Here is a 57671-nt window from a genome sequence, read left to right as displayed (position 1 = left end):
AAAACGCTGCGACGCTTGGTGTGCCTGCCGGTTCGCCCTGTCTTGTCGTCGAGCGCCAGACCTGGAACGCCGATCAGCCGGTGACGCATGTGCGCTTCACCTATCCCGGTGATAGTCATGCGCTTGTGGCGAAGTTTACGCCTTCTCAGAGTTAGTTTGAGTGATGTAATGTAACGTTATTACGCTTTTGGTGGCTTCGCACTTAGTGGCCGCTAAAATGATAATGTGCAGAATCCCTTGGACCACTTTCCGCAGAATGTGATTCATAGAGCAGTTTTGGTTCCGTACAAGGCCGCAAATTCTCTATCTAATTGTTTTTGCAAGCTATATTGTGAAATTGCTTCGCAGTTTTGTTAGAAATTCTCATGAAAAAAGCCGCCGCAGAGGAAAGCGGCGGCCAAGTTGCGGCTCGATCTGGGTGGTGATCAGGCCGCGCGTTTAAGCGCATCTCCGATCATGGAAACGATGGTGTCGATCTGTTCCTTTTCCACGATGAGCGGTGGCGAAAGCGCGATCACATCGCCGGTCACACGGATCAGAAGACCCTTCTTGAAGCAATCGACAAAGACATCGTAAGCGCGTGCGCCGATGGCGCCTTCGCGTGACGACAGTTCGATAGCGCCAACGAGGCCGAGGTTGCGGATGTCGATGACATTTGGTGCGTCTTTGAGCGAATGAAGTGCGTTCTGCCAATGCTCGGCCAGTTCTGCACCGCGGGTCAGAAGACCTTCTTCGGCGTAGATTTCAAGCGTGGCAAGACCGGCAGCACAGGCAACCGGATGGCCGGAATAGGTGTAGCCATGGAAGAGCTCGATGGCGTTTTCCGGGCCGGTCATCAGCGCATCATGTACTGTGCGGCTGGCGAAAACTGCACCCATCGGGATGGCGCCGTTGGTGAGGCCCTTGGCGGTGGTGACGAGATCAGGCTTTACGCCGAAATAATCGACAGCAAATGGTGTGCCGAGGCGTCCGAAGCCGGTGATGACTTCGTCATAGATCACCAGAATGCCGTGCTTGTCAGCGGTCGCGCGAATGCGTTCGAGATAGCCCTTTGGCGGAAGCACAACACCGGCAGAGCCGGACATTGGCTCAACGATGACGGCGGCAATCTTTTCTGCGCCGTGCAGCTGAACCAGACGTTCCAGATCGTCGGCAAGTTTAATGCCGTGTTCTGGCAAGCCCTTGGAGAATGCATTGCGGCCAATATCGAGCGTATGGCGCATGTGATCGGCAGGAATCTGCGGGAAGACGCGGCGGTTGTTGACGAGGCCACCGACAGAAATGCCGCCGAAGCCAACGCCGTGATAGCCTTTTTCACGGCCGATGATGAGGGTACGGGTGCCCTGACCAATGGCGCGCTGATAGGCGATGGCGATCTTCAGTGCGGTATCGACCGATTCCGAGCCGGAATTGGTGAAGAACACGCGATCAAGCTTGGCGTCCGGGCCGCCGGGCGCAATGGCTGCGAGCTTTTCGGCAAAGTCGAAAGCGACGTTGTGGCCCATCTGGAAGGTCGGCGCAAAGTCCATGGTCGAGATCTGGCGTTCAACGGCCTGAGTGATCTGCTTGCGGCCATGACCGGCATTGCAGCACCAAAGGCCAGCCGTGCCATCCAGAACCTGATGGCCGTCGACATCGGTGTAATACATGCCCGAAGCGCTTGCGAGCAGGCGTGGGGCGGCCTTGAACTGGCGGTTCGCCGTGAACGGCATCCAGAAGTTATCAAGACTTGGCGCGTTGGTGTTGTTAAGCATTAAGACCTCCTATTTTGAGAACAGGAGGCCATGCATTATCGAAGGCAACAAGTCCTTTTCTCTATAAATTTAACTTATTGAAACTACGTGCTATGAAATAAAAGTTTGTGATATATCGAACATCATAAACAATAAGGGGAACCGTCGATGAGCATCGATATCGGAGGCAGGCTACGCTATGTGCGAATGCGGCAGAATCTGTCTCAGCGAGAACTTGCAAAACGTGCTGGCGTGACCAATTCCACCATATCGCTGATCGAGGCCAATCAGTCCAATCCGTCGGTTGGTGCATTAAAGCGCATTCTGGATGGAATTCCTATCGGAATGGCCGAGTTTTTTGCGCTTGAGCCGGATGCGCCGCACAAGGTCTTCTATCAGGCGGATGAACTGGTGGAGATCGGCAAGGGGCCAATTTCCTATCGGCAGGTGGGGGATCATCTGTTTTCGCGCTCGTTGCAAATCCTCAAAGAGCGCTACGAGCCGGGGTCGGATACCGGCAAGGTTCTGCTCATGCATGAAGGTGAAGAGGGGGGCATCATCATTTCCGGTCGCATCGAAGTGACGGTCGGCAGCGAGCGCCGAATCTTGGGGCCGGGCGATGCCTATTACTTCTCAAGCAAGCTGCCGCATCGGTTCAAATGCGTGGGACCGGTGGCCTGCGAGGTGGTAAGCGCCTGCACACCACCAAGTTTCTAATCCGTTGCCCAAAGTGCCTATAGCGGCACGACCCATGAGCGCTTTATCTGCTGCATCGGGATTTCGGATTTTATATTCCGAACGCCTTTTATCTTGCCGATATATTCCATCTGGAATTTCCTGAAACCTTCCAGATCAGGCGTAATGACGCGCAGCAGAAAATCGCAATCACCCGCCATCAAATGGCATTCGACAATCTGCGGCAGCTTTTCAATCGCCTTCACAAAGCTTGTGACAGTCTCTTCATCTTGGCCTGTCAGCCATATGCGCACATAAACGGTGAAGCCCATTCCGAGCTTCGCAGCATCGACCAGAGCGACATAGCGTTCGATGAAGCCAGCATCTTCCAGCTGCTTCACCCGGCGAAGGCACGGGGAAGGGGAAAGGCCAACACGCTCGGCAAGTTCGGTGTTGTTAATCTTACCTTCCTGTTGGAGTACCCGGAGGATGGCACGATCAATTGCATCAATTGATGTTGGCATTATAATGCGCCTAATGACATATTGTTGATATTTACAGCCAATATTTTGTGTATTAAGAGCGTAAAAGCAACAATAATCTGCACGAATTGACGTATTTTCCCGGTTCGGAATGAGCGCATTGTTGCTCTTCAAAAAGGAAATAGTCGATGCGTAGTATGGATTTTGTCGAGGGGCAAAGCGGCGTCTCCCGGCGATCTGAAGGCCTGCGCGGCCTGCGGGAAGCCATTCCCGTCTGTCTGAGTTTTGTTCCGTTCGCACTGCTCTTGGGCGCACAGGCCACACAAAAGGGTCTGAGCCCGGTTGAAGTGCCGATGATGACCGGCCTGAATTTTGGCGGTGGTTCGGAATTTGCTGCCATTGGACTTTGGACGTCTCCGCCGCATATCCTGCTGATTGTCGCGATCACATTTCTGGTCAATAGTCGGCATTTCCTGATGGGTGCAGCGCTTGCGCCGCTTATCAAGCATCTGCCGAAGCGCAAGGCTTTTCTGACGCTGTTCTTCATGTGTGACGAGAGCTGGGCCATGGGACTTGCTGATGCGCGCAAGTCGGGCAACCGTTTCAGCATTCGCTATTATTTTGGCGCCGCACTTGGCCTTTACGCAACCTGGATTTTCTTCACGACTGTCGGCGCGCTGGTTGGTCCGGTTCTTGGTGACGTGAAGCGCTTCGGCTTCGATATGGCGTTTCCAGCAGTCTTTATCGTTATTCTTGCCAGCATGTGGAAGGGGCCGGTTGCCGCTCTGCCATGGCTCGTGAGCCTTATTGTTGCGGGCATAACCTATCTGAGCATTCCTGGCGCCTGGTATGTGCCAGCGGGTGTCGCTGCTGGCCTGATCGTGGCCTGGAAGCAGGCAAAGCCAGAATGATGATCGATCCTATCCACGCTCTGACCATATTGCTGATGGCGTCGGTCACTTACATGACCCGCATCGGCGGTTACATTTTCCTTCGAAATCGCACTTTGAGCCCGCGAGCGCAGATGCTGCTGGAAAGCGCGCCCGGCTGCGTGCTGATCAGCGTTATTGCGCCAGAGTTTTTCACCGGTAATCCAGCCGATATGATTGCACTTGCGCTGACCATTGCCGCCGCAACACGGTTTCCGATGCTCGTTACGGTCGTTGTGGCAATTGCATCGGCCGGATTGCTGCGCCATATGATTGGCTGAGTGAACAGCTCAATTATATCGCGCAATGCTAAGGTCGTCGGCGCGTATATCCGGTGTGTTGCCGGATATGAGGTCAGCAAGCAGCTTGCCTGAGCCCGGTCCCATGGTCCAGCCAAGTGTGCCATGGCCCGCATTGATGAACACGTTGTCGTAGCGTGTTGCACCGATGATCGGCGTTGAATCCGGGGTCATCGGACGCAGTCCAGACCAGAAGGTTGCAGCCTTGAGATCGCCACCAGGGAACAGGTCGCTCACCGACAGATCGAGCGTTGCGCGACGTGCAGCCGGCAGGTCTTTGGTAAAGCCGGAGACTTCGGCCATGCCACCCACACGGATGCGGTCGCCAAGGCGGGTGATGGCAATCTTGTAGCTTTCATCAAGCACGGTCGAGACCGGAGCCAGTTCTTCATTGATGATCGGAGCCGTGATCGAATAGCCTTTGACCGGATAGATCGGAGCGTTCAGGCCAAGCGACTTGACCAGAGCGGGCGTGTAGCTGCCAATTGCCACGACATAGCGATCAGCCGTCAGAACACCTTCTGAAGTCTCAACGCCGGAAACCTTGCCGCCAGAGATCAGCAGCGATTTGATGTCGACGCCGAAGCGGAATTTGACGCCAAGGCCTTCGGCGATTTTGGCCAGTTCATTGGTGAATTTGAAGCAATCGCCGGTTTCGTCATGGGGCAGGCGCAGACCACCGACGAACTTGTCTCTGGCGCGGGCCAGAGCAGGCTCAACCCGCACGCAATCTTCGCGGTCGAGCACTTCAAACGGCACGCCATCCTGACGCAGAACTTCAATATCCTTGCCGATGCCGTCGAGCTGATACTGCTCGCGGAACAGCTGCAAAGTGCCCTGTGTGCGCTGGTCATATTGAATGCCTGTTTCCTCGCGCAGTGCGACAAGGCAATCGCGGCTATATTCGGCCACACGAACCATGCGGGTTTTATTGATCTTGTAGCGACTCTCGGTGCAGTTCGCGAGCATCTGCAACAGCCAGCTATATTGCTTTGGATCTGTGGTCAGGCGGAGAACCAGCGGTGCATGTTTCTGGAAAAGCCACTTGGCGGCTTTCATAGGAACGCCGGGTGCTGCCCATGGCGATGCATAGCCCGGCGAAACCTGCCCGGCATTGGCGAAGCTGGTTTCCAGTGCAGGACCTTCCTCGCGGTCAACGACAGTGACTTCATGGCCAAGCTTGGCCAGATAGTAGGCGCTGGTGACGCCGATGACGCCGCTGCCGAGAATGGTGATCTGCATTGTTCGCCTCTTATTATTATGCGTGTGTGCCAGTTTCGCTATCGACGTAAACGCGGGTATAGCGGTGGCCTAACGAAGTCAGGATTTCATAAGGAATGGTGTCACAATCCCGCGCTACATCTTCGAGCCGCTGATGTGGTCCGACGAGTTCGACCAGACTGCCGAGCTTGAGCGTGTCTTCTGGAAGTGCTGTTACATCGAGCGTGATCGAATCCATCGAAACACGACCAACAATCGGCAGGCGCGTGTCGCCATAGAAAGCCGAGCCTTTATTGCTCAAAGCGCGGAACCAACCATCGGCATAACCGACCGCAATGGTTGCAATCCGCGTAGGCTTGCTTGCTACGAATGTGCCGCCGTAACCGACTGCCGCACCCTTATCGATGTCACGCACCTGGATAACACGCGCTGATAGCTCAAGGACCGGCTTCATAGGATTCTCGCCCCTTTCAGGACCGACGCCATAGAGGGCTACGCCGGGACGGGCGAGATTGTAGTGATAGGTGTTGTCAAGGAAACAGCCGCCGGAATTTGAAAAGGCCACAGGCAGTTTTGGCAAACGTGCGAGAGCTGTATTCATGGCCGCAAGCTGGCGGGCATTTGCCGGGTTTTCCGGTTCATCGCCGCTTGCAAGATGGCTGATGACGAATTTTACATCGATATGGTCAAGCAGATGCTGGTCATCGACCAGTTGATCAAGTTCTTTGGCTGACAGACCAAGGCGCGACATGCCGGTATCGATTTGCAGCAGAGCGGGCAGTTTTTCGTTCAGGCTTGCGGCAAGTGCCGACCAGTTTTCAATCTGCTCCAGTGAGTTGAGAACAGGCAGGATGTTCTCACGTGCGCAGGCAGCTTCCGTGCCGGGCTGAAGGCCATTCAACACATAAAGCGTCGCATCAGGATTGAGAAAAGGGCGCAGCGTAATTGCTTCGCCAAGATGGGCGACGAAGAAATCGCGGCAGCCTGCGTCATAGAAAGCTGGCGCTACGCGGTCGGCGCCCAAGCCATAAGCGTCAGCTTTGACAACAGCAGCTGCGCGGGTTGGCGCGATGCGCTTTGCAATCGTCGAGTAATTGTGACGCAGGGCTGCCAAGTCGATGGTGAGAACACCGCCTGCGGCGAGGTCTCGTTCCGTTTGAGAAAAATGCATCGACATATCGGTCATTTCCAGTGCGCTCGGTTTGTTAGTGGGATGCCTGGAATTTAATCCGCTTCCTCCCAAAAGCACATTGTTTAGGTGTCGGGCTTTTGCGGCTGACTGGTCGCTATTCCTTGCCCCCAAAGCAATAGAGACCATGATAGTCGAAGACTATTCGAATGTTTTTGCATTTTGTCGTAGATTATGCGAAAATTAGCATGATTTACGCACTTATTAGCTCATTGTTCGAAGAATATTCATGGCGACACTGGACAGCATAGACCGCAATATCATCCGTTCTTTAAGACGCGATGGCCGTATGACAAACAGCCAGCTTGCCAGCGAAGTTGGCCTTTCGCAGTCGGCCTGTCTCAGGCGCGTGCAGATACTTGAGGAAAGCGGTGTTATTCGCGGTTATACCGCGATTGTCGGTTCTTCTGGGGGCGATGAGCGGCTGGTTGCAATCGTTCGCATCACGTTGGATCGCCAAACGGAAGAATATCTCAATCGTTTTGAAGAAGCTGTGCGCCGCCATCCGGAAGTGCAGGAATGCTACCTGATGACGGGGGATGCTGATTACATCCTGCGGGTCGAAGCAGAAAACGCGGCCTCCTATGAAATCATTCACAAGGAAATTCTATCACGTCTGCCCGGCGTTGCGCGCATTCATTCAAGCTTTGCAATCCGCACGGTGCTTCTCTCAAAAGCACCGGCTGCACGAGCATAAAAAAGCCCGGCAAAATGCCGGGCTTTTCGATAGTGACTAAAGCATGTCGCGCTCAAATGGATTCATTTAACGTTCGCGAACATGCGACAGTTAAAAGAATCTAGAGCGAGCGCCATGCGCTCTCTTGGGAGCACAAAGGCCGCTCTAATTATCTGTTTTAACGCGCATCTTTGTCCGAAAACCGTTTCACACTTTTCGGGATGCGCTCTAAATTATGTAGTAGGCCAATTTTAACGAAATTCGTAGCGAAGACCCGCACGGACCGTATGGATATTGAAGCCGTTGTCCTTGGCCTGTGTTCCAGTTGCGCCCGGACCTTCAACGTTGCCAAACGGGTTTGTGCTGCGGTCAGCAGCATCGTAACCATAGGCCTTGCCGCCGTTCACCCTCAGATAACGGTAACCAAGATCAAGCTTGAGCTGATCGGTCAGATCGTAGCTGACACCGGCCATCAGAGCCATGGCAAAGCGCCAGCTGTCGAGGCCGTCCTTGTCGCTGGTATAGGTGCATATGGAGCAGATTTCCTTGGTTTTCCAGGTGTCGTACTTCACATAAGCTGCACCCAGTCCTGCGCCGAGATAAGGTGTTACCATTCCCATTTTAGGCAGGTCGACATAGGCATTGGCCATTGCTGTCCAGACATTGGCTGTCGAAGAGTCTTCATAATGGCAATTGTCTTCAATCGGGTTGAAGCCGAGCGCCGATTTTACGTAGCTTGGGCAATCGGTGCGACCTCTGATGCCTGCACGGAAGAAATCAAGCGTTGCATCGGTACGGAACATTTCATTGAAACGATAGCCGACACCCACACCATAGGAAGCGCCACCTTTGAGTTTGAAATCGTCATAGCGCAAAGTATCATCGATGCCACGATAAGGTGGATCAAACTGATTCCAGAATGCCCAATCGCCATCAGTCTTATTCTTGAAATTATAGCCAATATCGCCGCGAATATACCAGGCAGAGGCAAGAGGGACGGGTGCCACCACGACCGGTTCTTCATAAACAATGTCAGCAGCGTGCGCTCCATTTGCACTGATCAGCATACTGCATGCCATGAGCGCTATCGCGGAAACATATCTCATCTACCCAACTCCAACCGAAATAATCGCGGTTCCCGAACCGTTGGCTAAAGATGGTAAATGAATATGCTTAAACTATCGTTACTTCTTATTAGTGAACACTAAACTAGAGGTAGTATTCGTAGTTGGTAAAGCCATGATACAGGCGTTGAAAAACCCGGTCTAAGCCGGGTTCTACAATTTTTACTTGAAATCGACCGAATGGATGATCGATTGATCGATATCGTTAATGTTGCGCTTGCCGCAAAGCGCCATGGTGATATCGAGTTCTTTGCGAATGATTTCCAGCGCGAGCGTTACGCCTTCTTTGCCCATTGCACCAAGCCCATACAGGAATGGACGGCCGATGAAGACCCCCTGTGCACCAAGGGCACGGGCTTTCAATACATCCTGACCCGAACGGACGCCGCCATCCATATGTACTTCGATCTTGTCACCGACAGCGTCAACAATTGGCTTGAGCATCGAAATTGAGGAGACCGCACCATCAAGCTGACGGCCGCCATGGTTCGACACGATAATCGCATCGGCACCGGTCTTCGCTGCCATCTTTGCATCCTCAACGTCGAGTATGCCTTTGAGAATCAGCTTGCCGCCCCATTGTTCTTTGATCCACGCAACGTCGTTCCAGTTGAGCTGCGGATCGAATTGTTCCGCAGTCCATGAGGACAGCGAAGAGAGATCGGCTACATTCTTGGCGTGGCCTGCAATGTTACGGAACGTACGGCGTTGCGTGCCGAGCATCCCCATGCACCAGCCGGGACGGGTTGCCATCTGCCAGATGTGCTTCGGCGTAAACTTTGGCGGAGCCGAAAGTCCGTTGCGCAGATCCTTGTGGCGTTGGCCCAGAATTTGAAGGTCAAGCGTGAGAACCAACGCAGAGCAGCCAGCAGCTTTGGCGCGGCTGATCAGGTTCTTTACAAACTCTCGATCTTTCATCACGTAAAGCTGGAACCAGAATGGCTTCTTGGTCACGGATGCAACATCTTCAATGGAGCAAATGCTCATCGTCGACAGTGTAAATGGTACGCCGAAGGCCTCTGCGGCTTGCGCTGCGAGCATTTCGCCGTCGGCATGCTGCATGCCGGTGAGACCTGTCGGGGCGAGGGCGACCGGCATGGCCACCTTTTCACCAACCATTGTTGTTTCAAGCGAACGATTGGTCATATCGACCAACACGCGCTGACGCAGTTTGATCTTTGCGAAATCAGCTTCGTTTGCCCGATAAGTAGACTCAGTCCAAGCGCCGGAATCAGCATAATCGAAGAACATCTTCGGGACACGACGTTGTGCAAGCCGTTTCAGATCGGCAATCTCAACGATGTTCGGCATTCTCCCACCCCTTGTGGTCAGTTTTCTTTACCAATCGCATGAAGGATTGTTGACCTGAAATCAAGTGCAAACCGTTTCACACTTTTGGGGAGCACTCTATTTAATGGGCTGTGTAATTCAACTATATTAAAAGTCGGCTTCTATGGTCGGTGCGATATTGGAGTGACCAGTAGTGTCTTTACGACGGCGATTGGCCATTTTGGGCGCATAGTGGATGCCGAAATTGTGAGAAATATTGCATCGTTATGTGATACGCGTTGAGCGCAAAAGCTATGCAATTGAGGATGACGACATGAGCAAAGCTTCGGGACCCAAGTTCATCGGCAAGCGGTCGAGTGCTGCAGGTGGGTGGGGCGCATTGAAAAGCTGTGGCAAGCAATTGCTTGCCAGCGGTGCACCGCTTACCGGTGCGCGTGCTCTTCTCAAGGCCAACCAGCCAGACGGTTTCGATTGTCCTGGTTGCGCATGGGGCGATCCCGAGCACGGCTCGTCGTTCGAGTTCTGCGAGAACGGTGTGAAGGCGGTGGCCTGGGAGGCGACCGAGCGACGCACAACACCGAAGTTCTTCACAGAGCATACGGTTTCGGAACTGCAATCGTGGACCGATTATGCGCTCGAGAACACGGGGCGTCTGACGCATCCGATGCGCTACAATGCAGCAACCGACAAATACGAAGCCGTTGAGTGGGATGAAGCTTTTGGCGCTATTGGCGACACATTGAAGAGCTTCGATACGCCAGACCGTGTGGAATTTTATACCTCGGGCCGTGCATCCAACGAAGCGGCATTTCTCTATCAGCTTTTCGTGCGGGCTTATGGCACGAACAATTTCCCTGACTGCTCCAACATGTGCCATGAGGCCAGCGGTGTGGCGCTCAAACAATCGGTAGGTGTTGGCAAGGGAACTGTTTTGCTTGAGGATTTCGAGCAAGCCGATGCTATTTTTGTAGTCGGACAAAATCCCGGCACCAACCATCCCCGCATGCTTGGCGATCTGCGGCGCGCAGCAGAGCGCGGTGCCAAGATCGTGGTCTTCAATCCGGTCCGCGAACGCGGACTTGAGCGCTTCGCCGATCCGCAAAACAAGCTTGAAATGATGCATGGCGGCAGTGAAGCTATCGCCAGCGATTATTATCAACCGCGTCTTGGTGGCGATCTTGCCGCGTTCCGTGGCATGGCCAAGGCGGTCTTTGCGGCTGATGATGCAGCGCTCGCAGCTGGTGAACCGTCGGTTCTGGATCGTGAATTTCTGGCAGAGCATACGGCGGAATTCGAAGCTTATCGTGCAGCTGTCGATGCAACTTCATGGGACGAAATTGAGGACCAGTCGGGGCTTCTGCGTCAGTCTCTGGAACATGCCGCTCACATTTACATGCAGGCTGGCCGCGTTATCTGCACCTGGGCGATGGGTATCACGCAACATCGTCATTCGGTGATTATGATCCGCGAAATCACCAATTTCATGCTGCTGCGCGGCAATATTGGAAAGCCAGGCGCGGGGCTGTGCCCGGTTCGTGGCCATTCCAATGTGCAGGGTGATCGCACGGTCGGAATCAATGAACGCCCGTCTGCCGACTTTCTGGATGCGCTGGAAAAGGAATTTGGTTTCAAAGCGCCGCGCGAACCGGGGCACAATGTGCTTGGTGCGATCGGAGCCATGCTCGATGGATCGGCGAAAGCCTTTATTGCTCTGGGTGGCAATTTCGCCCGCGCAACGCCTGACAGTCCGATGATTATCAAGGCACTTTCCAGCCAGCGATTGACCGTGCATATCGCAACGAAACTCAACCATTCGCACCTTTTGCCGGGGCAGGATTCGTTCATTTTGCCGTGTCTCGGGCGCACCGAGATTGATCTTAATTCCAAAGGTGTGGCGCAGATTGTTACCGTCGAAGATTCCATGAGCATGGTGCATGGATCAGGCGGCATCAACCACCCGGCTTCGGCGTTGCTCCGCTCGGAAGTTGCAATCATTGCCGGCATGGCAAATGCAACATTGGGTGCAAAGCCTGTCGATTGGTTAGAACTGGCTGATGACTACGACCTTATCCGCGATCATATTTCGCGGGTCTTGCCCGATTTCTATGACTTTAATGTGCGTGTCCGTGTGCCGCGTGGTTTCCATTTACGCAACACGGCGCGCGAACTGGAATGGGTAACGCCTAACGGTAAAGCAACGTTCTGGAGCGGGGCGATGCCAGAGGCCGTCGAGCATCAACAGGCGCGTGGAAAGCCCGGACGCTATGTCTTGCAGACTTTCCGCAGTCACGATCAGTACAACACGACGATTTATGGCATGGACGACCGCTATCGTGGCGTTTATGGCGAGCGGCAGGTGGTTTTCATGAACCCTGCTGATATGTCGGACATTGGTGTTGAAGCGGGTGATCGAGCCGATGTTGTCGGTGATTTTGCAGATGGGGTTGAACGCGTTGCACGTGATTTCCGCTTTGTGCCCTATGATATTCCGCGTGGTTGTATCGCGGGCTATTACCCGGAAATGAATGTGCTGGTGCCGCTTAGTAGTGCCGGTGACGAAAGTTACACGCCAACGTCAAAATCGGTGATCGTTTCTTTCCGCCCAGTTCAGGCGGTGAATGCCTGATGGAAGAAGCCGAGTATATGGCACTGGTGGATGCGCTTGAAGCTGCATCAGGTAGGATTTCGCGGCTTGGCGCCGGTATTATTGCTGCGCTTGCGTTTGATATAGCATCGGACAGTCGCAGTTTTTCACGAATACTTGGAGTAGCTCACGCTCTTGTGTTGCGTGAGGTTGTAGCTCTTGGCGCTGATGGGGGCTATATCCGCATCCGGCAGCGTGATGAACGGACGCAGCGCACACGTTATGAGTTGAATGCAACAGGCAATCGGCTTGTTGAAGAAATACGACTATAAATTATTCTGATTTATTATTTAGATTTCCAGCGTTTTCCCAAAGCTATTTTGAGAGACGCATTTTTATATGCGAACATGATGATTAATGATGTTTTTAAAGCATGCTTTTCTCAGCATTATTTTGGTTGCATTGTGCCCTCCAGGAAAAGAGCGAGAATCGTATAGATGGCCACAAAATTTTATCCTCTTGTGAAAGCGGCACATAGTGCGCTTCGAGCGATTATGGGCGTTCTCGTTGTTACAACAGGGGTCCTCGCTTCAGCGTTTTATGCTCATGCTGAAACCAGCGGCGTCGTTGCTGTTGCCGTGACAGAAAGCAAGTTAATCGACTATCAGCCAAAGCTTACGCTATCAGGCGCGATAGCTGCCCGTTCGCTGGTCAATGTATCGTTCCGCGTTAATGGGCAGGTTGTGGAGCGTATGGTCGAAATCGGCCAGCATGTCGAAAAAGGTGCAATCCTTGCGCGGATCGACAATGCCGAGCAGCAATCCAATATGCGCGTCGCGCAGGCTTCCAAGGACGCCGCACAAGCCCAGCTAGTGCAGGCAGAAGCCAGTTTCAGACGCCAGCAAGCCTTGCTTGCACAAGGGTTTACCACGCGTTCGCAATTCGATCAGTCCGAGCAAGTTTACCGCACGGCGCAAAGCACGCTGATGAATGCTGAAACCCAGCTTGGCAATGCGCGTGATGAGCTTTCCTATACAGAACTTCATGCGCCGGTTTCGGGTGTGTTGACGGCCCGCAATATTGAAACCGGGCAGGTGGTTCAGGCTGCGCAAACGGCGTTTTCGATTGCCGAAGATGGTCCGCGTGATGCGATCTTCGATGTTCAGGAAACGCTGGTCAATTATGCCAAGATTGGCATGGACGTTACCCTCGCTTTGCTGTCGGATGATAGCGTTCAGGCGGAAGGAAAAATTCGCGAAATCTCGCCAGTGGTTGATGCACAGACTGGCACCGTGCGCGTGAAAGTTGGCATTGCCAATACGCCTGAACAGATGGCGCTTGGTGCCACTATAACGGGCACCGTCCATATGGAAAATCAGCAAGTGGTGATCCTGCCATGGAGCGCCATGACGTCCGATTCGGGCCGTACAGCTGTCTGGCGCGTAGCGAAGGACACACAAGTTGCGACCCTCGTGCCGGTTAAGGTGCTGGCCTATGAAAAAGAACGAGTGATCGTTGCTTCCGGTTTGGGTGTTGGCGAACTCATTGTTACCAAAGGCGCACAAATGCTTCGTTCGGGCGCTCAGACCGAGATTATGCAGGGTCTTGAAGGAGCCGGTGCACAATGAAGCCGACCATGAAGCTCTTGAGCTGCCTCGCTATTGTTGGTTCGCTCATAACACTTGCGGCCTGTGGCAAGGATGATGACAAATCATCGGGAGCCGAAGCAATTCGCCCGGTGCTTTACACGATTGCAACACCCAAGCCTGCGATCCAGACCAGTTTTGCCGGCACCATCGAACCACGATATTCGACCGACCTTGCGTTTAGGGTTCTTGGTCGCATCATTGCGCGCCCGGTTATAGTGGGCGATCTCGTCAAGAAAGACGAAATGGTTGCGATGCTCGACCCTTCCACGCTCGATCTTTCGGTGCAGTCGGCAAAAGCTGATCTTTCCAGTGCTGAAGCACAATATGCCAATGCTGCGGCCAGTGAAGAACGTCTGCGTATTCTGCTCAAAGGCAACAATATTTCACAGGCCGATTATGATGCTGCAAAGCAGGCGCGTGACAGCGCTCAGGCCGGGCTTGAAAAAGCGCAGGCTGGATTGCGCAAGGCGGAAGATCAGCGCGGATATGCTGTTTTAAGTCCGGATTTTGATGGCGTCATTTCAGCCACCAATGCCGAAGTTGGTCAGGTGGTGGCCGCAGGGCAGGCAGTGATGACGGTTGCAAGGCCCGACATTCGTGAAGCGGTTCTCGATATCCCCGACAGCATGACAGAATATTTCGTGGCGGGAACGCCGTTTAATGTGCAGCTGCAAGCTGATCCGACGGTGACTGGAAATGGCACTGTGCGCGAGGTCGCCCCCCAGGCCGATGCTCAGACCCGTACACGTCGGGTTCGGATCGCGCTTGAGAATCCGCCGGAAGGTTTCCGCCTTGGCGCGACCATCAGGGCGGGGCTTGCAAGAGCGGAAAAAGACCACGTGATTTTGCCGATACAGGCTTTGCTTGAGAAAGACGGCAAAACCGAAATCTGGGTCATTGATCCTAAAACACAGACCGTAAGCCTCCAAGACATTCAGGTTGTCGAACGTCGCAGCGAGAGTTTTGTTGCCGATAATGTTGAAGTTGGCAGCTATGTGGCGATTGCCGGAGTGAACGAACTCAAGCAAGGGCAAAAAGTCCGTCTGGATGCGAAGGGAAGCAGCCTATGAAAAAAGGTTTCAATCTTTCTGATTGGGCTTTGAACCACCGGTCGCTGGTCTGGTATTTCATGCTCGTCTTTCTGGTCGCGGGGCTCATCTCCTATCTTGATCTAGGGCGCGCGGAAGATCCGGAATTTACCGTGAAGACGATGGTGGTGCAGGCCAACTGGCCGGGCGCATCCATCGATGAAACGATGAATCAGGTTACGGATCGTATCGAGAAGAAGCTCGAAGAACTCGACACACTCGATTATACACGCAGCGTCACCACGGCAGGCAAGTCGGTCGTATTTGTCTTTTTGAAGGATACGGTTCGCAAGGAACAGGTCACAAAAGCCTGGTCCGAAGTGCGTCATATGCTCGACGACATAAAGCCAAACATGCCGGAAGGCGTCTATGGTCCCTATTACAACGACAAGTTCGGCGATGTTTTTGGCAATATCTTTGCCTTCACTGCGGATGGGCTGTCGATGCGGCAGCTGCGTGATTATGCGGAAGATGTACGCACGAAAATTCTGACTATACCCAATGCCGGTAAAGTTGAACTCATTGGCGCGCAGGATGAGGCAATCTATCTCGAGTTCTCGACCCGACAAGTGGCAGCCCTTGGCCTTGATCAGCAGGCCATTCTGAAAGCGCTTCAGGATCAAAATGCCATTACGCCATCCGGTGTGGTGCAGGCCGGGCCTGAGCGGATCAGCGTTCGCGTCAGCGGGCAGTTCAATTCGGAAGCTGATCTTCGTGCGGTCAACCTCCGTGTGAATGATCGTTTCTTCCGCTTGTCGGACGTGGCGACCATCACGCGCGGTTATGTCGATCCACCATCATCGATTTTCCGGGTCAACGGCCAAGATGCGATTGGTCTGGGCATTGGCATGAAGCCAAATGGCAATCTGCTTGAGTTCGGTGAGAAGCTGGACGCATTGATGCAAGAAGTGAAGGCGGAACTGCCGGTTGGTATCAATGTATTGAAAGTGGCCGATCAGCCCGAAGTTGTTCAAGATGCTGTTTCGGGTTTCACGCAGGCACTGTTTGAGGCGGTTGTGATCGTTCTGGCCGTGAGCTTCATCAGCCTTGGCTTGCGAGCAGGCTTCGTGGTGTCGCTGTCCATCCCGCTGGTGCTGGCAATTACCTTCCTTGCCATGTCTTTGATGGATATTTCATTGCAACGCGTGTCACTTGGTGCGCTGATTATCGCGCTGGGGCTTCTGGTCGATGACGCGATGATTGCGGTGGAAATGATGGTTGCCCGGCTGGAGCAGGGCGACCCCATCAACAAGGCCGCGACCTATGTTTATTCGCACACGGCTTTTCCGATGTTGACGGGTACGCTCGTGACCATCGCGGGATTCATTCCGATTGGCCTCAACACCAGTCAGGCGGGCGAATATACGTTCACGCTTTTTGTGGTGATTGCGGTTTCGCTGATCGTTTCATGGATTGTGGCCGTGTTGTTTGCGCCGCTTCTCGGTGTGACGCTTCTTCCTAAGAAAATGAAGCATCATGAGGAAAAGCGCAGTCGCTTTTTCAAAGCCTTTTCGACGACACTGCTTCTGGCCATGCGCCATAAGTGGATCACCATTATCACGACAATCGCTCTGTTCGTTGTTTCTGTGTTCGGTATGGGCTTTATCGAACGTCAGTTCTTCCCACAGTCCGACCGTCCGGAACTGGTGATCGACTGGACCCTGCCGCAGAACAGTTCCATTGCCGATACCAAGGCACAGATGGAGCGTTTTGAACAGACAATGCTCAAGGACAATCCAGATATCGAGCATTGGAGTACCTATGTCGGACAAAGCGCGATCCGTTTCATTCTCTCTTTCGATGTGCAGCCAGCCAATCCGTATTTCGGACAGATGGTGGTGGTCGCCAAGGATGTGGAAGCGCGTGATCGCCTGAAAGCGAAATTCGATGACGTTCTGCGCAAGGATTATGTGGGTACAGATACGTTTGTGAAATTCCTTGAACTTGGACCGCCGGTCGGGCGTCCGGTGCAGTATCGCATTTCCGGCCCTGATGTTCAGAAGCTGCGCGGCATTGCTCAGGATTTTGCTGGCATTATGAGTGCTGATAAGCGGCTCGGTGTTGTCAACTACAACTGGAATGAACCGGGGCGTGTTATCCGTGTCGACGTGATGCAGGATAAAGCGCGGAAGCTTGGCATTTCATCCAAGGATATTGCCACGACATTGAATGGCGTTGTTGGCGGCATCAGCATCACGCAGGTTCGCGATTCAATTTATCTCATCGATGTCATTGTTCGCGCGCAGAAGCATGAACGCGATTCCATCGACACATTGCAAAGCCTGCAGATTGCGACTGGCAACGGCAGTTCGGTACCGCTGGCAGCTATTGCCAATTTCCGCTACGAGCTTGAGCAGCCGGTGATTTATCGCCGTTCGCGCATTCCAACGATAACGGTTGCTGCTGGTATCGTTGATAAAACGATGCCGGATACTATCGTCAAAGAACTTGAACCTTCGGTGAAGGCGTTCGTCGATAAGCTCCCCGCTGGCTATTCCGTTGTAACGGCTGGCACAGTTGAGGAAAGTGGCAAGAGTCAGGGGCCGATTGCGGCTGTGGTGCCACTGATGCTGTTCGTCATGGCAACAGTGCTGATGCTGCAATTGCAGAGCTTCCAGCGGTTGTTCCTCGTGGTGGCAGTGGCTCCGCTGGGTCTGATTGGCGTGGTTGCAGCACTGCTTCCAAGTGGCAAGCCACTTGGCTTCGTGGCGATCCTTGGGGTGTTGGCACTCATCGGTATTCTCATCCGAAATTCGGTCATTCTGATCGTGCAGGTAGAGGAGCATATAACCGATGGCATTCATCCTTGGGATGCTGTCGTGATGGCCAGTCAGCACCGTATGCGGCCGATTGCGCTGACAGCAGCAGCTGCAAGTCTGGCACTGATCCCCATTGCGCGTGAGGTGTTCTGGGGGCCGATGGCCTATGCCATGATGGGCGGCATCATTGCCGGTACGGCCATTACGCTGCTGTTCCTTCCCGCGCTCTATGTGGCATGGTTCCGTATCAAGGAACCTGACGCAAAAAACACACAAACGGCGGTGGAGCCAAAGCCGCAACATTGATATGAAGAAAGTCTGCCTCGTGCAGACTTTTCTTTTTCGGAGAATGATCATGCAGACTGCCCCATCATTGATGCTACAGGAAACCGAACAGTCGCCATCTGTGGTGGCGAAACTTCTTGCAGCAGAGGCGGCAACATTTGCGGAGATCGGGCGGCTGTTTGAAAATTCGCCTTGGGTGATCACGACCGCTGCACGTGGCTCTTCCGATCATGCGGCTACATTCTTCAAATATCTGATGGAGATCGCCACCGGCATTCCCGTTGCCTCGATTGGTCCATCAGTGGCCTCCGTTTATGGCGCGAAGCTGAAACTGGAGGGTGGTCTGCATTTTACCGTGTCGCAATCGGGCGCAAGTCCCGACATTATTGCCGTGCAGGAGGCAGCAAAACGTGGTGGTGCAACGACCGTCGCGGTGGTGAATGTCACTGATAGCCCACTGGCAAAATCTGCCGATATTGTCCTGGCACTTCACGCGGGTGAAGAAAAAAGCGTTGCCGCAACCAAGTCTTTCATCGCGTCTGTGGCCGCACTGTCTGGGGTTGTCGCTGCGGCAAGCGAGGACAAAGGATTGCAAGTCGGATTGGGACGCTTGCCGGAAGCGCTCGCTGCGACGAAGCCCGAAGGCCGTGAGACAGTCGAAGATCTGCTTTTCAATGCCCGGTCGCTGTTCACAGGTGGACGCGGCACAGCCTATGCCATTTCGCTTGAAGCGGCGCTGAAAGCCAAGGAAACGGCGAACATCCATGCAGAAGCTTTCTCGCTCGCAGAATTGATGCACGGCCCGATGCGTCTGGTGGAAGATGGCTTTCCAATTATCTCTTTCATCCCGCGGGACGAGGCATTGAAAACAAGCATTGAAGCACTCAACCGTCTCGGCTCGTTTGGTGCCAACCTTGTATCATTTGGAAATGCTGAAGTGCCAGGTTATCGCATACCATCGGCCAGCACCGGCAATGGACATCTCGACCCGCTTGTGTCGCTAATCAACTATTATCGTATTATTGAAGCAGTGACGCGCCGCAAGGGCTTTGATCCAGACAAGCCGCGTAATCTCGCCAAGGTCACGTCCACCGTATAACGAGCAGGCCAAATTCACGACATCTGCCGCGTAAAGCACTTGATAGCGCAATCCGGTCAGTGCATTACGCATTCTGGCATGGCTGGCACTGCGTCGTGCAGTAGAAATCACGATGTGGTTGTGCCTGCACGATAGAACAGTTCTGGTTAAACTGAATAATACGAACCGCTCTATCATTTAGTTTTTACGCAATGTACGGCGTAAACCGCTCTGTACTTTTGCTGGGAATGCTTTTGAGGAAGTCCGATGCATAACTTTGTCCTGACCGTCACCTGTAAATCCACGCGTGGCATCGTTGCCGCTATTTCCGGTTATTTGTCGGGCAAGGGTTGCAACATCGTCGACAGTGCGCAGTTTGACGATTTGGATACTGGCCGCTTCTTCATGCGGGTTAGCTTCATTTCTGAGGAAGGCGTGCCGCTTGATGCTTTGCGCGACGGCTTTACACCGATCGCTGCACCTTTCGAGATGAATTTTGATTTCCACGACAATGCACATCGCACCAAGACATTGCTGATGGTGTCGCGTTTTGGTCATTGCCTCAACGATCTCCTCTATCGCTGGAAGATCGGGGCACTGCCAATCGATATCGTCGGTGTCGTGTCGAACCATTTTGACTACCAGAAGGTCGTCGTGAACCACGACATTCCCTTCCATCACGTCGCTGTAACCAAGGCTAACAAGCCAGAGGCCGAGCAGCGCCTTCTTGATATCGTCAACGATACCGGCACTGAACTGGTGGTTCTTGCGCGTTATATGCAGGTTTTGTCAGACCCGCTCTGCCAGAAAATGTCGGGCCGCATCATCAATATCCATCACTCCTTCCTGCCGTCTTTCAAGGGTGCGAACCCGTATAAGCAGGCCTATGAGCGCGGTGTGAAGCTGATTGGTGCTACCGCACATTATGTCACCGCTGATCTTGATGAAGGTCCGATCATTGAGCAGGATGTGGCGCGTGTAACCCATGCGCAGAGTGCTGCGGATTACGTATCCATCGGACGTGATGTCGAAGCGCAGGTTTTGGCGCGTGCCGTTCACGCGCATATCCATCACCGTTCATTCCTCAACGGCAATCGCACCGTCGTATTCCCGGCCTCTCCCGGTTCATTCGCCTCCGAACGCATGGGCTGATCGACCAGTCGATATTTACGCACTGACGGTCTGCAAATGGCGCTTCTCTGTGCTTCCGGTGCTCATGTACCTTAAAGTACACTCCGCTCCGGTTCTCGAGAAAGCACCATTCTCGCCGCGTCATTGCAAAAATCTCAACCGGTTGATGCGTTGTGCCAATTCAAAGATTAAGCCAATAAAAAACCCCGCCAAAAGCGGGGTTTTCTTTTGATCCGAAATCAGACCGATTAGTCGATGTCGAAGGAAACGCCCTGTGCGAGCGGCAGAGCCTTCGAATAGTTTACGGTGTTGGTCGCACGGCGCATATAGCCTTTCCACGCATCCGAACCCGATTCACGACCGCCGCCAGTTTCCTTTTCGCCGCCGAATGCGCCGCCGATTTCAGCACCCGAAGTGCCGATGTTGACGTTGGCAATGCCGCAATCCGAACCTTCAACCGAGAGGAAACGTTCTGCTTCCTGCAGGTTGAGCGTGAAGATCGACGAGGACAGACCTGCGCCAACTTCGTTGTGGCTCGCCAGCACGTCGTCGAAGTCAGAATACTTCATGACGTAAAGGATCGGAGCGAAGGTTTCTTCGAGAACTGGACCCTGCTGCTTTGGCATTTCGACGATAGCCGGACGCACATAGTAAGCGTTTTCATGGCCAGCATCGACGCGTTCGCCGCCCTGTACCTTGCCGCCGTGAGCGGCTGCTTCCTTGAGTGCCTTCTGCATGTTGTCGAAAGCAACCTTGTCGATCAATGGACCAACGAGAGCAGTAGTTTCGAGCGGCGAGCCGACGGAAACGCTTGCATAAGCCTTCTGAAGACGTGGAACGAGCGCATCATAAACGCTTTCGTGCACGAACAGACGACGGAGCGTCGTGCAACGCTGACCAGCGGTGCCCATTGCGCCGAAAGCGATTGCGCGCAGTGCCATGTCGAGATCTGCCGATGGGCAGACGATACCGGCATTGTTGCCGCCGAGTTCGAGGATTGCACGAGCAAAACGCTTTGCAAGGCGTGGACCAACTTCGCGGCCCATGCGGGTCGAACCGGTTGCCGAAAGAACAGGAACCTTTGGGCTGTCAACGAGAACTTCACCAACAGTACGGTCACCGAGTACGACTTCAGCCAGACCTTCTGGAGCATCGCCAAAACGCTTGATGGCGCGCTTCAGGATTGCGTCACATGCAATAGCGGTGAGCAGGGTCTTTTCCGATGGCTTCCAGACAACTGCGTTACCGCAAACGATAGCGAGAGCGGAGTTCCATGCCCAGACAGCAACTGGGAAGTTGAAGGCCGAGATAACGCCGACAACGCCGAGCGGATGCCAGGTTTCCATCATGCGATGGCCAGCGCGTTCGGTTGCGATGGTGAGACCGTAGAGCTGACGCGACAGACCGACTGCGAAATCGCAGATGTCGATCATTTCCTGTACTTCGCCGAGGCCTTCCGAAGGAATCTTGCCAGCTTCGAGCGAAACGAGACGGCCGAGATCTTCCTTGGAAGCGCGGAGTTCTTCACCCAAGAGACGGATCAGTTCGCCACGCTTTGGAGCTGGAACAGTGCGCCATGCGCGGAAAGCTTCGTCAGCCTTGTCGATGATCTTGACTGCATCTTCTTTGCTGTGGGTCTTGATCGAAGCGATCTGTTCACCGGAGACCGGGCTGAAGCCAGCGAGGTCGCCCGACGTGTAGATTGAGGCGTCAACGCCAAGCTTGGAAAGCAGATCAGCGGCTTCTTTTTTCACGTCGAGTTTTTTAACAGCGGTGTTCATGTTTATCCTCTTAAACTGCTTTATTATTATTCTGCTGCTTCAAGACCGCTCAGGCGGGCCTGTACAGCTTCGATGGATTCGCGTTCGATACGAGCATAATGCTCGAATTCATTAAGAACTTTGGCGCCAAGGTCTTCCTCGAAACGCTTCTGGTTCGGGCTTTCCACAAAATCCTGCGCGTCGTCGTCGCCCAGATTGGACTGGAAGATACCAGCAGCACTGACCGGCAGGAAGTCTTCATAGATGATCGGATCGAACTGGACTGCGCCGCCTTCGATCAGGGTCTCAATATCGGTATCTGGTCTGAAGGCTGCAAGACGTGCGGCATCCTTGACCGAATAGGCGAAATAACCAAGGCCTTCTTCGCGAATGCCAGCCCATGTGTCAGGGAAAGCCGCAAAGGTGTCGCTCAGCGCCTTCACATATTCAGCCGAGTTTGAACCATCAGGGGCAGGGCGTGCAACTGCGCGGGTGTCGTTGAGCAGCTTGTCGTAAAGCGCACGGCCCTTTGGTGTGAGAGCGACGCCACGCTGTTCGATTTCGCCGAAACGAGCGGTATGCGAGCCAGGTGTCCACTTGCCATCTTCACCGATGAACGAGACTTCTTCTTCCAGTGCCTTGAACGAGGTCTGACGCAGAAGAATCGCACATTTGCGGGTTGGCGGGCCTTCAACAACGGCTTTCGGGTTAATGCCGCGTTCTGGCATTTGATCCTGAACGGCATCGATATCGAGGGTGCGCGGGGTCAGGTGGTTGATGTGTGGGCCTTTGAACGACACGACGTCAGCAATCAAGCGATGTGCATCGTGGAGGCGATGATACAGATCGGCGCTGACATTGGCATGGTCGTGCCAACGGAAAGTTTCGAGAACTTCCGTAACCAATGCCTTGGCGTCTGCATCACTCAGACCGCCCTCCGCCTCTGCCTTCTCGACGAGAGCGATAGCGCCCGGCGTGAAGATATTGCGTTTGGAAAGGACCTCTTCCGATTCTTCACGCAGCTTTTCATCTGAAATCAGATCAAGACGCAGCAGAGAGGTGAAAACGCGGAACGGATTATGCTTGAGTGCTGCGTCGTCGATCGGGCGAAAGGCGGTGGAATGCACAGGCACACCAGCAGCACTCAGATCGTAATAACCGACCGGAAACATGCCCATGACAGCGAAAACGCGGCGCATCATGGAAAGTTCAGCAGCCGTTCCGAGGCGGATTGCGCCGTGACGCTCTTCGGAAATGCGCTCGAGCGAGTCGGTTTCCGTCAGGCGCTCGTGCAGATGAGTGTCATCCGCCAGAACCTTGGCGTTAACGTCGGCGACGAGCTCCATCAATGTGCCATAGGCAGGCACTTCTTGCTTATACATGGCCGACATCGCTGCTGAGAACGCAGAGCGAATGGCGTCTGGCGAAATGAATTTATGCTCGTTCATTGCGAAAGCTTCCGTAGAACTTGTGTCATCTTGGGGACGGACATGTTATTTGCGGGAGGAACATGCCGGGATTATGATGAAAATGTATCATATCAGCCGTTTTGCCGTTATGATCGCGACGAACGCAACTATGTTAATGCGAGATTGGAATGAAGCTTAGCAGGAGACTGATCCCCGACATTGCCACGCTACAGGCGTTTGAATGTGCGGCCCGACATGGCAGTTTCACGCAAGCCGCCAATGAACTCAATCTCACCCAGAGTGCTGTCAGCCGTCAGATCAAGGATCTCGAAAGCCAGCTCGGTGTATTGCTGTTTGAGCGCATCCGCCAGCGCATTCTCCTCTCTGACGCAGGGCGAAAGTTCCTGCCGGAAGTGCGGCGTCTGCTCAATCAGACTGAGGATACGATGTTGCGCGCCATGGCGTCTGCGCAATCGACCTCTTCCTTTAGTGTGGCAACGCTGCCGACCTTTGGTACGCGCTGGCTAATGCCGCGCATTCCAGATTTTATTGAAAAGCATCCCGGTATCGCAATCAATGTGGCCTCACGTTCCGGCGTTTTCGACTTTGAAGAACAGCCTTTCGATCTTGCCATCCATTATGGCCAGCCGGTCTGGGCACATGCGACCTGCGCCTTCCTGTGCTCAGAGGTGATTGTGCCTGTTGCAAGTCCGAGTCTTCTCAAAGCGCGCCATCCGGCAACCCCGGAAGAGCTGGAAGATGAGCCGCTGTTGCATCTGGCGACGCGCCCCAAGATGTGGGCGCAATGGTTTGAAAGCTGCGGAGTGGAAGGCAAGTCTGCCTATCGTGGCCATCGCTTTGATCAGTTTTCGATGGTGATCGGTGCCGCTCTCGCAGGTCTTGGCTTTGCGCTGTTGCCGCTTTATCTGATCGAACAGGAATTGCGTAACGGCGAACTGGTTATGCTTTTTGAGCAGCCGATGCGTACCGAGAATGACTATTATCTGGTGGTTCCCGAAGGCAAGCTTGAGAACCCGCTGACACAGGTGTTCTGTCAGTGGATCGCGGGGCAGGTCGGCAACACAGACTATTCAGGCTTAGTTCATTCCGAACGGGAATGAATTGTTGCATAAATATTGCTGTCTTTGAGACTGCCAGCACGTGAAATAGTTTTGGCGATAAATGCCGTCTGTTTTTCATCATATGAAATGGTTGCCGTTCATGCTCAACGATCCGCGCTCTCATGGCCTTTGGGAAAAGACCGCTCCAGCCGCACCGAAGACCACAACGCTTAAAGGCGATTTGACCGCCGATGTGGTGATTGTCGGCGGCGGATTTACCGGCCTTTCTACGGCGCTGCATCTTGCGGAAAAGGGCACGAAAGCAATCGTGCTGGAAGGGATCGAAATCGGCTATGGCGGCTCGGGTCGCAATGTCGGTCTGGTCAATGCAGGCATGTGGGTCATGCCTGATGATCTGCCAGGTGTGCTGGGCCAAAAGCACGGCGATCGTTTGCTCGACGTTCTTGGAAATGCGCCGAAGCTGGTGTTTGAACTGATTGAGAAGCATAAGATCAGCTGTGAAGTTGAAAAGCAGGGAACGCTGCATTGCGCTGTTGGCAAGAACGGTCTCAAGGAACTTGAAGATCGCTATGAGCAATGGGCGCGGCGCGGTGCCAATGTGAAGCTGCTTGATGCGAAGGAAACCGAAGCCAAGGTTGGCACGAAAGCCTATGCCGGATCGCTGCTTGATCTGCGGGCCGGTACGATTCAGCCGCTTGCTTATGTGCGCGGTCTGGCACATGCAGCGGTTGCAGCAGGCGCGCAAATCTATACTGCAAGCCCGGTAACGGGTGCCACCGAGCAGAATGGCAAGTGGGTGGTGAAGACTGCCACAGGTACCGTGACAGCTGACTGGGTTGTGGTCGCAACCAATGCCTATACCAATGTGCCTTGGGCAGAGGTTCGCGCGGAATTGGTGCATCTGCCTTATTTCAACATGGCGACCAAGCCGCTTTCCGACAATTTAAAAAAGAGCATTCTGCCAGAACGTCAGGGCGCTTGGGATACGAAGGAAGTTCTATCGTCTTTCCGTTTCGACAGCCAAGGCCGTCTGGTGTTTGGCAGCGTTGGAGCGTTGCGCAATACGGGCGCGGCCGTTCATACGGCATGGGCTAAAAAATCGTTGAAGCGCCTGTTCCCGCAGATCGGAAATGTCGAGTTTGAAGCCGAATGGTATGGCAAGATCGGTATGACCAATGACAGCCTGCCGAAGTTCCATCGTCTTGACCGGAATGTGGTTGGCTTCTCCGGATATAATGGTCGCGGTATTGCACCGGGCACCGTATTCGGACGTTTGCTGGCAGAACTCGTTTCCGGCGCGATTTCCGAGGATGATCTGCCTTTGCCTGTCACCGATCCCAAGGCACAGAATTTCCGCGGCTTGCGTGAAGCCTATTATGAAGCTGGTGCACAGGTGGCACATGCAGCCGGGATAATCATCTAAAGCTGCCTCACACTGTCATATAATTGAAGCCAAAGCCCGTTATGGCATCCGCATCGCTTCCAAGTCGGAAGAGATGCGGAAGGTGAAATCGATCTATTCAAGTGATAGATGCCCTTCTGCAGAATAGAAATCTGCCGGAGGGCATTTTGCTTTTCAAAATCGGTTCCGATTTTGAGGCATATGTTTTAGAGCTTGTTTGACAGGTGAGTCATGAACAGGAATGATCGCGCTTCTCAATACGACAGTATCTGCGCCCTTTCGGCACGTATGCAGCGCCGTCATGCCGGAGCGGCAGGACACACTGCGGAAAATCACACAGAAATTCGAGGAGCCAACTCCATGAACAAGATGCTGAAGCGGGCCAGTGCCATTCCTGCTCTTCTTGCTCTCTCTATCGCTGTCGCTCAGGCCGATACGCTGACGCTTTATACGTCACAGCCTGAAGCAGACGCGGCAAAGACCGTCGAGGCTTTCCGCAAGGCAAACCCGGATACGGATGTTCAGATTTTCCGTTCGGGCACGAGCGAACTTCTCACCAAGCTTGCGGCTGAATTTTCGGCCGGCGCACCGCAGCCTGACATTCTCCTCATCGCCGATGCAGTGACGATGGAAGGTCTGAAGAAGGATAAGCGCCTGCTCGCTTATACGGACGCCAAGGTTGATGGTTTTGCAGCGGATAGCTATGACGCCGACAAGACCTATTTCGGTTCCAAGCTGATCACCACCGGCATCGCCTATAATACGGGTGCGAGCCAGAAGCCTGAACATTGGGCAGATCTTGCGACCACTGAGTATAAGGGGCAGGTGGTTATGCCAAGCCCGCTTTACTCGGGTGCCGCAGCTTACCTTCTGAGTGGTTTCGCGCTTAACAAAGATCTCGGCTGGGATTATTTCAAGAATCTCAAGACCAATGAACTGGCAAGCGTCAAAGGCAATGGTGCTGTGCTGAAATCGGTTGCCAGTGGTGAAAAGCCTTACGGCATTCTCGTGGACTTTATGGCGCTGAATGCAAAAGCAAAAGGCTCGCCAATCGAGTTCGTCTTCCCATCGGAAGGTGTGCCCGCCGTGACGGAACCGGTTGCAATTATGGCGACTGCGAAGAACGTTGATGGTGCCAAGAAATTCGTGGACTTCATTCTGTCAGATGATGGTCAGAAGCTTGCACTTGAGCAGGGTTATCTGCCTGCCAAGGAAGGCGTTGGTCGTCCTGCCTGGCTACCGGAAGGCACCAAGATCAATATCATGCCTATCGACACTCAGAAGGTGCTGGAGCAGACTGGCGCTGACAAGAAGCAGTTTTCCGAACTCTTCGGCGGATAAGGCAAGACGTTTTTATGCGCATGTTTCGAGATATTCAGGGCCGTGATGCGGCCCTGATCATTGGAATAACCTTGATCGTAGCTGTGCTGTCGCTTTTGCCGATGGCACGCTTGCTTGTTGAGCTCGTTGCGCCGCAGGGCAAGTTTTCGACTTCGGTGCTAGTCGAGACGCTCGGTAATCAATCGACATGGGTAGCGACCTGGCATTCTTTGCAGATCGGCATTGGCGGAACGTTGCTAGCGCTGGTCTTTGGTATTGCTGCTGCATTGCTTGTCGGCCTCACAAACATGCGCGGACGCAACGTCTTCGTTCTTTTTTATGTCACACCGCTTCTCATTGCCCCGCAGGTCACTGCATTGGCATGGCTGCAACTGTTTGGGCCATCGAGCCAGCTTCTTAAAATCATTGGTATGGCTCCGCCGCTCGGTAGTCGCAATCCGCTCTATTCGGTATGGGGCATCATCTTTCTGCTGGGGGTGCAATATGGCCCACTGGTATTTCTGATCGTGCGTGCAGGCCTGCGAAAGCTACCACGTGAGCTGGTCGAAGCGGGCTTAAGTGCCGGTGCCAGTAAATGGACGGTTCTGCGCACGATCATTCTGCCGCTAATGACGCCCTCAATCATTGGTGCTGCTGCACTGGCTTTTGTCTCCTGCGTTGGTAATTTCGGCATTCCGGCATTTCTCGGCATTCCGTCCAACTATCTGGTTTTGCCCACGTTGATTTATCAACGTCTTGCAGGCGGTGGGCCTGCTGTGCTGTCCAGCGTTGCTGTGCTTTCTGTGCTGATCGGATTGATTGCCATGGCGGGGATCGCGGCACAGGATTATGCGACGCGCAGACGTGATTTCCGCATTGTTTCAACCTCGCTACCATCTGCGCCTTTCGCACTTGGCTCATGGCGTTTGTTGGCAGAAATTGCCGCGTGGCTGCTCATCATTATTGTGCTGTTTCTGCCGCTTATCGGGCTCACGCTGTCCGCTCTTGTTCCCGCTTATGGCGTGCCGCTGACATTTGCGACCGCAACGTCAGAAAACTTCCGCTTTGTTATGCTTGAACATGGGGGTGCCGCGCGGGCTTTTGTGAACAGCATAATGCTTTCACTGGCAGCGGCTCTCTTTGCGATTCTGCTTGCCGTCCCGCTTGCCTATATGCTGGCATGGCGCAAACGACGCTGGACGCCGATCCTCAACTTTGCAGCCGAGATGCCTTACGCATTGCCCGGTGTGGTGCTGGCGATTGCGTGCTTGTTATTGTTCCTGAAGCCGTTTCCGGTCGTAGGTGTCAGTCTCTACAATACGATCTGGATCATCCTGTTTGCCTATCTTGCGCGCTTCTTCGTGCTGGCCTTGCGGCCAACGGTGGCTGGCCTTCACCAGATCGACCGAGCACTGGAGGAGGCGGCCCGAATTGCAGGCGCTGGACTTTTCTATCGTCTGCGAACCATTATATTTCCGCTGGTGGCTCCGGCTACGCTTGCAGGTGGTGTGCTCATATTCATGACTGCCTTTTGCGAACTGACCGTTTCCGCGCTTCTCTGGGCGTCAGGATCAGAGACGTTGGGCGTAGTTATGTTCTCTTTTGAGCAAGCCGGGGATTCCGCTTATGCAGCGGCCATTTCCATTTTGGCCGTTGCGGTAACATTCATACTGATGCTTGCAACCAATCTGTTTGCGCGACGTCTTCCAAATGGAGTGCTGCCATGGCGCGACTGAAAATTGATCAGGTTTCCAAGACTTTCAATGAATTTCAGGCTCTGTCTGAAGTGTCATTGGACGTGAAGGACGGCGAGTTTGTTGCCATTCTTGGACCTTCAGGCTGTGGGAAGACCACTCTTTTGCGCATGATTGCAGGTTTTGAAGAGCTTGATGGTGGTGAAATTCATATCGGCGAAAAGCGCGTCTCGCATGTTGACGGTAATGTGCCGCCGGAAAAGCGGCAAGTCGGCATTGTCTTCCAGAATTACGCGCTATGGCCGCATATGACGGTTGCCGAAAATGTCGGTTATAGTCTGCGCGTGGCAAAGGTTACCAAGGCCGAGCGCGAACGCCGTGTGAAGGAAGCCCTGGCGCTGGTCGATCTCGATGGTTTCGGTGATCGTCGCCCGGCTAATTTGTCTGGTGGTCAGCGGCAGCGTGTGGCACTGGCTCGTTGTCTTGTGGCTGCACCATCGCTGGTGCTGTTCGATGAGCCGCTTGCCAATCTCGATGTGCATCTGCGCGCTTCGATGGAAGATGAGTTTGCCTCATTCCACAAGCGTACCGGCACGACGATTATCTACATCACCCACGATCAGGCTGAGGCCATGGCGCTCGCGGATCGTATCGCAGTGCTTGATCATGGCAAGCTTCAACAGTTCGACACACCACGCAAGCTTTATGAAGAACCTGCGAGCGAAATGGTCGCGTCCTTTATCGCTCACGGCATGGTTTTGCCTGCGGAGGTACTTTCCTTCGCGCAGCAGGGGCATTGCGAGGCGCTGGTGCTGGGAAGCCGTGCGCAGGTGCGTTGTTCTGGCATTGAAATGCCACGTGCGAATGCAAAGTTCTGTGTCAGGGCCGAGGATTTGCAGTTGACTGAAACCGGCGGCATTCCGGTGCGCGTGAAACGTTCGATCTATCGCGGTGGTGGTTCACGCATCGAAGCACACTCTATCGCAAAACCAGATATCCAGCTGCATTTTGAGGTGCGCGACCCAGTGAGATTGGAAGAAGGCGATGAGGTTCGCATCGCCATTCGCGGTGGCTGGATCATTCCCACCGATGATATGCCGGTGAGAAAAGTCTCAACCGGTTTTCCAATCGGGAATAAGATATAGCGTTTTTGAAAAGTTTTTTGCCGCCACCACCCTCATCCTGAGGAGCCGTTGAAAACGGCGTCTCGAAGGACGAGGGGAAATGCATCTATTATGTTTTTTGAGCCGCCCCTCGTCCTTCGAGACGGCGCCTTTCGCGAAGCTCAAGTCGCCCCTCAGAATGAGGGGCTGCGCTGTCGCACTTGGCTACTTCTTCTTCATCGCTTCCAGAAGGGCTGCACCAAAACCGCCGGTTGACGGTTGTTCCTGTTTGCGCGGGGCAAAGTTCTGCTTGGCCGCGGGCCTTGCATCGCGTGGGGCATTGTTGCGCGGGGCAGGGGCTTCGCCGCCGTCTTTGCGCATTGTGAGGCCGATGCGCTTGCGTGGCACATCAACTTCCGTCACGCGCACCTTCACCACATCGCCAGCCTTGACCACTTCATGCGGGTCTTTGACGAAGCGGTCGGCAAGCTGCGAAACATGGACAAGTCCGTCCTGATGCACGCCGATATCGACGAAGGCACCAAAGGCCGCAACGTTTGTGACGGTGCCTTCCAGCATCATGCCGGGTTTCAAGTCCTTAATGTCATCGATGCCGTCGGCAAAAGTCGCGGTTTTAAAGCCCGGGCGTGGGTCGCGGCCCGGCTTATCAAGCTCGGCAATGATGTCGCGCACGGTGGGCAGGCCGAAACGCTCATCAACAAAGACACGCGGATCGAGTGCCTTGAGCGCTGCGCTGTCGCCCATCAGGCTGCGCACGTCGCGACCGCAGGCGGAAACGATCTTTTTGGCAACGCCATAGGCTTCCGGGTGAACGGAAGAGGCATCGAGCGGCTCGGTGCCGTTCGCGATACGCAGGAAGCCAGCGCATTGTTCGAAAGCGCGGTTGCCGAGGCGAGCGACTTTCAAAAGTTCCTTGCGGTTTTTGAAAGCTCCGGCTGCATCGCGATGCGCAACGATTGCTTCAGCGAGCGACTTTCCAAGCCCCGATACACGTGCCAGCAGTGGTGCGGATGCCATGTTGAGATCAACACCAACCGCGTTCACAGCGTCTTCAACCACCGCATCGAGCGATCGTGCCAGACGGAATTGATCAACATCATGCTGGTATTGGCCGACGCCAATGGATTTAGGTTCAATTTTCACGAGTTCCGCCAGCGGGTCCTGCAAGCGGCGGGCAATGGAAACAGCACCGCGCAATGACACATCAAGCTGGGGGAATTCTGCCGCTGCTGCTTCTGATGCCGAATAGACCGATGCGCCTGCTTCCGACACGATGACTTTGAGCGGCTTTGGCGCTGGCATGTCGGTGAGCATATCCACGACGAGGCGTTCCGTCTCGCGGCTTCCTGTGCCGTTGCCGATAGCAATCAATTCGATCTTGTGTTTGCGCACAAGGCTTGCAAGTTCTGCTTGCGTGCCGCGCACGTCGTTCTTCGGAGGGAATGGATAGACCGTCGTTGTGTCGAGCAGCTTGCCGGTATCATCGACGATTGCGACCTTGACGCCGGTGCGGATGCCCGGATCAAGACCCATGGTGGCGCGCGACCCTGCAGGGGCGGCTAACAGCAGGTCTTTGAGGTTGCGGGCGAAGACGTTGATGGCTTCTTCCTCGGCGCGTTCACGCAGATCGCGCATGAGATCGAGCGACAAGGAGAGCGAGAGTTTGACGCGCCATGCCCAGCCTGCAACTTCCATCAGCCAGCGGTCACCGGGCAAGGTCGCGCCGATATTATAAGCGGCTGCAATTTTGCGTTCGACCGGCTTTACAGGCGATGTGTCGTCGGCGTCGATTTCAATGTCGAGTGACAGAAAATCCTCGTTGCGACCGCGCAGCATGGCCAGCGCGCGGTGGCCTGCAACATTTGCCCAGCGTTCGGAATGGTCGAAATAATCGGAGAATTTTGCGCCTGCATCTTGTTTGCCATCGACAACGCGCGAGCGCAGAACAGCTCGATCTTTGAGATAGTTGCGCAGATTACCGATGAGTTCGGCATTTTCCGAAAAGCCTTCGGCGACGATGTCGCGCGCGCCATCAAGGGCTGCCTTCACATCGGCAACTTCACCAGTAACATATTGCGCAGCAATCTCTGTGGGGACCAGCCTGCGGTCGGTCAGAATGGCTTCGGCAAGTGGGCCAAGGCCGCGCTCGCGGGCGATTTCCGCTTTGGTTCGGCGCTTGGGCTTATAGGGAAGGTAGAGGTCTTCAAGCTCGGCTTTGGTCTGAACGCCTGCGATTTTCAGTTCGAGTTCCGGCGTCAGTTTTTCCTGGCCGCGGATCGATTCGAGAATTGAGCTGCGACGTGCCTCGAGTTCGCGCAAATAGCCGAGGCGTTCTGAAAGCTGACGCAGCTGCGTATCATCAAGCCCGCCGGTGACTTCCTTGCGGTAGCGCGCAACAAAAGGAACGGTCGAACCTTCGTCAAGAAGACCGATGGCGGCAATAGCCTGCTCCGGTCTTGCATTAATTTCTGCTGCGATAATCCCGGCAATGCGCTTAATGTCGTCGGCCATAATCATTCCAATCTCAAATATTTGCAGCGAACATAGTCGGATGCCCGTTTGACGCAATCAAGGCCAATATGGTGGTCCACAGGAAAGCAGCTATATTTACCGTTCACGCGCATGTGAACGGCTTCCCTCTTTTTAAATCGATCACAAGCGATACATATATCGTGAAATGACGATATGAACAAAGATTAGCGAGGTGAATGAGATGTCGGACATTCAAACCATAGCATTAGCTATGCCTTTGGACGAAATACTCAAGGCACTCGCTCATCCTGTTCGTCTCGACATTTTAAGCTGGCTCAAGGAGCCGGAGAAGCATTTCTCTGCTCAGCACATGCCTTTGGAGATGGGTGTGTGCGCCGGTCAGTTTGAACGGTGTGGTCTCTCCCAATCCACCGTTTCTGCTCATTTGTCCGTGTTGACGAAGGCGGGGCTGATCGCGCCTCACCGTGTCGGCCAATGGACGTTCTACAAACGCGATGAGGAGGCGATAGCCGCCTTGCTTCAATCGCTGTCCGATCTTTAGCCCACTTTATCAATTCGCCCAATCTTTCCAATTTGAAGGAATGCATCCATGGCCACATTGTTTGATCCAGTCACCATTGGTGATTTAAAGCTTGCCAACCGTATTGTTATGGCCCCTTTGACGCGTAATCGCTCGCCAAAGGCAGTGCCGAACGATCTCAACGTCACCTATTATGAACAGCGTGCAAGCGCCGGTCTCATCATCACCGAGGCAACGCCGATCAGCCATCAGGGACAGGGCTATGCCGATGTGCCGGGCCTTTATTCGCCTGAACAGCTTGCTGGCTGGAAACGCGTGACGGATGCTGTGCACAGCGCCGGTGGCAAGATCGTCGTTCAGATGTGGCATGTGGGTCGTATCTCGCACGACACATTGCAGCCAAATGGCGGCAAGCCCGTTGCGCCTTCGGCCATCACCGCAAAATCGAAGACCTATCTCGTGCACGAAGACGGCACCGGCGAATTTGCACCAACGTCCGAACCACGCGCGCTCGAAAAGAGCGAATTGCCGGGTATCGTTGCCACTTACGCCAAGGCTGCCAAGGATGCGGTTGAAGTCGCTGGTTTTGATGGTGTCGAAATCCACGCAGCAAACGGTTATCTGATTGATCAGTTCCTGCGTTCGGGCAGCAATCATCGCACCGATGAATATGGTGGCTCCATTGAAAATCGTGCTCGCTTCCTGTTTGAAGTGGTTGATGCGATCACCAAGTCGGTTTCACCGGGCAAGGTCGGCATTCGTCTTTCGCCTGTGACGCCAGCCAATGATGCTTCGGACCCAGATCCCCAGCCACTCTTTGATTATGTGATCGAAAAGCTTGCCGATTATGGTCTTGCCTATATCCACATCATTGAAGGTGCGACTGGCGGTCCACGCGATTTCCAGCAGGGTTCGCAGCCTTTTGACTATGCGCATCTCAAGCAGGTTTATCGTGATGCTGGTGGCAAGGCTGCCTGGATGGTCAATAATGGCTATGATCGTGAGTTGGCTGAAGAAGAGATCGAAAGTGGTCGTGCTGATGTGGTTGCCTTTGGTAAGCCATTCATCTCAAACCCTGATCTTGTCCGTCGTTTGCAGGACAATTCGCCGCTTAATGAGCTTGACCAGCAGCACATGTATGGCGGTGGCGCCAAGGGATATACGGATTATCCGATCCTTGCCTGATCACGAAAGCAAAAAGAAGCCCGGCAAATTGCCGGGCTTTTTTTATGACAGACGCACATCTTTTCCCAAAACTATTGCACCCTCTCAGGGATGCGCTTTTATTACAGACGCGCCCGTGTTGAGCGCGGGGTGGCAAGCAGAAGATTGGTTTCGCTGGCCTTGATGCCCGGCACCAGTCGAATACGGCGCAAGACAGCATCGAAATCGGTCAGTGTTGCAGCCCCCAGTTCCACCACCAAATCGAAGCGACCATTCGTGGTGTGGATGGCCGATATTTCCGAAAACCCGCCCAATGATTTCACCACGCGATCGGCAACATGGCCTTCAATTTCGATCATCATGATGCCGCGAACCGGCAGATCAACAGCATCTGAACGCAAGATGACGGTATAGCCGATAATGTCGCCCGAGCGCTCCAAGCGTTCCATACGTGCGCGCACCGTTGCGCGGGAAACGCCAAGGTCAATGGCGACATCCGAGATACTGCGACGACCATTATGGCGCAGGACGGTGATCAGCTTTTCATCCAGCTCGTCCATGATTTCTCCAATTTGAAATATAAATCTGCCGTTTTGATAAAGCAAAACGATAAATTTGCCAATCCGTATGGTTCACATCGCCAAGGGTTAATGGTCAACCTTGTCTGATAATTTCTCAGGAGTAGCACTTTATGCATTGCAAGATTTTGGGATTACCTGTTCAGGAAGGCACTGGTCGTCTGGGCTGCAACATGGGCCCCGACGGTTATCGGGCTGCGGGCATTGCAGAAGCCATTCGCGAACTCGGCCACGAGTTTACCGATCTGGGCAATCTGGCACAGGCCGAGCTGCGTCCGCTGACCCATCCCAATCCTGCAATCAAGGCGTTGCCACAGGCCGTTGCCTGGATCGAAGCAATTAGTGAGGCTGCCTATCGCGAAAGCGAAGAAGGGTTTCCGATTTTCCTCGGCGGCGATCACCTGCTCGCCGCAGGCACAGTTCCGGGCATTGCGCGCCGTGCTGCAGAAAAGGGCCGCAAGCAGTTTGTGCTCTGGCTTGATGCCCATACGGATTTCCATACGCTGGAAACCACAGACAGTGGTAATCTGCATGGCACGCCCGTTGCTTATTACACTGGCCAGAAGGGCTTTGAGGGCTATTTCCCGCCATTAGCAGCGCCGATTGATCCTGACAATGTCTGCATGATGGGTATTCGAAGTGTTGATCCGGCAGAACGCGCTGCAATCAAGCAGACTGGCGTGGCTGTTTATGACATGCGCCTAATCGATGAGCATGGCGTGGCCGCTCTTTTACGCCGGTTCCTCCAGCGCGTGAAGGAAGAAAACGGCCTTTTGCATGTCAGCCTTGATGTCGATTTCCTAGAGCCTTCGATTGCGCCTGCTGTTGGAACCACTGTTCCAGGTGGAGCAACCTTCCGCGAAGCCCATCTGATTATGGAAATGCTGCATGACAGTGAGTTGGTGACGAGCCTCGATCTGGTGGAACTTAACCCGTTTCTCGATGAACGTGGACGCACTGCAACTGTGATGGTTGATCTGATGGCGAGCTTGCTTGGCCGCAGCGTCATGGACCGTCCAACCATCAACTATTGAATCAGAAGACCGCCTCTCGTGGCCAGATGCAATCGTCTGGCCATTGGAGGCTCTATTTCTTCGTTTTACGCGCATTTTGTTCCGAAAAACGCTTCGCACTTTTCGGGATGCGCTTTAGGAGTAATGATGACGCAACCTAACCTCAATATTGTTCCATTCGTCAGTGTTGATCATATGATGAAGCTGGTTCTTTCCGTTGGCGTTGAGACCTTTTTGAAGGAACTCGCCGATTATGTGGAAGAAGACTTCCGCCGCTGGGAGAGCTTCGACAAGACACCACGTGTCGCCTCGCACTCCGATGAAGGCGTGATCGAGCTGATGCCGACGAGCGACGGTACGCTTTACGGCTTCAAATATGTGAATGGTCATCCAAAGAATACGCGTGATGGTCTGCAGACGGTAACGGCATTTGGCGTGCTTTCAGATGTGGGCAATGGTTATCCAATGCTTCTGACTGAGATGACAATCCTGACTGCACTGCGCACGGCTGCAACCTCAGCAGTTGCCGCTAAGCATCTCGCTCCAAAGAACGCTCGCACTATGGCGATCATTGGCAATGGAGCACAGAGCGAGTTTCAGGCTCTGGCATTCAAGGCGATACTGGGCGTAGACAAGCTGCGTCTTTATGACATTGATCGTAACGCCTCAGAAAAATGCGCACGCAATCTCGAAGGCGCTGGCTTCGATATTGTGATCTGCAAGGACGTTGAAGAAGTCGTTGAGGGTGCAGAGATCATCACGACAGTTACGGCAGACAAGCTCAGTGCGACGATCCTGACCGATAACATGGTTGGTGCAGGCGTTCATATTAATGCGGTTGGTGGCGACTGCCCCGGTAAGACCGAGTTGCATGGAGATATCCTGCGCCGCTCGGACATCTTCGTTGAATATCCGCCACAGACCCGCATTGAAGGTGAAATCCAGCAGTTGCCGGAAGATTATCCGGTCAACGAATTGTGGGAAGTTATCACGGGTAAAACGGAAGGCCGCAAGGATGCCCGCCAGATCACGTTGTTCGATTCTGTTGGCTTTGCGACTGAGGATTTTTCTGCACTGCGTTATGTACGCGATAAGCTGCAGGATACGGGTTTCTACGAGCAGCTTGATCTGCTCGCTGATCCAGATGAGCCGCGTGACCTTTATGGAATGCTGTTGCGGCATAAGTTGCAGCTTCAGGCAGAAAAAACCAAACCTGCTGCATAATCGGGGCGCGTTCCGAAAAGTGTGAAACAGTTTTCGGATAAGACGCGCGTTGAAAACTATTGGATCGCCTGTCTCTGTTGTCAGAGGCAGGCGTTTTTTTACAAGGGCTTGTTTTTACAAGGGCTTGCGCGAATGGCGTGGTGCCGCGATCTGCCCCGAATGCGTGGCGATTGCCATTTCAAAACTGTCGGCAATGCGGCGGGCGCGATCAATGAAAATGATTGCACCCTCAGGTGGGAAAACGTCGCGCGCTGTCTGTTCAAACAACTGCAGCCAGCGATCAAAGTGTTCGCCTTTTAAGCCCAGGCGCAGATGTGGCGGCATCGGGCGTCCGTCATAGCGCCCCGTTTTCAGAATGACGGATGACCAGAATTCGCTGATGCGCTCGATGTGGTGATCCCAATCATCCACGGCCTTTGAAAAGACCGGGCCAATAAGGTCGTCTTCGCGGGCTCTTCCATAAAAAATACTAACCAACCTGTCGATTGATGCTCTGTCGATGGATGGATGAGGCTGATTGATAAGAACGGTCATTCTCTCTTGCCGAATTGAGTTATGCCGAGGAAGCATTCATAGCCTTGATATAGTCTCGCGGAAACGTTCAATCCAGTGAGGCATTGCCGCATGTTAGCGCCGAAGCGCGTTGAAGTTGTGTCATTTCATAAAGATCGCGTATTTAGCGTTTTCTCAACAGGCAGGAGTTGTTACATTACAGCAGTTCCAATTAATATTGAATCGTTGGAACCGCTGTAACTATTTGTTTTTACGCATTCCCGAACGCAAAACCGGTTCCTACTTTTGCTGGAAATGCTTTAGAGCGCATCCCGAAAAGTGTGAAACGGTTTTCGGACAAAGATGCGCGTTAAAACAGATAATTAGAGCGCTGATCTGATCCAATCAGATCGAAACGCGCTCTAGTCCATAAAACAGCGACTTTTTATATCGTCAGTAATAAATGACCATCCGCCGCACGCGGTAACGCGCGGCGTTTTTATCTATTTTTGCTTTTGATTTACTGAGTTTTTGCTTCTGATCGAACGAATCTGTAAATAGAAAAAAATAACCAAAACTGTAAAATTTATCTAAAATGAATCTTTTAGAGATTTCTAAATAGAGAATTGTATCAATTTTGGGTTCGGAATTAATTTCCAAGCTTATATTATCGTTTAAATTTAAAGATATTCACATAATTGGTGGGGAATGCATTTGATTTTTTTTAGTTTATTATTAGCTTATGATAATCCAAAGTATCCGTAACTATGGAGGATATATGCCAAATACTGAGGGGAATTTGGTTGCATTCCACGACGTAGAAACTGTTGAAGCTATTGATATTATAAGAACAAGTTCTGACCAGGGCTGGAAGAACTTATACGCTTATACGGCGCGCTTGCGGCCGTTCCGATCGATATTCAAGCCGGTGGACTCGTTATTAGTCGCCATGGTCCTTAAGGGGCATTTGCAGGGAACTTGGCAGATTGGAGATGAGATATCCGAACTCTATTTGCAACCAGGATCAATCATTATCATCCCTCCCGACGAATCGGTAAAGGTATCAATAAATAGTAATGCTGAAGTTATAAATATATATATATCTAGAAAGCTGATGGAAGATGTATTTATAGAATTCTCATCGGTCGGTAATAGCTTATTCAAGTTGGATTATAGTCTTTCTATATTTGATGATTTTTTGGGTCAGACAATAAGCTCGGTAAAAGATATATTATATGTCGGCGGACGGTTTTCCTCAATTGAGGTGCAATACATAGCGCGCGTTCTTGTTGCGCGGGTTATCTCAAAATATTCTACGCTCACTTCTGGCGATCTTAATCCTGAAGCAGGGCTTTCTCTGCCAACCATTCAGAAGACATTCGATTATATTGAGCAAAATTTGCACCGTCGCATAGTCATAGACAGGCTTGCGAATACAGCGGGTGTTGGTGCGGCCCAGTTCGCTCGTTTGTTCAAACGGGCGACGAAAGTAACTCTGCATCAATATATCATTCGGCGGCGGGTGGAAAAGGCGCGAGAACTGTTAGTTGAAACGCAAATGCCGATTGCAGAGATCGCTCATGAGTGCGGGTTTGCAGATCAAGTCCACCTCACGCGGTTTTTCGGGCGAATAATCGGGACGAGTCCGGCGTCGTTCAGGAGAAAAGCTCAGAGATAACTTATTCAAAAATATGCACCTTAATTAGTATCTTTTGTATTTATTGTACAAAGGGAGTCAATATCAGCATAGACAAACCTCTCGCGATAACGAAATTTTGAAGCTGGTATTTATCGTCTTCGAGGGGTGGCTTTAGCAACTATTATGAAATGCAGGTTTATGGCATTATTTTTTCGCAACGGTTTTATACTTTGCGGCTAGGTCAATTCGTGTCAAATGTTTAGTTAATATTTTAATTAATATTCCCGCCATATATCAGTGTGTTGATAGTAGTCTGCGTTCTGTTTCACATCGACCCTTGAAGCTCAGTTTCGAATTGAGGAGAGAGTCATGGTTGCAGTTGTAACGAATAAGGCGAGTGGCAGTTCTCGTACCGTTGCTGGGAATGACGTTATTCTGTCGGGGCCGAGCGTTGTAAAACTATCGCTTAATCCTAATGCTATCTCAGAATATCAAAGAATCGGCGACGATCTTCTTATTCGGTTGCACAATGGCGAAACCGTTCGAATCGTAAATTTTTACACACATTATCAGGATGGTCAGGATAATGACCTCGTTCTTCAGGACGAGGATGGCAAGCTTTGGGCTGGTAGCCACAGTGATGGTCTGGCCGATTTCAACTTTTCGGAAATTCAATCTGTTGATCAGCTCGCAGGAGGTGGTGGTGATCTAGGCCCGGTTCTGCTGGGCCTTCTTGGTTTGGGCGCAGTTGGCGCTGCGATCGCTGCATCTTCTGGAAGTGACGACGACAATGATGCTGATACTGAAGCACCGAGTGCTCCGTCGGTAACAGTTGGAGAAGATGGTCGAACCATAACGATCAAAGGTGAGCCGAACTCAACCGCAACGATCTACAACGCTGCAGGGGACGTTATCGGTACCGTCGTGCTTTCGGGCGATGGTACTGCCACGTTTACGCTTCCTTCAAGCAATGGTCAGAACGTCACCGTTACCTTGACCGATGGATCGGGAAATGAGTCTTCTGAGACACCGGTAACTTTGCCAGATACGTTGGCCCCAAATGCGCCGACTGACCTTGTTGTGAGCAATGATGGAAGTCAGCTGAGCGGTAAAGGCGAACCGGGTGCAAAGGTTATAGTAAGAGATCCTAATGGAAATATTATTGGTGAAGGCACCGTTGATCAAAATGGTAATTTCACCATTGATCTCAACCCTCCACAAGATGATGGCCAGCACCTTTCGGTGACTCTCACCGACGCTGCTCAAAATGTTTCTGGTCCCGGCTCAGTAATCGCACCAAATGTTGTTGAAGGTGATGCTGACGCGGACGCCGATGCTGATGCCGACGCTGACGCCGATGCCGATGCCGATGCCGACGCGGATGCTGACGCCGATGCGGATGCTGACGCTGATGCCGATGCTGACGCCGACGCTGATGCCGATGCCGACGCGGATGCGGATGCTGATGCCGACGCTGATGCTGATGCGGATGCCGATGCTGACGCTGACGCCGATGCTGACGCTGACGCTGATGCGGACGCCGATGCTGACGCGGATGCTGATGCTGACGCGGATGCCGATGCGGATGCAGATGCCGACGCGGATGCTGACGCTGACGCTGACGCCGACGCCGACGCCGACGCTGATGCCGACGCTGATGCTGACGCCGATGCCGATGCCGATGCTGACGCTGACGCGGATGCTGACGCTGATGCCGACGCTGACGCGGATGCCGATGCGGACGCTGACGCTGACGCTGACGCAGATGCTGATGCGGATGCTGACGCCGACGCCGACGCTGATGCTGACGCGGACTCGGATGCTCCAGATGCGCCCGGCGTGACAGTTGGTGCAGACGGTCGCACGCTCACCATCACCGGCGAGCCGAACACCACTGCTACGATCTACAATTCTACTGGTGGAGTGATTGGCACCGTCGGTCTATCGGGTGAGGGCACGGCGACCTTCTTGCTCGATCCGAGCAATGGTCAAGACGTCACTGTGACTTTGACCGACGCTGCCAACAACGAATCCCTGGAGACGCCTGCAACCTTGCCGGACACGCTTGCACCAGATGCGCCAATAGTGGCTGTCGGGGCGGACGGACTGACGCTCACGATAACAGGTGAGCCGAATGGCACGGCCACGATCCATAACGCTCTTGGTGAGCCGATTGCCACAGTCGAACTCGGCGCTGGTGGCACTGCGACCTATACGTTGGATCCAAGTAACGGTCAGGATGTGTTGGTCACCCAGAGTGACGCTGCGGGGAATGAGTCGGGAGCAAGCCCGGCCACATTGCCAGACACGCTGGCACCGCCTGCTCCAACGGATATTGTCATCACGCCAGATGGTGTAACCGTAAGTGGTAAGGGCGAGCCGAATTCAAAGGTGGAGATCCGCGATCCGGATAATAACGTGATCGGTGAAGGCGATGTAGACGGGAATGGTGATTTCCAGATCACGCTTACAACTCCGCAGAGAGATGGTCAGCAACTTTCGGTCACATTGGAAGATGCTGCAGGCAATGTGTCAGGCCCAGGCTCGGTAACCGCACCGATTATCGACCCCGGGAGTACTGCTCCGATAGACGATAACGTGACTGCAGAAGTGGTCATTCAGCCTACGACGACTGCCGTCACTTATCCGGGTGCGTCCTATCTCGCGCTTGTTGGCCTTCTCGGTATCGACTTGCGTGTTCTGAGCGTGGACTCCGTCAGTATTACGGTGGCGCAAGGCCATCAGCAGAACCTGCAGCTGACCTATGAGCAGCTGCTTGGTGTCGACCTTGCCGGTGGCACGGCAATTGTGGTTCAGAAGCTGATGCCGGATGGTACGTGGTCATCCGTTGACGGTAATGGCAATGCTACGCTCCTTACCCTGACCTTGCTGGGTAATCGTGCTGAAGCCAATGTCCTTCTCGGCGAGGGCACATATCGCGCCTTTGCTGCCGTACAGAATACCGTTAGCCTTGGCCTGTTAGGTAACCTTGCTGTTTCGGGTCAAGATCTGAACTATCATGAACCTGCCGGTGTTCAGGCCTCGCCTATTCAGGGCAACGTCATGGCCAATGACGGCACTGCGATCGAAGCCGGCCATCTGGTAACCAGCATCACCGTCAATGGTGTTCCACATGATGTGGTTGCCGGCGCACAGGGTTCGACGATCGTCGGGCAGTACGGAACACTGGTCATTCATCAGGATGGTTCCTATACCTACACGCCAAATGCGAATGCGGCGGTCATTGGTCAGGTTGAGCAGTTTACCTACACGGTACATGACCCACTCACCAATGCAGACACGACAGCAAACCTGAATATTCGTATCGGTAGCGATGGTCAGGGTCTTGTCTGGAACGAAGAAAACTTCACAGAACCAGCAACCTATGAGTTCGTTGCCGCTAACGATACCGATACGTCGGGAATTGTCTGGGTCAATGCGGTCAATAATAGCTTCTTTGACCAAACGCAGCCTCTCGCAGCCGTTCTGGGTAGCGGCCAATCGGACAGTAATACGTTCACTATCGGCAGTAATATGGATGCCACTGGAACCATAACCATTTCGGTTACGGTCGCGGCTGTTGCGAGTGGTACGGTTGTCATTCAAAGGTTCGTTGGTGGTACTTGGCAGAATGTAGGTACGCCAGAAACCTACAATATGACGCTCGGTCTCCTAGGCGTCGTGAAGACCCTTGACGTTGGCAGCCTTAATCTGGTTCCAGGCCAGTATCGTGTCCATACCACGATCAGTGGTGTTGCCGGTGCGGTTAATACGATCTCGGATGTCAATGTCACCTTGACCGACCAGCATGTGATCCAGAACAATCCGGGCACAACAGGGAATCTGTTCGATAATGACGGAACCTTGCCACTTGCTGCAAAACTGCAGGTTCAGGGCAGTAGTGGTTTTGTGAATGCAAGTGCTACCGGCACCGTCATTCAGGGGCTGCATGGCGATCTGACAATCTACAGCAACGGTGAGTACAAGTATCAACCGCATACCGATCTTGCTTATGCGGATCGGTTTGCGACGGACACCTTCAACTACAAGATCGTGCTGCCAAACGGTCATGAGACGGCGGCGAATATCACCATCACACTGGAAGAGGGCACTCAGGCATTTAGTGCTCGGATTGCAGAGGACACTGTCCATGATGATGCCGTGGCTGCGGCAAATCACGACACGGCTGCTGCTGCATCCTTGAGTGAGCATAGTGATAGTTCTGATGCACATACGACCCATCAGGCGGATGAGCATCAGGCCGCGGACAATGACGCACCGGATGATGGCAGTGGTGATGTTGCCGCTTCAACTCAGACACCTGTGGATCAGGAGGCCACACAGACGACCGAGCAAAGTGCTTCGGCTGAAGCCGGTGAGGGTGAAACCGTTGCAGATCAACATGAAAGCGATGTTGTTCCGCTTGGCGATCATCTGGCGACATCAGATGCAGACGCTGGAGAAACCCCACTTGAGCACAGTCTGACCGAAGGCATATTGCTCGACGACGGCAGCGGCGAAGTGACATTGCCATCCGGCAACGATCAGCCGTCCAGCGAGGACAGCCCCACTCAGATATCTGAAGCAGGTCTGGGTACGGCCGCAGTTGAAGAAACGGCAGCAGTGGATGATCCGCTCGGACATCTGGTGCCAGATCCGCTCACGCAGGAGGATGATCTTCATACAACACATACTGTCTGATCTTTCAGCTTCCCCCCTTCGCCGCTGAGCCTTTTGGCGGCGGAGGCTCAGATGACAGATCACCGGCGCTATTGCCGGTTATAATGGGAAATAAATGCGAAAAATTCTGATTTTAAGACGTTTCGCGACAATAATGTTTACTTCATGCCTTTTGGCTGCGTGCCAGATGTCTGCAAACAATCTCGCTTTGGGCGAGAAGACACTTACGCAGTCAAAGAACACCGAGGCCTCACGGCCCCTGTCAGCGGCGGGTTCCACCCCCGTACCTGCTGTTGACAGGGAAAACGTGACAAATGCCAGCACTCCCAAGGCGTCGGACCGCGGTTCCCTTACGATGGAAACTGCGGTCCGCCGTGCTGTTGGATGGCATCCCACCATCAATGAAGCTTCAGACCGTATTTATCAGGCCGATGAACGGATCAGGGCTGCGCAAGCTGGCTATTATCCGAAGCTCAATGCAGGTGTGAACTCTGGCTATCAAAGCAGCAATCGGGAAGGTTGGCGTCCTCAACTCAATGTCGCTGCTTCTCAGCTACTTTATGATTTCGGCAAAGTCTCGAGCGTCGTTGATGCTGAACGCGCGGGCAAGGATATTAATCAGGCGCGTTTGCTGCTTGCCGTTGATAATCTGTCGCGAGACACAGCGAACGCGGTTGTCGAGATACAGCGCTATCGCAGTCTTTCCTCTCTTGCACAGCAACAGGTTGACGGTGTCAAACGCATTGCTGGTTTAGTTCATGAGAGGACGGACAAGGGTGCAAGCACCATGTCCGATAAGATTCAGGCCGATGCGCGTGTGGAATCTGCGTTGGCGACGCAATTGCAGTATCAGTCTGAGCTTAATCGCTGGCAGGTAGTGCTTGCAGCCATGATCGGCGGGGGAGCGCCAAATCCGTCCTCGGAAGCTCCTGCGTGGCTTGGCAAGTCTTGTGATGTTGCCGCCCCCGATTGGGATCAGGTTCCGGCTATGTTACAGGCCAAGGCTGAGAAGGAAGAAGCGAAAGCGCAGCTGGCAGCAAGCAAGGCAGAAGCTTATCCAACGGTCTCGCTTGAAGCGACTACGGGTTATGACCTGAACGCTTCGCGCGACAATACGACGAGCAATGATCGTCAGCCTGAATATTCGGTAGGCGTGAACGTCTCATCAAACCTTTACAATGGTGGACAGACCGGCGCACGCAAGCGGGCGGCGACTTATGGTCTTCAGGCAGCGGAGTCTGCGATCAGCACCGCGCGCATCGACATGGAGCGCAATCTCATGGAATCGCGGAGCCAGATCGGCACATTGAGCCGGCTGATGTCTTCACTCGAATTGCGTGCCGACATGATGGTCAAGACGCGCGATCTCTATCGCGAACAATATGTCGAATTGGGTACGAGAACCCTGCTTGATCTGCTCAATGCAGAGCAGGAGTTGCATGAGGCGCGCTTCCAGTCAGCCAACACAGTGCATGATATCAGGCGCCTGAATCTGAACTGTCTCTATAGCTCAGGAAAAATGCGTCAGAGTTTTGGTCTTCAGGCATCAGCATTGCGGGGAGGCGGGAGCAATCAATGAAGCGCGGCGAGAACCCTCCAATTATCGATCCGTCGATTGAATTTGGTCTGATTGGTGAACAACCAGAGCCTGACACGCCATCACGCTTCAATGTCGAAGGCTGGCTAGAAGCGCTCGAACTGGTGGCAAAGCATTATAGTATGCCGATATCCGTTCAAGGCACCAAGCTTGCGGCAGCTGCTGATCTCAACACCGACGATAATGCAAAAATCCGAGCGATGGCCCGTCATATGGGCCTTGGCGTCAGGCTTGTTGAACCGTCCAAGATCAGTCTTTCGACATGGCATCTTCCTTTTGTTTTGATGCTCAAGGATAACCAGCTCGCAGTCGTTCATACGCTTTCGAAGGATGGGCGGACCAGCGTCTGGCTGAGCGGTGAAGAAGGGCTTGAACAGCCATTTGCGCTGGCCGATCTTCTGGCCGAGACTGAGCGGGTTGTTCTCGCTCGCCCTTCGAAAACCGTGCCTGATGCGCGTGTCGATGCGTACATCAAACCATATGAAGAGAACTGGCTTCGAAAGATCATCTTCCGCGACATTGGCTCTTATAGCCATGTGCTGGTTGCCTCGCTGATCGCGAATACCTTGGGCTTGGCAGGCATTCTGTTCTCGATGCAGGTCTATGACCGCGTCGTCCCCGCACAGTCTTTCAACACGCTCTATGTGCTGTTCAGCGGTGTTCTGCTGGCGATATTCTTCGATTTCATGATGCGTCGCGCACGCATGGGCATCATCGATATGCTGGGCAAGCAGACGGACCTGCAGATGTCCGATGTGGTGTTCGGCCACGCTTTACGCGTTCGCAATCGCGCCCGACCGACATCGACAGGGTCGTTTATTGCTCAGTTGCGGGACGTCGATCAGGTTCGTGAATTGCTGACCTCAACAACGGTTTCAGCACTCGCGGATCTGCCGTTCTTTTTCCTGTTCCTGGTTATCTACTCAGCGCTGGTTGGCTGGATGGTCTTCATACCACTTGGCGCGCTGGTTCTTCTGATTTTGCCGGGCTTGTTCTTGCAGCGGCGTTTGCGCGCTTATGCCAATGCAGCCATGCGCGAAGCGTCACTTCGCAATGCCATGCTGGTTGAAACAGTGCAGGGCATCGAAGATATTAAGGGCCTGCAGGCCGAAGATCGCTTCCAGCAGCAGTGGAACCACTTCAATGCCGTAACTGGCGAAGCGCAGATTAGGCTCCGTGCCCTGACGAATAGTCTCAGCGTGTGGACGCAAAATGTGCAGGGCGGGGTCTATGCGCTGACGGTTTTCGTGGGCGCACCGCTGATCATTTCAGGCGATATGACCACCGGCGCGCTTGTTGGTGCATCCATCCTCGGATCACGCATGCTTGCGCCGATGGGGCAACTGTCTCAGATCATGGGACGCCTGCAACATGCACGCATTGCCAAAAAGGGCCTCGACCAGCTGATGAAAATGCCGGTCGATCATCCCGATAGCGAAACCCGTATTCATTGCCCGAAGATCGACGGTTCTTATCGGCTTAAAGACGCTCTGTTTCGTTATGGCGATGAAAATTCGCTTCCCGTTCTTCTGATCAAGGATCTGAAGATCAAACATGGTGACCGCATTGCCGTGCTTGGGCGCAATGGCGCAGGTAAATCCACCCTATTGCTCGCTCTTTCCGGGTTGCTTGATGCGGCCGAAGGCGAGGTCCTGCTCGATGATCTCGCATTGCCACAGATAGATCCTGCTGATGTACGCCGGGATGTAGGGCTGCTGACACAGAATTCACGTCTGTTCTTTGGGACACTGCGCGAGAATATCACCATGGGGGCGTCCGACGCTTCGGATGCCGAGATCCAGCGGGTGCTGGCTATGGTTGGCGCGGATGGCTTTGTGCGACGTTTGCCGAAAGGATTGGAACATCTGGTTCAGGAAGGCGGCGGCGGTCTTTCTGGTGGCCAGAAACAGGCCATTCTGCTGGCGCGACTTCTGATCCGCGATCCATCGGTTGTGCTTCTCGATGAGCCGACATCAACAATGGACGAGGCCACAGAACGGCATTTCATCGAACAATTCGCGAAATGGAGCGTCGGACGCACGGTCGTCATCGCAACGCATCGAATGCGCGTGCTCGAACTCGTACAGCGCCTGATCGTCGTTGAGAACGGGCAGGTCGCATTGGACGACGGCAAGGAACGCGGTCTGCAGACGTTGTTGGGAATGAGCAAGGTAGAAACACCAAAACAGGCATGATCCGGAGGGATACAGCATGGCGGCCATCGGCGGAGACTTTGGTGCCTGGGTAAACGGAAGTGAGCAAGGGCTTCAGCTCAAGAAGAAGAAGCGCTTTGTTCGGCTCGTTTTCGTTTTCTTGATCATTTTGGTGGGCTGGTCTTATTGGGCTTTGCTTGATGAAGTCTCTAACGGGACAGGCAAAGTGGTGCCAACTTCACAAGAACAGGTCATTCAATCGTTGGAAGGCGGTGTTGTCGCCAAACTGATGGTACGACAGGATGATGTCGTGGAGCCGGGACAGATTTTGGCACAACTCGATCCAACGGTTACGGAATCGAGCGTACAGGAAAGCGCTGCGAAATATCGCGCGGCATTGGCAAGCTCTGCTCGTCTAAACGCCGAAGTCAGCCAAACAGAGTTGCAGTTTTCGCCGGAGCTTGACGCATTTCCGATGTTGGTCGGTGCGGAGACACGGCTTTTTGAAGCGCGTAAACGCAGTTTGCAAGAGTCGCTTGAATGGATCGCCGAATCCAAGAAGCTCGTGCAGGATGAACTCAATATCAGCCAGTCACTGAGCAAAATGGGTGCGGCCAGCAATGTCGAAGTGATCCGTCTGAAACGGCAGCTGGTCGAGCTTCAGCTCAAGGAAACGGAAATCAAATCCGACTATATCGTGCAGGCGCGAGAGGAACTGGCGAAGGCAAATGCCGAGGTGGAATCGCTCTCCTCCGTCATTCGTGGGCGATCCGATGCACTCGCGCGCCTGACCTTGCGCTCGCCTGTGCGTGGTATCGTCAAGAATATAGAAGTGTCGACAATCGGTGGCGTGGTACCTCCGAACGGCAAGCTGATGATTATCGTGCCGCTTGATGAGCAGTTGCTGATTGAAACCCGTATTTCACCGAGGGATATTGCTTATATCCACCCTGATCAGAGGGCGACCGTTAAAATTACCGCTTATGATTATGCGATTTATGGCGGTCTCGAAGGCAAGGTTGTCAGTATCTCTGCAGACACGATCCAGGACGAGGCAAAGCCTGAAAATTACTATTATCGTGTCTTCATCAAGACAGAGAAAGATGCGCTTCTGAACAAGCACGAAGAACGCTTTCCCATCGTTCCTGGTATGGTTGCAACAGTCGATATTCACACGGGCAGCAAGACAGTCTTCGATTATTTGATCAAGCCACTGAACAGGGCAAGCGAAGCGCTGCGTGAACGTTAGGTCCTGAGGCGGTGCGATGTGGAGAATGGTTTGCGAAAGTCACCGGTTCAGGGGTAGTTGGGTTCTTTCGTTGGGGCTGCTGCTGAGTATTGTCGGCATTGGTGCTGCCAGAGCTGAGCTGCTACAGTGGAGCTTGAAACCCGATTTTGCGACCTGCCAGAAAACAGACGATGCTGTCTGGGTTGAATATGCCGGGGGACAGGATTGCATCCGTTTCTTCTCCGGCGGCACTATTGAGAATGCGCCTATTGCGCTGGTTCTTTTGCGGGGGGACACTGAAGGCTGGGTGAAGCGCAAGCCAGCAGATATTCCCGACAATACGGTGGAAGCACAGAAAGGCCGCGCGGAACGAACGGCGCAGGTGACTGGTGTCCCTGTAATCGTACTGGCGCGGCCTGGAACCTACGGTTCAAGTGGCAACCACTTGCGGCGACGACAGGCCGCCGAGTTCATGGCGCTGAATTCTGCGTTAGATGCAATTAAACAGCGATATGGCATCAAGCAGTTTGTGCTGATGGGGCATAGCGGCGGTGCAACTGCGGCTGCCGCCTTGCTGACGCTTGGGCGAGGCGATGTTTCCTGTGCGGTGCTGACTTCGGGGGCATTCGGTCTTCTGGAGCGTGCGCAGATGTTGCGTGCCGAGTCTGGACTGAAGCAACGGCCGGGGCGTGACACGACTGGACTGCCAGCGCCCTATGATCCAATGGAACATATCAGCGGAATCGCACGAAATCCGCGGTTGAATATCATTGTGATTGGAAATCCGAGAGATCGGGTTACGCCGTTTTTATTGCAGCGCCGCTTTGTCGAACTGTTGAATGGAAATGGATATTCGGCACAGCTTATGATTTACGCCGCATTTCCACCGAGATATCACGATTTGCGCGAAAATATTGGTCTGAGACAAGCAGCGGCCTGCGCAAAGCAGTTGCAGCTTTAAGATTATCAGCCCGATTTTTTGGGAGAGAAGTTGCTTCACAGTGAAGTGATGGTAGCGGAGGACGGATTCGAACCGCCGACACAAGGATTATGATTCCTCTGCTCTAACCTACTGAGCTACTCCGCCACACATTGCAGTGAAACAGTTTTCAGCGCCGTCTCCAGCGTTTAACGAACCGTTTTCATGCAAGGAATGGCGGCGGTATATGTGGGGAATGAAACCCTGTCAAGCACTCTTCGCATAGCTTTCGTCTTGTTTTCCATGATTTGCGTAGATAAGTAACTAGCGGAAAGCAAAGGCTTAGTTTTATGGCACCTCGTATTGCGGTTTTGGGTTGTGGCTATTGGGGCGGCAACCATATTCGTACCCTGAAGAGCCTCGGCATGCTTCAGGGTGTTTCAGACGCCAATCCACAGAACGCGGAAAGATTCGCTTCTGAGTTCGGTGTTCCCAATATTCCCGTCGATGAACTCTTCACGCGTCCCGACATTGACGGCATCGTTTTGGCGCTGCCAGCGCAGTTTCATGCGCAGTATGCTATTGAAGCGGTGAAGAACGGCAAAGACGTTCTGGTTGAAAAGCCGATCGCGCTTGAAGTGGCGGATGCAGAAGCCGAAGTCGAAGCTGCACGCGCCAATGGCCGCGTCTTCATGGTCGGTCATATCCTTCGTTTTCATCCAGCGTTTGAAAAACTGCTCGATATGGTGAAAAGCGGCGAACTTGGCGATATCCGCTATGTGCATTCGCACCGCGTCGGTTTCGGCAAGTTCCACGACAAGTTCGATGCGCTTTGGGATCTTGCCCCTCACGATCTTTCAATGATCCTCGCCATCACCGGTGAAGAACCGTCAGCGGTCCGCGGCGAGGGCGCTGCAATCATCGATAAGATCAGCGATTTTGCGCATGTGCATCTTGAATTCCCGAGCGGTATCCGTGGTCATCTTTTTGCATCCAGACTGAACTCGTATCGCGAGCGCCGTTTGAGTGTGACTGGAACCAAGGGTATGCTGGTTTTTGACGATGCTGAACCGTGGGATCGCAAGCTCGCCTTCTACAAGCACGAAGTATGGCGCGAGAATGATCAGTGGGCTTTCAAATCGGTCGATCCGGTATATATCCCCGTTGAAGAAGGGATGCCGCTGACACGCGAATTGCAGCACTTCCTGCATTGCATCGAAACGCGCGAAACGCCGCGTACCGATGGGCGGGAGGCAATCAGCGTCTTGCGCATTCTGACTGAAGGTTCGGTCAATCATTCCAGCTAATCCGCTTTTGACGGAAGTTTCTGTCAAGCGGTGTTACGGAGTTAGCAAAACTTTGAACGCTCCACCCATGGCAGGGCGGGGCGTGAAGGAATAAACAGGTTGCCGTGGATTCGCTTTTGATAGGGCGAACCAGATAAATTGGAGCCAACATGCAGTTCATTGATCTTGGAGCGCAGCGCGCGCGTATCGAAGACCGTCTTAATGCCGCCGTTTCCAAGGTTGTTGCGGAAGGCCGTTACATTTTGGGCCCTGAAGTGGCTGAGTTCGAAAAGAAGCTTGGTGAATATCTGGGCGTGGAACATGTCATTGCTTGCGCCAATGGCACCGACGCCTTGCAGATGCCTTTGATGGCGCGCGGCATTGGCCCTGGCCATGCCGTTTTCGTTCCGTCCTTTACGTTCGCGGCAACCGCTGAAGTTGTTGCCCTTGTTGGTGCGGAGCCGGTTTTCGTCGATGTCGATGCCGACACCTACAACATGAATATCGAACAGCTGGAAGCCGCTATTGCAGCCATCCGCAAGGAAGGCCGCCTCGAGCCAAAGGCAATCATCCCTGTTGATCTGTTCGGCCTAGCTGCCGATTACAACCGTATTAGTGCAGTTGCTGATCGTGAAGGTCTGTTCGTTATTGAAGACGCGGCGCAGTCAATTGGCGGCAAGCGCGACAACGTCATGTGCGGTGCTTTCGGCCATGTCGGTGCGACGAGCTTTTATCCTGCCAAGCCACTCGGCTGCTATGGCGATGGCGGTGCAATGTTCACCAATGACGCTGAACTGGCCGACACGCTGCGCTCCGTGCTGTTCCACGGCAAGGGCGAAACGCAGTATGACAATGTTCGCATTGGTCTCAACTCGCGTCTCGATACGATTCAGGCAGCTATTCTTCTGGAAAAGCTGGCGATCCTTGAAGATGAGATGGAAGCGCGTGATCGTATTGCCAAGCGTTACAATGAGTTGCTCAAGGATGTGGTCAAGGTTCCGGGCTTGCCTGCTGGCAACCGTTCGGCCTGGGCGCAGTATTCGATTGAAAGCGAAAACCGCGACGGTCTGAAGGCGCATCTTCAGGCGGCGGGAGTTCCGTCGGTTATTTATTACGTGAAACCGCTGCATCTACAGACCGCTTACAAGCATTATCCGATCGCACCGGGTGGTCTGCCTGTTTCGGAGGCGCTACCTGCACGCATTCTGAGCTTGCCGATGCATCCGTATCTTTCGGAAGAAGATCAGGACAAGATTATTGGCGCTATCCGTGGTTTCCACGGCAAATAAGCCTGAAAAATTATTGATTAGAAAAGCCCGGCGAAAGTCGGGTTTTTTATTTTTGCCGCTTGGCAATACGGGAAGCGACGAATCGCGCAATTGCCGGGCCCGCCAGCAGAACGATGAAAAAGCGGCTGGTTTGCATGGCGATGATGAACGGTAGATCAACATTACTTGATGCTGCAATGATGGCGACAGTGTCCGCGCCGCCAGGGCTGGTGGCCAGATAAGCGGTGAGGGGATCAAGCCCCAGCACATGGCCAAGTGTCATGCCAAACAGACCGCAGACCGCGATCAGAATAAGGGCTGAAGCCAGCACTGCCGGGAAGGCGCGCGCTGCGTGAGCAATGATTGCGCGTGTGAAGCCAAGGCCAATCCGCCAGCCGATGAAGATGTAGCTTGCGGCCAGCAACCACGGCGGCAGATCAATGGTCATCAGACCTGTATCCTGCAATAATGCACCAAGTGCGAGCGGTACGAGCATCGCTCCCGTTGGAATGCGCGATAATTCGCCCAGAAAGGCCCCGCAGACGATCAAGGCGAGGGTAGGGCCAAGAGTGTGCCAGTTAATCACTGGAAACCACTCCACGGCCGCTGGGGTGACTGTTTCGACGTCAGCGGTGAACATCACTACAAGTGAAGCGGTGGTTGCGACCAATACCACACGCAAATATTGCATAAAGGCGATGAGGCGCGCGTCAGATCCAAAGGATTCAGCCATCAGGACGATTGCGGTGGCAGCGCCGGGCGAGACACCCCATACGGCGGTTGTGCCGGGCAAAACGCGGAAGCGTGCCAGAAGATAACCAATCGTTGTGCTGGCCAGCAACGTGAAGCCGGTTGAAAACAGGATGATTGGCAGATGCTGCCCCATATTGCTGAAGAACTCAGCGGTCATGGCGCGCGCGATCAGCAGGCCAACGATTGCCTGTGCCAGCAGCGAGAAACTTTTATGAACCCGGATCGTGCTTTCATGGGTGGCAAGAATGATCGCACCAAGCATTGCGCCTAAAAGCAGGGCGGCTGGCAGACCCAGCATCTCTCCGATGAAGATAAGAAATGCAGATATGATCAGCATTGCGCCCCATTGAACAGGTTTGGGCGCCTTGCCGAAATTGAATTTACTGGGGACTTTTTCCGGTCCTGATGAGACGAGTTTCTGCATTGCGCTTCTTCCCTACAACCGTGTGTGGGACAAAGGCAAACCAAGATTTGGGGTCGTTGTCTAAAAAGTTGCGCCCCTCTGACGGGCAGCATTACGAATATTACTTAAGTACGGCGTAGAGCGCTGAATGATCGGCACTCCAAGCCCATTGTTTCAATCACCCGTTCACCGGCGCGCAATTTCGCGCCGGTGAACGATGCTTTAGCCGATCATAGCGCGGCGCTGATTGACCGGGCGCTCGACGATTTCACGAGGCGCTTTGCCACCGTCACGTTCTTCGAGTGCTTCCGCTTTTGACAGTTCGGTTTCCGCATAGACCAGTTCGGCTTCAGCAGCTTCTTTCTGAGACATCAAATCGCGAATCGATCCAAACAGGTTGTCGCGTCGCTGGCGCGCTGCCTTTGCGAAGGTCGGATAGGCGAAATGATTGATGTCAGTGATGCCTGCCTTCTTTTCCTCGGATAGAATCTGGGCGTCGAGTTCTCCCGCCATACGTTCGAACTCGCCAATCATCAGGTCGAGCTGGCCCAGCTGACGGCGTTTTTCCTTCACCTGGAACAGTTTAAGCCTGACGAGGCTTTCACGTGGCTTCATTACGCAATACTCCTTGAACACCAACCAGCTTTATTAAAGCGTGTTTCGATCCGATTTTTATCAGACCGGCGCTCTAACTTTTTGTTTCACACGCATTGTCCGAAAACCGTTTCACGTTTTTCGGGATGCGCTCCTACCGTTGGGGCGTTCCCCCCGACTTTATTAACAGGCATATATGAAGGCGATTTTCCTGCAATATACCGCGAAATCCGTTGCAATGCCTTGGTTTTCAAGGCCTCGGCTTTGCCGCCAATCATAAGAACAGTCTCCATAAGCGAAACAAAAAGTTAAGATTTTGCGCTTTTGGTAACCATTCCTTTACCGGCAACGTTAATCATACGCGTTAGGAATTAAGGCTCGGTAAATCTTGTGTGGTTTTTGGGTAACAGGTGAAACATAGAGTCGAATGAATCACTTAAGGGAATTTCTTAATGTGATTCATAAGAGTCGATCGAATTGAATAATTGCATATGATTCAGTCGGATAAGAGTTTTTTCTAAACAGGATAGAATTATGCTTGCCAACAGGAATCATATTTTGTTAACCATTTGCAGGCACCTTCATGCTATGGCAACGACAGTTCCGTGTGCTGCCGTGAGGGATATCTGGTCAGCGGCGGAAAGGGGATAAGATATGCGCGTCCTTTTAATTGAAGACGACAGTGCTATCGCACAGAGCATTGAGTTGATGCTGAAGTCCGAGAGCTTCAATGTCTACACCACCGATCTGGGTGAAGAAGGCATCGATCTCGGCAAGCTTTATGATTACGACATCATCTTGCTGGACCTGAACTTGCCGGATATGTCCGGTTACGAAGTTCTGCGTACCTTGCGCCTTTCGAAGGTTAAGACGCCAATCCTGATCCTTTCCGGTATGGCCGGCATTGAGGATAAGGTTCGCGGCCTTGGTTTTGGCGCAGATGACTATATGACGAAGCCGTTCCACAAGGATGAGTTGATCGCTCGCATTCATGCGATCGTCCGCCGTTCGAAGGGCCACGCTCAGTCGGTCATCACAACTGGCGATCTGGTTGTCAATCTTGATGCCAAGACGGTTGAAGTTGGCGGTCAGCGCGTTCACCTGACCGGCAAAGAGTATCAGATGCTTGAGCTTCTTTCCCTGCGTAAGGGTACAACCCTCACCAAGGAAATGTTCCTCAACCACCTTTATGGCGGTATGGACGAGCCTGAGCTGAAGATTATCGACGTGTTTATCTGCAAGCTGCGCAAGAAGCTCGATGCCGTTTCCGGCAGCCAGAGCTACATCGAAACCGTGTGGGGCCGTGGTTATGTGCTGCGCGAGCCAGATGGCAGCGAACTGCGTGAAAGCGCATAAGCGTCTTAGAGCGCGTGCGCCTTCTTGGGCGCGCACAACAGGACGCTGTAGATAGTGAAATGACAAAAAGCTCCGCTTCGGCGGAGCTTTTTCTTTTGAATATTGGGAAAATAAAAAGCGCAGGTTTTATCCTGCGCCTTTTGTGTTCGATCAGAATGGAATTATTCAGCGGCGAAAACGATGTCTTCTGCAGTCGCGTGAATAGAAATCTTCATGCCAGCTTCTTCAGCGAGCAGCAGCGTATAATAGGGCTGCACGGAATGTGCATCGATCGGCTCTTCTGGTTCAGCGCCTGAATGCAGTTCCAGAAATTTTGGTGGTACCCGCAGCATACGACCCTTCGCGGTAATGACAAAGCGTGGATCGGCGTCGCCATTTTCCAGACGTACAGCTAGCGAGCCGCCACGCGGAATGGCTGCATTGCTGATAAGCAGCAGGTTGAGCAGCAACTTGACTTTGTTCTTGGGCAGCAGAACGCGTGTACCTTCCCAGGTCAGTTCCGGCTTTTCATTGGCAAAATATTGTGTGGCAACATGCTGTGCATCGCCGGTATCAATTTGCACGCCTGCAGAACCAGCTGCACCAAAAGCGATGCGAGCAAACTGAAGGCGGGCAGAGGCATTGCGCGCGCTCGATTTGATAAGCGCCATTGCGTCTTCGTCCGCACCACCTTCTTCAAGCAGTTCGAGACCATTATTGATCGCGCCAACCGGCGAGATGATGTCATGACAGATCCTGCTGCACAGAAGCGCACCGAGATCGAGTGCGGAAAGGGTAACGGGCAATGGCATGGTGATTTCTCCAGGCACGAACCGACCCTGAAAATCGACATTCAAGCCGAATGACGGGCCGCTATCAGTTGGTGAGCGTAAATCCTGACGAATCATCATCAGGAACCTTGGGAATCTGGATACACGCGACATTGGGTTGCCGCAACAAAGCTGTTTTTTGCCGCCATTCTAAAGCCAATTTCAGAGCATAAAGATTTAGACAATATATTCGCGGTTAGAATAAGCGCGATTCGGCAAAGCGTTCGCAAGAGACGTAGTAGCCAGGCTTTTAACAGGGCCGTCAGGCAGAGAAGCTGGTAGGCAAAAGGAATTATAAATGGCCATACCGTCCCTGTCGCAGATCAGGTTCCGCAACGCGGCGTATTTTGTAGCGTTTTTTGCGGCGTTTCTGATCTCCATTATCGTCGTGCCGCACAAAGCGCAGGCACAGAGCAGCAACACATACACGGCCGAGGAAGTTGTTGAATCCGGACACCGGTTCTTTGGATCTACGTCCGGCGGAATCGCCAGTGCCGTCGAAAAAGCTTTTCAGAGCTTTGGCCTTCCGAATGGATATATTCTGGGTGAAGAAGGTTCTGGCGCCTTCATAGGCGGTCTCACATATGGTGAAGGCACGCTCTATACAAAGAATGCTGGCGACCATCGCACATTCTGGCAGGGCCCTTCGCTGGGTTGGGATTTTGGTGGCCAAGGCTCACGCGTGATGATGCTCGTCTATAACCTTGACGACGTCCAGAGCCTCTACGGTCGTTATGCCGGCGTTGCAGGCTCAGCTTATGTGATCGCGGGTGCTGGTTTTAACGTGCTTAAGCGTCAGAATATTATGCTGGTGCCCATCCGCACGGGCGTTGGCGCAAGATTGGGTGTCAATATCGGCTATCTCAAGCTTTCAGCTGCACCGACCTGGAACCCATTCTGATACATATTGCGTGGCGTAAGTCGCGCAGCTAGCATCGGAAGTGCCGATCTACGAATAATAGCCAGCCATTGTCCTTTGGCTGGTCCTTTTTTCTCTTTGTGACAAAGCCGTGATCCAGTCTGCGCTCATTTTCATTCTCGGCGTTCTCGTGGCGGTTTTCGTCGTGGTTCTGCTTGGCCCCTCGGTTTGGCGACGTGCGTTTTTTCTGGCGCGGCGGCAGGTGCACGCCGAACTTCCGGTAACGCTTGCGGAAATCCGAGCGGATCGCGATGGATTACGTGCCGAACATGCGGTGGCTTTCAGCAAACTTGAACAGAAACTCAAGCAGGAACGTGGACAATCGTCCGAGCAGCTGATCAAACTTGGCAAGCAGCATGACGAACTCAAACGCTTCGCGTCACTTGAGAGTGACATTTCCCAGCTCAGACAGACTTTGTCTGAGCGCGAAAGGGTCGTCGAGGAGACGATTATCGAACGTGATAATGCATCGGAAAAGGCAGAAATTGTCGAAGCCGAAGTGGAGCGCCTTCAGAAACACCTTTCATCTCTGCAAGATCTGGCCGATACGCTTCGTATTGAAATAAGTGCCAAGGAGGCCGAACACGGTCGTCTGGCAAA

The 57671-nt window shown here is 53.4% G+C and carries 46 protein-coding genes and 1 tRNA gene (2 of these 47 only partly in view); 32 read left to right on the top strand and 15 right to left on the bottom strand.

Going from position 1 to position 57671, the window contains the following annotated elements; all coding sequences use genetic code 11:
• Positions 1–155: the final stretch of a histidine utilization transcriptional repressor HutC gene (gene hutC / locus CES85_RS18100; protein ID WP_095447179.1), read on the top strand. It extends 586 nt beyond the left edge of the window; the window shows 155 of its 741 coding nt (coding positions 587–741); its start codon lies off the left edge, out of view; its stop codon occupies positions 153–155.
• Positions 156–425: 270 nt separating this feature from the next.
• Here the strand turns inward: hutC and aptA are convergent, their stop codons facing one another.
• A complete protein-coding gene (gene aptA, locus CES85_RS18095; protein ID WP_095447178.1) occupies positions 426–1754 on the bottom strand; it encodes an omega-aminotransferase AptA in 1329 nt (442 codons plus the stop codon).
• 147 nt (positions 1755–1901) lie between these two features.
• Here aptA and CES85_RS18090 point away from each other — a divergent pair, with 147 nt between their 5' ends.
• Positions 1902–2450, top strand: a complete 549-nt coding sequence (locus CES85_RS18090) for a cupin domain-containing protein (protein ID WP_095447177.1) — start codon at positions 1902–1904, stop codon at positions 2448–2450.
• Between the two features lie 17 nt (positions 2451–2467).
• Here the strand turns inward: CES85_RS18090 and CES85_RS18085 are convergent, their stop codons facing one another.
• Positions 2468–2932 carry an Lrp/AsnC family transcriptional regulator gene (locus tag CES85_RS18085; protein ID WP_079212180.1) on the bottom strand — a complete coding sequence of 155 codons (465 nt, stop codon included), beginning with the start codon at positions 2930–2932 and terminating at the stop codon, positions 2468–2470.
• 155 nt (positions 2933–3087) lie between these two features.
• Here CES85_RS18085 and CES85_RS18080 point away from each other — a divergent pair, with 155 nt between their 5' ends.
• Entirely contained in the window at positions 3088–3801 is a 714-nt protein-coding gene (locus CES85_RS18080) for an AzlC family ABC transporter permease (RefSeq protein ID WP_095447176.1), read from the top strand.
• Positions 3801–4100 carry an AzlD family protein gene (locus tag CES85_RS18075; RefSeq protein ID WP_095447956.1) on the top strand — a complete coding sequence of 100 codons (300 nt, stop codon included), beginning with the start codon at positions 3801–3803 and terminating at the stop codon, positions 4098–4100. Before CES85_RS18080 ends, CES85_RS18075 begins: the two co-directional genes overlap by 1 nt.
• 9 nt (positions 4101–4109) lie before the next feature.
• Here the strand turns inward: CES85_RS18075 and CES85_RS18070 are convergent, their stop codons facing one another.
• The gene (locus CES85_RS18070) at positions 4110–5360 is read right to left on the bottom strand and encodes a D-amino acid dehydrogenase (RefSeq protein ID WP_095447175.1); all 1251 of its coding nucleotides are present in this window, start codon (positions 5358–5360) and stop codon (positions 4110–4112) included.
• Positions 5361–5376: 16 nt separating this feature from the next.
• Positions 5377–6525 carry an alanine racemase gene (gene alr / locus CES85_RS18065; RefSeq protein ID WP_095447174.1) on the bottom strand — a complete coding sequence of 383 codons (1149 nt, stop codon included), beginning with the start codon at positions 6523–6525 and terminating at the stop codon, positions 5377–5379.
• Between the two features lie 232 nt (positions 6526–6757).
• Between alr and CES85_RS18060 the strand changes: the two genes are divergently transcribed.
• Positions 6758–7225 (top strand): Lrp/AsnC family transcriptional regulator, encoded by a 468-nt coding sequence (locus CES85_RS18060; protein WP_095447173.1) that lies wholly within the window; start codon positions 6758–6760, stop codon positions 7223–7225.
• A 230-nt stretch (positions 7226–7455) separates the two neighbouring features.
• Here CES85_RS18060 and CES85_RS18055 read toward each other — a convergent pair whose 3' ends face one another.
• Together CES85_RS18055 and CES85_RS18050 are read right to left on the bottom strand one after the other, a co-directional pair.
• A complete protein-coding gene (locus tag CES85_RS18055; protein ID WP_095447172.1) occupies positions 7456–8310 on the bottom strand; it encodes an outer membrane protein in 855 nt (284 codons plus the stop codon).
• 180 nt (positions 8311–8490) lie between these two features.
• Positions 8491–9639, bottom strand: a complete 1149-nt coding sequence (locus CES85_RS18050) for an alpha-hydroxy acid oxidase (RefSeq protein WP_095447171.1) — start codon at positions 9637–9639, stop codon at positions 8491–8493.
• A gap of 292 nt (positions 9640–9931) precedes the next feature.
• Here CES85_RS18050 and CES85_RS18045 point away from each other — a divergent pair, with 292 nt between their 5' ends.
• From CES85_RS18045 to purU, 7 genes are all read left to right on the top strand, one after another.
• On the top strand, positions 9932–12244 hold the full coding sequence (locus CES85_RS18045) for an FdhF/YdeP family oxidoreductase (RefSeq protein WP_095447955.1): 2313 nt from the start codon (positions 9932–9934) through the stop codon (positions 12242–12244).
• A complete protein-coding gene (locus CES85_RS18040; RefSeq protein WP_404901385.1) occupies positions 12244–12534 on the top strand; it encodes a hypothetical protein in 291 nt (96 codons plus the stop codon). The genes CES85_RS18045 and CES85_RS18040 overlap by 1 nt, the downstream gene beginning before the upstream one ends.
• A 165-nt stretch (positions 12535–12699) precedes the next feature.
• Complete coding sequence (locus CES85_RS18035; RefSeq protein ID WP_095447169.1) at positions 12700–13830, top strand: efflux RND transporter periplasmic adaptor subunit; 1131 nt, start codon at positions 12700–12702, stop codon at positions 13828–13830.
• Entirely contained in the window at positions 13827–14921 is a 1095-nt protein-coding gene (locus CES85_RS18030) for an efflux RND transporter periplasmic adaptor subunit (RefSeq protein ID WP_095447168.1), read from the top strand. Before CES85_RS18035 ends, CES85_RS18030 begins: the two co-directional genes overlap by 4 nt.
• On the top strand, positions 14918–18004 hold the full coding sequence (locus CES85_RS18025; protein ID WP_095447167.1) for an efflux RND transporter permease subunit: 3087 nt from the start codon (positions 14918–14920) through the stop codon (positions 18002–18004). The genes CES85_RS18030 and CES85_RS18025 overlap by 4 nt, the downstream gene beginning before the upstream one ends.
• A 49-nt stretch (positions 18005–18053) precedes the next feature.
• Positions 18054–19082 carry an SIS domain-containing protein gene (locus tag CES85_RS18020; RefSeq protein WP_095447166.1) on the top strand — a complete coding sequence of 343 codons (1029 nt, stop codon included), beginning with the start codon at positions 18054–18056 and terminating at the stop codon, positions 19080–19082.
• Positions 19083–19328: 246 nt separating this feature from the next.
• Positions 19329–20213, top strand: coding sequence for a formyltetrahydrofolate deformylase (gene purU / locus CES85_RS18015; RefSeq protein ID WP_095447165.1), 885 nt, complete (start codon positions 19329–19331; stop codon positions 20211–20213).
• A gap of 227 nt (positions 20214–20440) precedes the next feature.
• On the opposite strand, the gene amaB is transcribed toward purU, so the two are convergent.
• Both amaB and hglS read right to left on the bottom strand, forming a co-directional pair.
• A complete protein-coding gene (amaB, locus tag CES85_RS18010; protein WP_095447164.1) occupies positions 20441–21973 on the bottom strand; it encodes an L-piperidine-6-carboxylate dehydrogenase in 1533 nt (510 codons plus the stop codon).
• Positions 21974–21999: 26 nt separating this feature from the next.
• Positions 22000–23400, bottom strand: a complete 1401-nt coding sequence (gene hglS, locus CES85_RS18005) for a 2-oxoadipate dioxygenase/decarboxylase HglS (RefSeq protein ID WP_095447163.1) — start codon at positions 23398–23400, stop codon at positions 22000–22002.
• A 149-nt stretch (positions 23401–23549) separates the two neighbouring features.
• Here hglS and CES85_RS18000 point away from each other — a divergent pair, with 149 nt between their 5' ends.
• The 5 genes from CES85_RS18000 (at position 23550) to CES85_RS17980 (ending at position 30004) form a co-directional block, all read left to right on the top strand.
• Positions 23550–24482, top strand: coding sequence for a LysR family transcriptional regulator (locus CES85_RS18000; protein ID WP_095447162.1), 933 nt, complete (start codon positions 23550–23552; stop codon positions 24480–24482).
• A gap of 100 nt (positions 24483–24582) precedes the next feature.
• Positions 24583–25866 carry an NAD(P)/FAD-dependent oxidoreductase gene (locus tag CES85_RS17995; protein WP_095447954.1) on the top strand — a complete coding sequence of 428 codons (1284 nt, stop codon included), beginning with the start codon at positions 24583–24585 and terminating at the stop codon, positions 25864–25866.
• Positions 25867–26205: 339 nt separating this feature from the next.
• Positions 26206–27186 (top strand): ABC transporter substrate-binding protein, encoded by a 981-nt coding sequence (locus tag CES85_RS17990; RefSeq protein WP_095447161.1) that lies wholly within the window; start codon positions 26206–26208, stop codon positions 27184–27186.
• A gap of 14 nt (positions 27187–27200) precedes the next feature.
• Positions 27201–28901 carry an ABC transporter permease gene (locus CES85_RS17985; RefSeq protein ID WP_095447160.1) on the top strand — a complete coding sequence of 567 codons (1701 nt, stop codon included), beginning with the start codon at positions 27201–27203 and terminating at the stop codon, positions 28899–28901.
• Positions 28889–30004: an ABC transporter ATP-binding protein gene (locus tag CES85_RS17980; RefSeq protein WP_095447159.1), complete on the top strand. Its 1116-nt coding sequence runs from the start codon at positions 28889–28891 to the stop codon at positions 30002–30004. The genes CES85_RS17985 and CES85_RS17980 overlap by 13 nt, the downstream gene beginning before the upstream one ends.
• Before the next feature lie 183 nt (positions 30005–30187).
• On the opposite strand, the gene CES85_RS17975 is transcribed toward CES85_RS17980, so the two are convergent.
• Positions 30188–32494, bottom strand: a complete 2307-nt coding sequence (locus CES85_RS17975) for a Tex family protein (RefSeq protein ID WP_095447953.1) — start codon at positions 32492–32494, stop codon at positions 30188–30190.
• 202 nt (positions 32495–32696) lie between these two features.
• On the opposite strand from CES85_RS17975, the gene CES85_RS17970 reads away from it, so the two are divergent.
• Entirely contained in the window at positions 32697–33017 is a 321-nt protein-coding gene (locus CES85_RS17970) for an ArsR/SmtB family transcription factor (RefSeq protein WP_095447158.1), read from the top strand.
• A gap of 48 nt (positions 33018–33065) precedes the next feature.
• On the top strand, positions 33066–34181 hold the full coding sequence (locus CES85_RS17965; protein ID WP_095447157.1) for an alkene reductase: 1116 nt from the start codon (positions 33066–33068) through the stop codon (positions 34179–34181).
• Between the two features lie 101 nt (positions 34182–34282).
• On the opposite strand, the gene CES85_RS17960 is transcribed toward CES85_RS17965, so the two are convergent.
• Positions 34283–34720, bottom strand: a complete 438-nt coding sequence (locus CES85_RS17960) for an Lrp/AsnC family transcriptional regulator (protein WP_094577800.1) — start codon at positions 34718–34720, stop codon at positions 34283–34285.
• Between the two features lie 131 nt (positions 34721–34851).
• Between CES85_RS17960 and rocF the strand changes: the two genes are divergently transcribed.
• Together rocF and ocd are read left to right on the top strand one after the other, a co-directional pair.
• Positions 34852–35772 (top strand): arginase, encoded by a 921-nt coding sequence (rocF, locus tag CES85_RS17955; RefSeq protein WP_095447156.1) that lies wholly within the window; start codon positions 34852–34854, stop codon positions 35770–35772.
• 126 nt (positions 35773–35898) lie between these two features.
• A complete protein-coding gene (gene ocd / locus CES85_RS17950) occupies positions 35899–36975 on the top strand; it encodes an ornithine cyclodeaminase (protein ID WP_095447155.1) in 1077 nt (358 codons plus the stop codon).
• 114 nt (positions 36976–37089) lie between these two features.
• Here ocd and CES85_RS17945 read toward each other — a convergent pair whose 3' ends face one another.
• Positions 37090–37509 (bottom strand): group III truncated hemoglobin, encoded by a 420-nt coding sequence (locus CES85_RS17945; RefSeq protein WP_095447154.1) that lies wholly within the window; start codon positions 37507–37509, stop codon positions 37090–37092.
• A 736-nt stretch (positions 37510–38245) separates the two neighbouring features.
• Between CES85_RS17945 and CES85_RS17940 the strand changes: the two genes are divergently transcribed.
• From CES85_RS17940 to CES85_RS17915, 6 genes are all read left to right on the top strand, one after another.
• Positions 38246–39145, top strand: a complete 900-nt coding sequence (locus CES85_RS17940) for a helix-turn-helix domain-containing protein (RefSeq protein WP_095447153.1) — start codon at positions 38246–38248, stop codon at positions 39143–39145.
• Between the two features lie 330 nt (positions 39146–39475).
• The gene (locus CES85_RS27190; protein WP_157743469.1) at positions 39476–43807 is read left to right on the top strand and encodes a BapA/Bap/LapF family large adhesin; all 4332 of its coding nucleotides are present in this window, start codon (positions 39476–39478) and stop codon (positions 43805–43807) included.
• Between the two features lie 166 nt (positions 43808–43973).
• A complete protein-coding gene (locus CES85_RS17930) occupies positions 43974–45365 on the top strand; it encodes a TolC family outer membrane protein (protein ID WP_235901849.1) in 1392 nt (463 codons plus the stop codon).
• Complete coding sequence (locus CES85_RS17925) at positions 45362–47578, top strand: type I secretion system permease/ATPase (protein WP_095447151.1); 2217 nt, start codon at positions 45362–45364, stop codon at positions 47576–47578. The genes CES85_RS17930 and CES85_RS17925 overlap by 4 nt, the downstream gene beginning before the upstream one ends.
• Positions 47579–47594: 16 nt before the next feature.
• Positions 47595–48785, top strand: coding sequence for an HlyD family type I secretion periplasmic adaptor subunit (locus CES85_RS17920; protein WP_095447150.1), 1191 nt, complete (start codon positions 47595–47597; stop codon positions 48783–48785).
• A 70-nt stretch (positions 48786–48855) separates the two neighbouring features.
• Positions 48856–49725 carry an alpha/beta fold hydrolase gene (locus CES85_RS17915; RefSeq protein WP_235901851.1) on the top strand — a complete coding sequence of 290 codons (870 nt, stop codon included), beginning with the start codon at positions 48856–48858 and terminating at the stop codon, positions 49723–49725.
• Between the two features lie 49 nt (positions 49726–49774).
• Here CES85_RS17915 and CES85_RS17910 read toward each other — a convergent pair.
• A tRNA-Met gene (locus CES85_RS17910) sits at positions 49775–49851 on the bottom strand.
• 182 nt (positions 49852–50033) lie between these two features.
• Here CES85_RS17910 and CES85_RS17905 point away from each other — a divergent pair.
• Both CES85_RS17905 and CES85_RS17900 read left to right on the top strand, forming a co-directional pair.
• The gene (locus tag CES85_RS17905; RefSeq protein ID WP_095447148.1) at positions 50034–50990 is read left to right on the top strand and encodes a Gfo/Idh/MocA family protein; all 957 of its coding nucleotides are present in this window, start codon (positions 50034–50036) and stop codon (positions 50988–50990) included.
• 149 nt (positions 50991–51139) lie between these two features.
• The gene (locus tag CES85_RS17900; protein WP_094577790.1) at positions 51140–52258 is read left to right on the top strand and encodes a DegT/DnrJ/EryC1/StrS family aminotransferase; all 1119 of its coding nucleotides are present in this window, start codon (positions 51140–51142) and stop codon (positions 52256–52258) included.
• Positions 52259–52304: 46 nt separating this feature from the next.
• Here the strand turns inward: CES85_RS17900 and CES85_RS17895 are convergent, their stop codons facing one another.
• Entirely contained in the window at positions 52305–53414 is a 1110-nt protein-coding gene (locus CES85_RS17895) for an AbrB family transcriptional regulator (RefSeq protein ID WP_095447147.1), read from the bottom strand.
• Between the two features lie 201 nt (positions 53415–53615).
• The gene (locus CES85_RS17890; protein WP_024899365.1) at positions 53616–54008 is read right to left on the bottom strand and encodes a hypothetical protein; all 393 of its coding nucleotides are present in this window, start codon (positions 54006–54008) and stop codon (positions 53616–53618) included.
• Between the two features lie 633 nt (positions 54009–54641).
• On the opposite strand from CES85_RS17890, the gene ctrA reads away from it, so the two are divergent.
• A complete protein-coding gene (gene ctrA, locus CES85_RS17885; protein ID WP_094577785.1) occupies positions 54642–55343 on the top strand; it encodes a response regulator transcription factor CtrA in 702 nt (233 codons plus the stop codon).
• A 161-nt stretch (positions 55344–55504) separates the two neighbouring features.
• Here the strand turns inward: ctrA and chpT are convergent, their stop codons facing one another.
• The gene (gene chpT / locus CES85_RS17880) at positions 55505–56134 is read right to left on the bottom strand and encodes a histidine phosphotransferase ChpT (protein WP_095447952.1); all 630 of its coding nucleotides are present in this window, start codon (positions 56132–56134) and stop codon (positions 55505–55507) included.
• 316 nt (positions 56135–56450) lie between these two features.
• Here chpT and CES85_RS17875 point away from each other — a divergent pair, with 316 nt between their 5' ends.
• On the top strand, positions 56451–57053 hold the full coding sequence (locus CES85_RS17875; RefSeq protein WP_095447146.1) for a DUF1134 domain-containing protein: 603 nt from the start codon (positions 56451–56453) through the stop codon (positions 57051–57053).
• Positions 57054–57186: 133 nt separating this feature from the next.
• A protein-coding gene (locus CES85_RS17870; RefSeq protein ID WP_191794043.1) for a hypothetical protein crosses the window boundary here: on the top strand, positions 57187–57671 show its 5' portion. The gene runs 427 nt beyond the window's last position; the window shows 485 of its 912 coding nt (coding positions 1–485); it begins with the start codon at positions 57187–57189; the stop codon falls past the right edge of the window.

This window comes from Ochrobactrum quorumnocens, assembly GCF_002278035.1.
In the GTDB taxonomy this organism is placed as follows: domain Bacteria; phylum Pseudomonadota; class Alphaproteobacteria; order Rhizobiales; family Rhizobiaceae; genus Brucella; species Brucella quorumnocens.
The sequence above is the reverse complement of the archived record's forward strand: the minus strand, read 5'-3'. Positions and strand labels throughout refer to the sequence as shown.

Coding starts and splice junctions, on each gene's coding strand:
- CES85_RS18055 (WP_095447172.1), bottom strand. CDS start 8,310: ATGAGATATGTTTCCGCGATAGCGCTCATGGCATGCAGTATGCTGATC.
- ctrA (WP_094577785.1), top strand. CDS start 54,642: ATGCGCGTCCTTTTAATTGAAGACGACAGTGCTATCGCACAGAGCATT.
- purU (WP_095447165.1), top strand. CDS start 19,329: ATGCATAACTTTGTCCTGACCGTCACCTGTAAATCCACGCGTGGCATC.
- CES85_RS27190 (WP_157743469.1), top strand. CDS start 39,476: ATGGTTGCAGTTGTAACGAATAAGGCGAGTGGCAGTTCTCGTACCGTT.
- CES85_RS17985 (WP_095447160.1), top strand. CDS start 27,201: ATGCGCATGTTTCGAGATATTCAGGGCCGTGATGCGGCCCTGATCATT.
- CES85_RS18030 (WP_095447168.1), top strand. CDS start 13,827: ATGAAGCCGACCATGAAGCTCTTGAGCTGCCTCGCTATTGTTGGTTCG.
- rocF (WP_095447156.1), top strand. CDS start 34,852: ATGCATTGCAAGATTTTGGGATTACCTGTTCAGGAAGGCACTGGTCGT.
- CES85_RS17890 (WP_024899365.1), bottom strand. CDS start 54,008: ATGAAGCCACGTGAAAGCCTCGTCAGGCTTAAACTGTTCCAGGTGAAG.
- CES85_RS17895 (WP_095447147.1), bottom strand. CDS start 53,414: ATGCAGAAACTCGTCTCATCAGGACCGGAAAAAGTCCCCAGTAAATTC.
- hglS (WP_095447163.1), bottom strand. CDS start 23,400: ATGAACGAGCATAAATTCATTTCGCCAGACGCCATTCGCTCTGCGTTC.
- CES85_RS18080 (WP_095447176.1), top strand. CDS start 3,088: ATGGATTTTGTCGAGGGGCAAAGCGGCGTCTCCCGGCGATCTGAAGGC.
- CES85_RS17995 (WP_095447954.1), top strand. CDS start 24,583: ATGCTCAACGATCCGCGCTCTCATGGCCTTTGGGAAAAGACCGCTCCA.
- CES85_RS17970 (WP_095447158.1), top strand. CDS start 32,697: ATGTCGGACATTCAAACCATAGCATTAGCTATGCCTTTGGACGAAATA.
- CES85_RS18045 (WP_095447955.1), top strand. CDS start 9,932: ATGAGCAAAGCTTCGGGACCCAAGTTCATCGGCAAGCGGTCGAGTGCT.
- CES85_RS18060 (WP_095447173.1), top strand. CDS start 6,758: ATGGCGACACTGGACAGCATAGACCGCAATATCATCCGTTCTTTAAGA.
- CES85_RS18050 (WP_095447171.1), bottom strand. CDS start 9,639: ATGCCGAACATCGTTGAGATTGCCGATCTGAAACGGCTTGCACAACGT.
- CES85_RS18075 (WP_095447956.1), top strand. CDS start 3,801: ATGATCGATCCTATCCACGCTCTGACCATATTGCTGATGGCGTCGGTC.
- CES85_RS18020 (WP_095447166.1), top strand. CDS start 18,054: ATGCAGACTGCCCCATCATTGATGCTACAGGAAACCGAACAGTCGCCA.
- CES85_RS17990 (WP_095447161.1), top strand. CDS start 26,206: ATGAACAAGATGCTGAAGCGGGCCAGTGCCATTCCTGCTCTTCTTGCT.
- ocd (WP_095447155.1), top strand. CDS start 35,899: ATGACGCAACCTAACCTCAATATTGTTCCATTCGTCAGTGTTGATCAT.
- alr (WP_095447174.1), bottom strand. CDS start 6,525: ATGACCGATATGTCGATGCATTTTTCTCAAACGGAACGAGACCTCGCC.
- CES85_RS18025 (WP_095447167.1), top strand. CDS start 14,918: ATGAAAAAAGGTTTCAATCTTTCTGATTGGGCTTTGAACCACCGGTCG.
- CES85_RS17900 (WP_094577790.1), top strand. CDS start 51,140: ATGCAGTTCATTGATCTTGGAGCGCAGCGCGCGCGTATCGAAGACCGT.
- CES85_RS18040 (WP_404901385.1), top strand. CDS start 12,244: ATGGAAGAAGCCGAGTATATGGCACTGGTGGATGCGCTTGAAGCTGCA.
- CES85_RS18070 (WP_095447175.1), bottom strand. CDS start 5,360: ATGCAGATCACCATTCTCGGCAGCGGCGTCATCGGCGTCACCAGCGCC.
- CES85_RS17980 (WP_095447159.1), top strand. CDS start 28,889: ATGGCGCGACTGAAAATTGATCAGGTTTCCAAGACTTTCAATGAATTT.
- CES85_RS17920 (WP_095447150.1), top strand. CDS start 47,595: ATGGCGGCCATCGGCGGAGACTTTGGTGCCTGGGTAAACGGAAGTGAG.
- CES85_RS17975 (WP_095447953.1), bottom strand. CDS start 32,494: ATGGCCGACGACATTAAGCGCATTGCCGGGATTATCGCAGCAGAAATT.
- CES85_RS18035 (WP_095447169.1), top strand. CDS start 12,700: ATGGCCACAAAATTTTATCCTCTTGTGAAAGCGGCACATAGTGCGCTT.
- CES85_RS17965 (WP_095447157.1), top strand. CDS start 33,066: ATGGCCACATTGTTTGATCCAGTCACCATTGGTGATTTAAAGCTTGCC.
- CES85_RS17905 (WP_095447148.1), top strand. CDS start 50,034: ATGGCACCTCGTATTGCGGTTTTGGGTTGTGGCTATTGGGGCGGCAAC.
- CES85_RS17925 (WP_095447151.1), top strand. CDS start 45,362: ATGAAGCGCGGCGAGAACCCTCCAATTATCGATCCGTCGATTGAATTT.
- CES85_RS17940 (WP_095447153.1), top strand. CDS start 38,246: ATGCCAAATACTGAGGGGAATTTGGTTGCATTCCACGACGTAGAAACT.
- aptA (WP_095447178.1), bottom strand. CDS start 1,754: ATGCTTAACAACACCAACGCGCCAAGTCTTGATAACTTCTGGATGCCG.
- CES85_RS17930 (WP_235901849.1), top strand. CDS start 43,974: ATGTCTGCAAACAATCTCGCTTTGGGCGAGAAGACACTTACGCAGTCA.
- amaB (WP_095447164.1), bottom strand. CDS start 21,973: ATGAACACCGCTGTTAAAAAACTCGACGTGAAAAAAGAAGCCGCTGAT.
- chpT (WP_095447952.1), bottom strand. CDS start 56,134: ATGCCATTGCCCGTTACCCTTTCCGCACTCGATCTCGGTGCGCTTCTG.
- CES85_RS17875 (WP_095447146.1), top strand. CDS start 56,451: ATGGCCATACCGTCCCTGTCGCAGATCAGGTTCCGCAACGCGGCGTAT.
- CES85_RS17960 (WP_094577800.1), bottom strand. CDS start 34,720: ATGGACGAGCTGGATGAAAAGCTGATCACCGTCCTGCGCCATAATGGT.
- CES85_RS18090 (WP_095447177.1), top strand. CDS start 1,902: ATGAGCATCGATATCGGAGGCAGGCTACGCTATGTGCGAATGCGGCAG.
- CES85_RS18085 (WP_079212180.1), bottom strand. CDS start 2,932: ATGCCAACATCAATTGATGCAATTGATCGTGCCATCCTCCGGGTACTC.
- CES85_RS18000 (WP_095447162.1), top strand. CDS start 23,550: ATGAAGCTTAGCAGGAGACTGATCCCCGACATTGCCACGCTACAGGCG.
- CES85_RS17945 (WP_095447154.1), bottom strand. CDS start 37,509: ATGACCGTTCTTATCAATCAGCCTCATCCATCCATCGACAGAGCATCA.